At 65.3% G+C, this 55792-nt stretch carries 53 protein-coding genes and 2 tRNA genes (1 of these 55 cut by a window edge); 25 read left to right on the top strand and 30 right to left on the bottom strand.

All coding sequences use genetic code 11. The annotated features are described in order from the left end of the window. The 3 genes in view from waaC to NX782_RS04810 are tightly spaced (at most 46 nt apart) and all read left to right on the top strand, a layout consistent with a single transcriptional unit that may run on beyond the window. A protein-coding gene (gene waaC, locus NX782_RS04820) for a lipopolysaccharide heptosyltransferase I (RefSeq protein ID WP_258844287.1) crosses the window boundary here: on the top strand, positions 1 to 77 show its final stretch. It extends 904 nt beyond the left edge of the window; the window shows 77 of its 981 coding nt (coding positions 905-981); the start codon falls outside the window, past its left edge; it ends in the stop codon at positions 75 to 77. Then, complete coding sequence (waaA, locus tag NX782_RS04815; RefSeq protein WP_258844466.1) at positions 77 to 1351, top strand: lipid IV(A) 3-deoxy-D-manno-octulosonic acid transferase; 1275 nt, start codon at positions 77 to 79, stop codon at positions 1349 to 1351. The genes waaC and waaA overlap by 1 nt, the downstream gene beginning before the upstream one ends. Before the next feature lie 46 nt (positions 1352 to 1397). Next, a complete protein-coding gene (locus NX782_RS04810) occupies positions 1398 to 1958 on the top strand; it encodes a YcxB family protein (protein WP_258844286.1) in 561 nt (186 codons plus the stop codon). Between the two features lie 45 nt (positions 1959 to 2003). Here the strand turns inward: NX782_RS04810 and NX782_RS04805 are convergent, their stop codons facing one another. The 7 genes from NX782_RS04805 to NX782_RS04775 form a co-directional block, all read right to left on the bottom strand. After that, positions 2004 to 2921, bottom strand: coding sequence for a M48 family metallopeptidase (locus NX782_RS04805; protein WP_258844285.1), 918 nt, complete (start codon positions 2919 to 2921; stop codon positions 2004 to 2006). 74 nt (positions 2922 to 2995) lie between these two features. Beyond that, on the bottom strand, positions 2996 to 3727 hold the full coding sequence (locus tag NX782_RS04800; protein WP_258844284.1) for a lysophospholipid acyltransferase family protein: 732 nt from the start codon (positions 3725 to 3727) through the stop codon (positions 2996 to 2998). 53 nt (positions 3728 to 3780) lie between these two features. Further along, positions 3781 to 4341 (bottom strand): D-glycero-beta-D-manno-heptose 1,7-bisphosphate 7-phosphatase, encoded by a 561-nt coding sequence (gmhB, locus tag NX782_RS04795; RefSeq protein WP_258844283.1) that lies wholly within the window; start codon positions 4339 to 4341, stop codon positions 3781 to 3783. Positions 4342 to 4354: 13 nt separating this feature from the next. Further along, positions 4355 to 6451, bottom strand: a complete 2097-nt coding sequence (glyS, locus tag NX782_RS04790) for a glycine--tRNA ligase subunit beta (protein ID WP_258844282.1) — start codon at positions 6449 to 6451, stop codon at positions 4355 to 4357. A 25-nt stretch (positions 6452 to 6476) separates the two neighbouring features. Beyond that, complete coding sequence (glyQ, locus tag NX782_RS04785) at positions 6477 to 7409, bottom strand: glycine--tRNA ligase subunit alpha (protein ID WP_258844281.1); 933 nt, start codon at positions 7407 to 7409, stop codon at positions 6477 to 6479. Positions 7410 to 7539: 130 nt separating this feature from the next. Beyond that, positions 7540 to 9126: an apolipoprotein N-acyltransferase gene (lnt, locus tag NX782_RS04780; protein ID WP_258844280.1), complete on the bottom strand. Its 1587-nt coding sequence runs from the start codon at positions 9124 to 9126 to the stop codon at positions 7540 to 7542. A gap of 54 nt (positions 9127 to 9180) precedes the next feature. Next, positions 9181 to 10065, bottom strand: coding sequence for a CorC family transporter (locus NX782_RS04775; protein WP_258844279.1), 885 nt, complete (start codon positions 10063 to 10065; stop codon positions 9181 to 9183). 155 nt (positions 10066 to 10220) lie between these two features. Here NX782_RS04775 and NX782_RS04770 point away from each other — a divergent pair, with 155 nt between their 5' ends. Together NX782_RS04770 and NX782_RS04765 are read left to right on the top strand one after the other, a co-directional pair. Then, complete coding sequence (locus NX782_RS04770; protein ID WP_258844278.1) at positions 10221 to 10724, top strand: (2Fe-2S)-binding protein; 504 nt, start codon at positions 10221 to 10223, stop codon at positions 10722 to 10724. 14 nt (positions 10725 to 10738) lie between these two features. Beyond that, positions 10739 to 12985 carry a xanthine dehydrogenase family protein molybdopterin-binding subunit gene (locus tag NX782_RS04765; RefSeq protein ID WP_258844277.1) on the top strand — a complete coding sequence of 749 codons (2247 nt, stop codon included), beginning with the start codon at positions 10739 to 10741 and terminating at the stop codon, positions 12983 to 12985. A gap of 77 nt (positions 12986 to 13062) precedes the next feature. Here NX782_RS04765 and ybeY read toward each other — a convergent pair whose 3' ends face one another. Genes ybeY through miaB form a run of 3 tightly spaced genes read right to left on the bottom strand, consistent with a single transcriptional unit; the run spans position 13063 to position 15993 of the window. Next, the gene (ybeY, locus tag NX782_RS04760) at positions 13063 to 13533 is read right to left on the bottom strand and encodes an rRNA maturation RNase YbeY (RefSeq protein WP_258844276.1); all 471 of its coding nucleotides are present in this window, start codon (positions 13531 to 13533) and stop codon (positions 13063 to 13065) included. Then, positions 13514 to 14623, bottom strand: a complete 1110-nt coding sequence (locus NX782_RS04755; RefSeq protein ID WP_258844275.1) for a PhoH family protein — start codon at positions 14621 to 14623, stop codon at positions 13514 to 13516. The genes ybeY and NX782_RS04755 overlap by 20 nt, the downstream gene beginning before the upstream one ends. After that, positions 14620 to 15993, bottom strand: coding sequence for a tRNA (N6-isopentenyl adenosine(37)-C2)-methylthiotransferase MiaB (gene miaB, locus NX782_RS04750; RefSeq protein ID WP_258844274.1), 1374 nt, complete (start codon positions 15991 to 15993; stop codon positions 14620 to 14622). Before miaB ends, NX782_RS04755 begins: the two co-directional genes overlap by 4 nt. 539 nt (positions 15994 to 16532) lie before the next feature. Here miaB and NX782_RS04745 point away from each other — a divergent pair. Then, positions 16533 to 16922 carry a hypothetical protein gene (locus NX782_RS04745; protein ID WP_258844273.1) on the top strand — a complete coding sequence of 130 codons (390 nt, stop codon included), beginning with the start codon at positions 16533 to 16535 and terminating at the stop codon, positions 16920 to 16922. A gap of 126 nt (positions 16923 to 17048) precedes the next feature. Here NX782_RS04745 and NX782_RS04740 read toward each other — a convergent pair whose 3' ends face one another. Both NX782_RS04740 and NX782_RS04735 read right to left on the bottom strand, forming a co-directional pair. Beyond that, positions 17049 to 17891 (bottom strand): HDOD domain-containing protein, encoded by an 843-nt coding sequence (locus NX782_RS04740; RefSeq protein ID WP_258844272.1) that lies wholly within the window; start codon positions 17889 to 17891, stop codon positions 17049 to 17051. After that, on the bottom strand, positions 17888 to 18226 hold the full coding sequence (locus tag NX782_RS04735; protein ID WP_258844271.1) for a hypothetical protein: 339 nt from the start codon (positions 18224 to 18226) through the stop codon (positions 17888 to 17890). Before NX782_RS04735 ends, NX782_RS04740 begins: the two co-directional genes overlap by 4 nt. A 125-nt stretch (positions 18227 to 18351) precedes the next feature. On the opposite strand from NX782_RS04735, the gene gstA reads away from it, so the two are divergent. Both gstA and NX782_RS04725 read left to right on the top strand, forming a co-directional pair. Beyond that, positions 18352 to 18960 (top strand): glutathione transferase GstA, encoded by a 609-nt coding sequence (gene gstA, locus NX782_RS04730; protein ID WP_258844270.1) that lies wholly within the window; start codon positions 18352 to 18354, stop codon positions 18958 to 18960. Positions 18961 to 19004: 44 nt separating this feature from the next. Continuing rightward, positions 19005 to 19574, top strand: a complete 570-nt coding sequence (locus tag NX782_RS04725; RefSeq protein WP_258844269.1) for a DUF1697 domain-containing protein — start codon at positions 19005 to 19007, stop codon at positions 19572 to 19574. A gap of 92 nt (positions 19575 to 19666) precedes the next feature. Here NX782_RS04725 and NX782_RS04720 read toward each other — a convergent pair whose 3' ends face one another. Continuing rightward, entirely contained in the window at positions 19667 to 19936 is a 270-nt protein-coding gene (locus NX782_RS04720; RefSeq protein WP_258844268.1) for a hypothetical protein, read from the bottom strand. Between the two features lie 480 nt (positions 19937 to 20416). On the opposite strand from NX782_RS04720, the gene NX782_RS04715 reads away from it, so the two are divergent. Beyond that, on the top strand, positions 20417 to 22387 hold the full coding sequence (locus NX782_RS04715) for an AAA family ATPase (RefSeq protein ID WP_258844267.1): 1971 nt from the start codon (positions 20417 to 20419) through the stop codon (positions 22385 to 22387). A 76-nt stretch (positions 22388 to 22463) separates the two neighbouring features. On the opposite strand, the gene NX782_RS04710 is transcribed toward NX782_RS04715, so the two are convergent. The 3 genes from NX782_RS04710 to NX782_RS04700 form a co-directional block, all read right to left on the bottom strand. Then, positions 22464 to 24383, bottom strand: coding sequence for an FUSC family protein (locus NX782_RS04710; RefSeq protein ID WP_258844266.1), 1920 nt, complete (start codon positions 24381 to 24383; stop codon positions 22464 to 22466). A 74-nt stretch (positions 24384 to 24457) separates the two neighbouring features. Continuing rightward, entirely contained in the window at positions 24458 to 26170 is a 1713-nt protein-coding gene (locus tag NX782_RS04705) for a cation:proton antiporter domain-containing protein (RefSeq protein WP_258844265.1), read from the bottom strand. A 56-nt stretch (positions 26171 to 26226) separates the two neighbouring features. Next, on the bottom strand, positions 26227 to 26862 hold the full coding sequence (locus NX782_RS04700; protein ID WP_258844264.1) for a TetR/AcrR family transcriptional regulator: 636 nt from the start codon (positions 26860 to 26862) through the stop codon (positions 26227 to 26229). 98 nt (positions 26863 to 26960) lie between these two features. On the opposite strand from NX782_RS04700, the gene NX782_RS04695 reads away from it, so the two are divergent. The 5 genes from NX782_RS04695 (at position 26961) to NX782_RS04675 (ending at position 32198) form a co-directional block, all read left to right on the top strand. Continuing rightward, a complete protein-coding gene (locus NX782_RS04695; RefSeq protein ID WP_258844263.1) occupies positions 26961 to 28142 on the top strand; it encodes a lipid-transfer protein in 1182 nt (393 codons plus the stop codon). 14 nt (positions 28143 to 28156) lie between these two features. After that, entirely contained in the window at positions 28157 to 29299 is a 1143-nt protein-coding gene (locus tag NX782_RS04690) for an acyl-CoA dehydrogenase family protein (RefSeq protein ID WP_258844262.1), read from the top strand. A gap of 111 nt (positions 29300 to 29410) precedes the next feature. After that, positions 29411 to 30562, top strand: a complete 1152-nt coding sequence (locus NX782_RS04685; protein WP_258844261.1) for a CaiB/BaiF CoA transferase family protein — start codon at positions 29411 to 29413, stop codon at positions 30560 to 30562. Between the two features lie 19 nt (positions 30563 to 30581). Continuing rightward, positions 30582 to 31850 (top strand): DUF445 domain-containing protein, encoded by a 1269-nt coding sequence (locus tag NX782_RS04680; RefSeq protein ID WP_258844260.1) that lies wholly within the window; start codon positions 30582 to 30584, stop codon positions 31848 to 31850. A 30-nt stretch (positions 31851 to 31880) separates the two neighbouring features. Continuing rightward, on the top strand, positions 31881 to 32198 hold the full coding sequence (locus NX782_RS04675) for a putative signal transducing protein (RefSeq protein ID WP_258844259.1): 318 nt from the start codon (positions 31881 to 31883) through the stop codon (positions 32196 to 32198). Here the strand turns inward: NX782_RS04675 and NX782_RS04670 are convergent, their stop codons facing one another. Next, positions 32199 to 33365 (bottom strand): mandelate racemase/muconate lactonizing enzyme family protein, encoded by a 1167-nt coding sequence (locus NX782_RS04670; protein ID WP_258844258.1) that lies wholly within the window; start codon positions 33363 to 33365, stop codon positions 32199 to 32201. Between the two features lie 106 nt (positions 33366 to 33471). Between NX782_RS04670 and NX782_RS04665 the strand changes: the two genes are divergently transcribed. Further along, the gene (locus tag NX782_RS04665) at positions 33472 to 34380 is read left to right on the top strand and encodes a LysR family transcriptional regulator (RefSeq protein ID WP_258844257.1); all 909 of its coding nucleotides are present in this window, start codon (positions 33472 to 33474) and stop codon (positions 34378 to 34380) included. On the opposite strand, the gene NX782_RS04660 is transcribed toward NX782_RS04665, so the two are convergent. Both NX782_RS04660 and NX782_RS04655 read right to left on the bottom strand, forming a co-directional pair. After that, entirely contained in the window at positions 34377 to 34712 is a 336-nt protein-coding gene (locus NX782_RS04660) for a DUF2004 domain-containing protein (RefSeq protein WP_258844256.1), read from the bottom strand. The two genes, NX782_RS04665 and NX782_RS04660, sit on opposite strands and share 4 nt — an antisense overlap. A 19-nt stretch (positions 34713 to 34731) precedes the next feature. Further along, on the bottom strand, positions 34732 to 35349 hold the full coding sequence (locus NX782_RS04655) for a hypothetical protein (protein WP_258844255.1): 618 nt from the start codon (positions 35347 to 35349) through the stop codon (positions 34732 to 34734). A 156-nt stretch (positions 35350 to 35505) separates the two neighbouring features. Here NX782_RS04655 and NX782_RS04650 point away from each other — a divergent pair, with 156 nt between their 5' ends. Continuing rightward, positions 35506 to 36681, top strand: coding sequence for a M42 family metallopeptidase (locus tag NX782_RS04650; protein WP_258844254.1), 1176 nt, complete (start codon positions 35506 to 35508; stop codon positions 36679 to 36681). A 241-nt stretch (positions 36682 to 36922) separates the two neighbouring features. Here NX782_RS04650 and NX782_RS04645 read toward each other — a convergent pair. The 5 genes from NX782_RS04645 to NX782_RS04625 all read right to left on the bottom strand — a co-directional run bounded on the left by NX782_RS04645 (position 36923) and on the right by NX782_RS04625 (position 41172). Then, positions 36923 to 36999: transfer RNA gene (locus NX782_RS04645), tRNA-Met, on the bottom strand. A 61-nt stretch (positions 37000 to 37060) separates the two neighbouring features. Continuing rightward, positions 37061 to 37137: transfer RNA gene (locus NX782_RS04640), tRNA-Met, on the bottom strand. 43 nt (positions 37138 to 37180) lie between these two features. Further along, positions 37181 to 38140 (bottom strand): tRNA (adenosine(37)-N6)-dimethylallyltransferase MiaA, encoded by a 960-nt coding sequence (gene miaA / locus NX782_RS04635; RefSeq protein WP_258844253.1) that lies wholly within the window; start codon positions 38138 to 38140, stop codon positions 37181 to 37183. A 14-nt stretch (positions 38141 to 38154) separates the two neighbouring features. Continuing rightward, positions 38155 to 40122, bottom strand: a complete 1968-nt coding sequence (gene mutL, locus NX782_RS04630; RefSeq protein WP_258844252.1) for a DNA mismatch repair endonuclease MutL — start codon at positions 40120 to 40122, stop codon at positions 38155 to 38157. Between the two features lie 105 nt (positions 40123 to 40227). Next, positions 40228 to 41172: a peptidylprolyl isomerase gene (locus tag NX782_RS04625; RefSeq protein WP_258844251.1), complete on the bottom strand. Its 945-nt coding sequence runs from the start codon at positions 41170 to 41172 to the stop codon at positions 40228 to 40230. Between the two features lie 133 nt (positions 41173 to 41305). Between NX782_RS04625 and NX782_RS04620 the strand changes: the two genes are divergently transcribed. Both NX782_RS04620 and NX782_RS04615 read left to right on the top strand, forming a co-directional pair. Continuing rightward, entirely contained in the window at positions 41306 to 41950 is a 645-nt protein-coding gene (locus NX782_RS04620) for a VTT domain-containing protein (protein ID WP_258844250.1), read from the top strand. A gap of 144 nt (positions 41951 to 42094) precedes the next feature. Further along, on the top strand, positions 42095 to 43180 hold the full coding sequence (locus NX782_RS04615; RefSeq protein ID WP_258844249.1) for a carbonic anhydrase: 1086 nt from the start codon (positions 42095 to 42097) through the stop codon (positions 43178 to 43180). Between the two features lie 34 nt (positions 43181 to 43214). On the opposite strand, the gene NX782_RS04610 is transcribed toward NX782_RS04615, so the two are convergent. From NX782_RS04610 to tsaE, 3 genes are read right to left on the bottom strand one after another with little or no spacing between them, the layout of a single operon-like run. Next, positions 43215 to 44030, bottom strand: a complete 816-nt coding sequence (locus NX782_RS04610; protein WP_258844248.1) for an aldose epimerase family protein — start codon at positions 44028 to 44030, stop codon at positions 43215 to 43217. A gap of 35 nt (positions 44031 to 44065) precedes the next feature. Then, positions 44066 to 45493, bottom strand: a complete 1428-nt coding sequence (locus NX782_RS04605) for an N-acetylmuramoyl-L-alanine amidase (RefSeq protein ID WP_258844247.1) — start codon at positions 45491 to 45493, stop codon at positions 44066 to 44068. Next, positions 45457 to 45954 carry a tRNA (adenosine(37)-N6)-threonylcarbamoyltransferase complex ATPase subunit type 1 TsaE gene (tsaE, locus tag NX782_RS04600; RefSeq protein ID WP_258844246.1) on the bottom strand — a complete coding sequence of 166 codons (498 nt, stop codon included), beginning with the start codon at positions 45952 to 45954 and terminating at the stop codon, positions 45457 to 45459. The genes NX782_RS04605 and tsaE overlap by 37 nt, the downstream gene beginning before the upstream one ends. Positions 45955 to 46000: 46 nt before the next feature. Here tsaE and queG point away from each other — a divergent pair, with 46 nt between their 5' ends. Next, on the top strand, positions 46001 to 47089 hold the full coding sequence (gene queG / locus NX782_RS04595; protein WP_258844245.1) for a tRNA epoxyqueuosine(34) reductase QueG: 1089 nt from the start codon (positions 46001 to 46003) through the stop codon (positions 47087 to 47089). 7 nt (positions 47090 to 47096) lie between these two features. Here the strand turns inward: queG and NX782_RS04590 are convergent, their stop codons facing one another. The 3 genes from NX782_RS04590 to NX782_RS04580 form a co-directional block, all read right to left on the bottom strand. Continuing rightward, positions 47097 to 47477 carry a DUF3052 family protein gene (locus NX782_RS04590; RefSeq protein ID WP_258844244.1) on the bottom strand — a complete coding sequence of 127 codons (381 nt, stop codon included), beginning with the start codon at positions 47475 to 47477 and terminating at the stop codon, positions 47097 to 47099. A 328-nt stretch (positions 47478 to 47805) separates the two neighbouring features. Then, a complete protein-coding gene (locus tag NX782_RS04585) occupies positions 47806 to 48390 on the bottom strand; it encodes a response regulator transcription factor (RefSeq protein ID WP_258844243.1) in 585 nt (194 codons plus the stop codon). A gap of 14 nt (positions 48391 to 48404) precedes the next feature. After that, a complete protein-coding gene (locus NX782_RS04580) occupies positions 48405 to 50393 on the bottom strand; it encodes a PAS domain-containing sensor histidine kinase (RefSeq protein ID WP_258844242.1) in 1989 nt (662 codons plus the stop codon). Between the two features lie 129 nt (positions 50394 to 50522). Here NX782_RS04580 and NX782_RS04575 point away from each other — a divergent pair, with 129 nt between their 5' ends. The 6 genes from NX782_RS04575 (at position 50523) to NX782_RS04550 (ending at position 55611) form a co-directional block, all read left to right on the top strand. After that, complete coding sequence (locus NX782_RS04575; protein ID WP_258844241.1) at positions 50523 to 51527, top strand: TRAP transporter substrate-binding protein; 1005 nt, start codon at positions 50523 to 50525, stop codon at positions 51525 to 51527. A 189-nt stretch (positions 51528 to 51716) separates the two neighbouring features. Then, positions 51717 to 52283 carry a TRAP transporter small permease gene (locus tag NX782_RS04570; protein ID WP_258844240.1) on the top strand — a complete coding sequence of 189 codons (567 nt, stop codon included), beginning with the start codon at positions 51717 to 51719 and terminating at the stop codon, positions 52281 to 52283. After that, entirely contained in the window at positions 52280 to 53560 is a 1281-nt protein-coding gene (locus NX782_RS04565) for a TRAP transporter large permease (RefSeq protein WP_258844239.1), read from the top strand. The genes NX782_RS04570 and NX782_RS04565 overlap by 4 nt, the downstream gene beginning before the upstream one ends. Before the next feature lie 284 nt (positions 53561 to 53844). Further along, positions 53845 to 54375, top strand: a complete 531-nt coding sequence (locus NX782_RS04560; RefSeq protein WP_258844238.1) for a methylated-DNA--[protein]-cysteine S-methyltransferase — start codon at positions 53845 to 53847, stop codon at positions 54373 to 54375. After that, positions 54348 to 55253, top strand: a complete 906-nt coding sequence (gene xerD / locus NX782_RS04555) for a site-specific tyrosine recombinase XerD (protein ID WP_258844237.1) — start codon at positions 54348 to 54350, stop codon at positions 55251 to 55253. Before NX782_RS04560 ends, xerD begins: the two co-directional genes overlap by 28 nt. 181 nt (positions 55254 to 55434) lie before the next feature. After that, entirely contained in the window at positions 55435 to 55611 is a 177-nt protein-coding gene (locus NX782_RS04550; RefSeq protein WP_258844236.1) for a hypothetical protein, read from the top strand. Positions 55612 to 55792 lie beyond the last annotated feature (181 nt).

Below are 55792 nucleotides of genomic sequence, written 5' to 3'. Positions count from 1 at the left end.
ATCTGGGCGACACCGGCCGGCCACCCCCGGTGGGCGAAGTCGTGGAAGCGGCGCGCAGCCTGCTGGAGCGCGGATGATGCGGCTCTTCTATTCCTTCATGTGGTGGCTGGCGATGCCGCTGGTGCTGGGCCGCCTGTGGTGGCGCGGACGCAAGGAGCCGGGCTACCGCCAGCACCTGGGCGAGCGCCTGGGCTTTTACGGCCGTACGCCCTCGCCGGACCAGCACCTGCGCAGGACCATCATGGTGCACGCGGTGTCGGTGGGTGAGACCCGCGCCGCCGAGCCGCTGGTGGAGAGCCTGCTGCGCGCCTGGCCCGATTGCCGCATCCTGCTGACCCACATGACGCCGACCGGCCGCGCCACCGGCAAGGCCCTGTTCGGCAAGCATGGGGACCGCGTCGTCCAGTCCTTCCTGCCCTACGACACCGGTTTCATGGTCGGGCGCTTCCTGCGCCATTTCGCACCCACCGTCTGCATCCTGATGGAGACCGAGGTCTGGCCGAACCTGATCGCCGGCTGCCGCAGGCACGGGGTGCCGGTGGCGCTGGTGAACGCACGCTTGTCCGAGCGCTCGCTGCGCCGCGGCCAGCGCTTCGGCGGGATCATGATGGAAGCGGCGCGCGGCATCACGCTGGCGGCGGCCCAGACCGAGCTTGACGCGTCGCGCATTGCATCGCTGGGCGCGCCCAAGGTTGCCGTCACCGGCAGCATCAAGTTCGACGTCGTGCCGCCCGAAGCCGCGCTGCAGACCGGCGCCATGCTGCGTGCGCGTTTCGCGCAGCGTCCGGTGCTGCTGTGCGCCTCGACGCGCGAGGGCGAGGAGGCGCTCATCCTCGACGCCTGGCGGGCGCTGGCGGACAAACCGGCCAACATGCTGCTGCTGCTGGTGCCGCGCCATCCGCAGCGCTTCGACGAGGTGGCGCGCATGGCCGAGGAACGCGGCCTGAGCCTGGCGCGCCGCTCGCAGCTGCCCGAACAGGTCGACAGCGAGGTCCTGCTGGGCGATTCGATGGGCGAGATGTTCGCCTATTTTGCCGCCTGCGACTGCGCCTTCATCGGCGGCAGCCTGCTGCCGCTGGGCGGCCAGAATCTGATCGAGGCCTGCGCCGTCGGCAAGCCGGTGTTGGTCGGCGAGCACACTTTCAACTTCCTGCAGGCGACCGAGGAAGCCGTCGCCGCCGGCGCCGCCCTGCGCGTGCCGGATGCCGCCGCCCTGATGCGAGAGGCGGCGCGCCTGCTGACCGACGATGCCGCCCGCGCACGGATGGGCGAACAGGCGCTGGCTTTCGCCGGCCACCATCGTGGCGCGACCGTGCGCACTGTTGAACTCTTGCGACAACTTATTGCATAGCTTTTGTTACCATTCTCTTTAGCTTGGATAACGAAAGGGGATGCACATGTTGTGGTCTAATCGTGCGCGAGCGGGCGGCAACGTGGATGGCGGCGCCGCACTCATGGACGCGCCTGAAATGATGACGGATCTGGGAGCCGATGCGATGCCGCCGGCGCCGATACCGGTCGTGCATCCGCCTGCGGCGCTGTACAGCCTGCATTTCTGGGTTCGTTATTCGCTGTTCGAATACATCCGCTTCATGTGGGAGCACGGCGGCTATCTGATCCGCCGCCGCCGCATCCGCTGGCCGATGGGCATCTACCTGCGCATCAAGAGCACTTTGGCGGCGGCCACGCACTTCGTGCTGCTGCGCCGTGGACGCCGCACCTACGAATTCACCATCGACCAGCATGGCATCGTGCGCACCAGCGACACTGGCGTCACGCTGATCGGCTGGGACGACGTGGCGCGCATCCGTACTTACACCAATGGCTTCATGATGGTGCTCAAGCGCGGCACGCTGCCGATTCCCTTCCGCTGCCTTAGCACGAAGGAGGTCGATGCGATGAAGGGAATCGCCGCGGCGCGCGCGGCGGGGGAGTTGCAGTTGCGCGGCACCGCGTGACGCCGACATATCGCATGCGTCACGCGTGGGCACAGGGTGCCCACCCTACTCGGGGAATAGAACCGGCATCTCGATCGACCGCTTCTTGAGCGCCGCCTTGGCGCCATCGTAATCCGGGAACACCTCACCCACCACGGCCCAGAATGCCGGGCTGTGGTTCATCTCGCGCAGGTGGGCCAGTTCGTGCACCACCACGTAATCCAGCAGCGCCCGCGGGTAATGCACCAGCTTCCAGTTCAGGCGGATGTTGCCGGCCACCGTGCACGAACCCCAGCGCGTGCCGGCCGACGACAGCGCGAACGCCCTGTAGCTGACGCCCACCTGCGGCGCATACAGGTCCAGGCGCTCGCCGAACAGGCGCTTGGCCTCGGCCTGGAACCACAGCTTGACCCGTTCGCGGATCTGCCATTCCTCCAGGCCTGGCGTCACGCCCAGGCGCAGTTCGCGCGTCTGTGCATCGAACACGCAGTGGCTGCGTGCCGCCGCTTCCAGGCGGAGTGTGATGTCGGCGCCCAGATAGGGCAGCTTCGCGCCGTCGACCCAGGCCACCGGCGGCCGTTCGGCGCGCATGCTGCGGCGCTCGCTGCGTTCGAACAGCTTGGTCAGGATCCAGCTTTGCTTGGCGCGGATGGCGCGTTCGACGTCGTCCAGCGGCGCACGGCGCGGCGAGGTCACGTGCAGGCCGTCGTCGCTGATCATGAAGCCGTGGGAGCGGCGCGCCGAGCGGCGCAGCACGTAGTGGACGGTGTGCGATCCGAGCTGGATCTTGCGCAGCGGCGCATCGTTCGGGCCAACCGGGGGCACCGGGAGAGTGGGCGTGGGCCGGCTTGGGGCCTTGAACAGCGGGACCGGCGGCCGGGGTGCCGGTGGCGCTGACGTTGGTGATGCGGCGGGTTTGAACGCCGCAAACAGTTCCTGCGTAAACAGCTCGAGCTGTGACGCTTCGGTCTTCGGGGAGGTCATGGTGGGCTGCAGCGATGGTGCCGATGGTGCTTTCAATGGTGCTGTCGTCTGCGCCCCCAACTCGTTCAGATACCTCAGTAGGCGTGGGGCGAAATGACGCGCATTTCCGATTCTATCCAATTTTCGACCTCTTGCATCAGACTCTCGGGAGTGTGGTTTTCTGGCGATATCGGCTTGCCGATCGAAACGGTGACCAGGCCGGGCTGCTTGATGAAGGAATTCTTGGGCCAGCATTCGCCCGAATTATGCGCGATCGGGACCACCACGGCGCCGGTGGCGATCGCCAGGCGCGTGCCGCCGCTCTTGTACTGGCCTTTCTGGCCGACCGGGATGCGGGTCCCCTCGGGGAACATGATGATCCACTGGCCGTCGGCCAGGCGGCGTTTGCCGTGCCGGATCACGTCGGCGAAGGCGCGCTTGCCGCGCTTGCGGTCGATCGGAATCATGCGCAGCAGCGCCATCGCCCAGCCGAAGAAGGGGATATACAGGATTTCCTTCTTGAAGACGAAGACCAGCGGATGCGTCATGTTCGGCAGCAGGAAGATGGTCTCCCACGCCGATTGGTGCTTCGACAGCAGGATGGCAGGGCCGGTGGGGAGGTTCTCGTAACCCTTGAACTGGTAGCGGATCCCGCACAGGACCTTGGCAAGCCAGATGATGAAGACGTTCCAGCGCGAGGTGATCCAGAAGCGCGTGTTGTATTTGAAGGGCGCGGCGAGGAAGCAGACGCAGGCCCAGACGACGGTGGCAACCACCATGACGATCGTGAACAACAGGGAGCGCAGGAACAGGATGGCAGTACGCAAGAACGGTCTCCGTAACGGGTGAATCGGGCGTTGGCTCAGCTCAGCTTAGCAGATCAGGCGGCAGGCGGGCTAGAGGCAGGTTGCTTGAGGAAGGCAGTGACCATCGCGGCGAGGTCGGGGAAGACCTGGGTGCCGGGCGGCAGGCCGCCGGTGGCATGGGTCTTTTCGCCCTTGCCGGTCAGGACCAGGTAGGGCACGCAGCCGCTGTTGAAACCCGCCTGCAGGTCGCGCAGCGAGTCGCCGACGGTCGGCACGCCCTTCAGGCTCAGCTTGAAGCGCTTGCTGATCTCTTCGAACATGCCGGATTTCGGCTTCCGGCAATCGCAGTTGTCGATGGCCGCGTGCGGGCAGAAGAAGATGGCGTCGATGTCGGCGCCGACCAGCTGCGCCGCCGCGTGCATCTTCTGGTGGATGGCGTTCAGCGTGGTGATGTCGAACAGTTCGCGCGCGATGCCGGACTGGTTCGATGCCACCACCACGCGGTAGCCGGCCTGGTTCAGGCGTGCGATCGCCTCGAGCGATCCCGGAATCGGGATCCACTCGGCGGGCGACTTGATGAACTCGGGGGAGTCATGGTTGATGACTCCGTCCCGGTCGAGGATGACGAGTTTCATGCCTGGCGATCGCTTATGCGGCGAGCTTCGAGATGTCGGCCACGCGGTTCATCATGCGGTGCAGGATGGACAGCAGGGCCAGGCGGTTATTGCGCAGCTGGACGTCTTCCGCCATCACCATCACGTCGTTGAAGAAGGCGTCGACGTCGTCGCGCAGCTGGGCCAGGGTCTTCAGCGTGCCGGCGAAGTCGCCGCGTTCGAAGGCGGCATCGACTTCCGGCTGCACGCGCTGGACGCTGGCGTAGAGCTTCTTCTCGGCCTCGTCCTGCAGCAGGGCGGCATCGACGCTGCCGGCCTGGGCCAGCGCTTCCTCGTTCTTCTTGAGGATGTTGGTGATGCGCTTGTTGGCGGCGGCCAGCGAGGCGCTTTCCGGCAGCGCGGCGAAGGACTGCACGGCTTCCAGGCGCTGCACCACGTCGTCGACGCGGTCCGGGTTCTGGGCCAGCACCGCTTCCACCTCGTTCGGCGAGAAGCCGCGGTCGCGCAGCAGGCCGCGCAGGCGGTCCAGCATGAAGGCGGTCACCTCGACGCTCGGGTCCTTGAAGCCGGCCTGGCCTTCGAAGGTGGCGACGGCATCCGCCAGCAGCGCCGAGATCGGGAGCGGCAGGCGTTTTTCCAGCAGCATGCGCATCACGCCCAGCGCGTGGCGGCGCAGCGCGAACGGGTCTTTCTCGCCGGTCGGCTGCAGGCCGATGGCCCAGATGCCCACGAGGGTTTCCAGTTTATCCGCCAGCGCCACGGCCAGGCCGGTGTCGGTCGACGGCAGCGCGTCGCCCGAGAAGCGCGGCTGGTAGTGCTCGGAGGCGGCCAGCGCCACTTCCTCGTTCTCGCCGTCGTTGCGGGCGTAATAGGTGCCCATGATGCCCTGCAGCTCGGGGAACTCGCCGACCATGTCGGTCAGCAGGTCGGCCTTGGCCAGCTGGGCGCCGCGTTCGGCCAGGGCCACGTCGTAGCCGAGGCGCTTGGCGATGCTGGAAGCCAGGCGGGTGACGCGTTGCGTGCGTTCCAGCTGGGTGCCCAGCTTGTTGTGGTAGACCACGTTGGCCAGCAGCGGCAGGCGCGAGGCCAGCGGCTTCTTCTTGTCCTGCTCGAAGAAGAACTTGGCGTCCGACAGGCGAGGGCGCACCACGCGCTCGTTGCCGCCGACGATGGCGCTCGGGTCATCGGTTTCGATGTTCGAGACGATCAGGAAGCGCGAGCGCAGCTTGCCGGCATTGTCGGTCAGCGCGAAGTACTTCTGATTGGTCTGCATGGTCAGGATCAGGCATTCCTGCGGCACCGCCAGGAACATGTCCTCGAACTGGCATTCGTAGACCACCGGCCATTCGACCAGGGCCGCGACTTCATCCAGCAGCGATTCCGGCATCAGCACCTGGTCGGCGCCGGCCTTGGCCAGCAGCCCTGTTCTGATGGTGTCCTTGCGCTCGTCCGGGCTGGCGACCACCTTGCCCTGGTCCCTCAGCGCGGCCGCGTACTGGTCGGCGTGCGGAATATCGAAGGACTGTCCGTTCGACAGGAAGCGGTGGCCGAGGGTGGCGCGGCCGGAAGAGAGACCCAGCAGCGACAGCGGCACGACGGCATCGCCGTGCAGCGCCAGCAGCGAGTGCACCGGGCGCACGAACTGCACGGTCTCGCCATCCGGGCGCTGGTAGCTCATGACCTTCGGGATCGGCAGCTTGGCGACGGCTTCCTCCAGCACCGGCTGCAGGCCGTCGGCGAGCTGGCTGCCCGGCGCGGTGTGGCTGTAGAAGAAGCTCTCGGCCTTGCCGTCCTGGGCGCGTTCGAGGTCGCTGATTTGCAGGTCGGGGAAGCCCAGCGCGGCCAGCTTCTTGGCCAGCGGCGCGGTCGGGTTGCCGTCCTTGTCCAGGGCGACCGCCACCGGCAGCACTTTTTCGCGAATCGCCTTGTCCGGCGAAGTCGGGCGCACATTGGTGATCGAGACCGCCAGGCGGCGCGGGGTGGCGTAGGTGGTGACGACGCTGTCGGCTTCGAGGAAGTCGCGCGCCTTCAGGCCATTGGCGATGCCGTTCGCAAAAGCGGCGCCCAGTTTGACGAGGGCCTTCGGCGGCAGCTCTTCGGTCTGGAGCTCAACGAGTAAGGTCTGGTTCATGATTGTTCTATTCTTGGTTCTGGACTCAGCCGACTTTCACTTCGGCGGCATCGACTTCGGGCGACTTCGGCAGCATGGGGAAGCCGAGCTTTTCGCGCGAATCGTAATAGGCCTGGGCGACCAGGCGCGACAGCGTGCGCACGCGGCCGATGTAGGCGGCGCGCTCGGTGACGGAGATCGCGCCGCGCGCGTCCAGCAGGTTGAAGCTGTGCGAGGCCTTCATGATCTGCTCGTAGGCCGGCAGGGTCAGTTCCAGTTCGATCAGGCGCTTGGCCTCGCTCTCGTGGTTATTGAAGGCCTGGAACAGCAGTTCGGTGTTCGAGTGCTCGAAGTTGTAGGTCGACTGTTCGACTTCGTTCTGGTGGAAGACGTCGCCGTAGGACAGGCGCTTGGTCACGCCGTTCTCTTCCCACTCGGTCCATACCAGGTCGTACACGTTCTCGACGCCCTGCAGGTACATGGCCAGGCGCTCGATGCCGTAGGTGATCTCGCCCAGCACCGGCTTGCAATCGAGGCCGCCGACTTGCTGGAAGTAGGTGAACTGGGTGACTTCCATGCCGTTCAGCCAGACTTCCCAGCCCAGGCCCCAGGCGCCCAGGGTCGGGCTTTCCCAGTCGTCCTCGACGAAGCGGACATCGTTCTTTTTCAGGTCCAGGCCCAGCGCCTCGAGCGAACCGAGGTAGAGGTCGAGGATGTTTTCCGGGGCCGGCTTCAGTACCACCTGGTACTGGTAGTAGTGCTGCAGGCGGTTCGGGTTTTCGCCATAGCGGCCATCCTTCGGACGGCGCGAAGGCTGCACGTAGGCGGCACGCCAGGGTTCGGGACCGATCGCGCGCAGGAAGGTGCCGGTGTGGAAGGTGCCCGCGCCGACTTCCATGTCGTACGGCTGGAGCAGGGCGCAACCTTGCTTGTCCCAGTAGGTTTGCAAGGTCAGGATGATTTGTTGGAATGTGAGCATCTTTGGGCTTCGAGCTAATGAGGCTTCGGGCACGCGGGCCGCGAACACGGTGAGTTTGCTAAAACACCAATTTTAGCGGGTTTTCACGGCTGACTCGAAACGAATCGTGAATCAGCCGGGGTTTCGATGATTATTCTTCGGCTGCCGGCGTCGGGGTACGCTTGCGCATCCGACCGCTCAGCCAGGCGCCGGCCAGGCCCAGCACGCCGAGGCCGAGGAACAGATAATTCCCGCAGCGGATGAAGGGCGTCATGCCGCTGGTGCCTTGCACGGTGGCGGTCAGCACGCCCTCTTTATAGAAGGGCAGCACCTGCGCGATCCTGCCGCGGTGGTCGATCACGGCGGTGGCGCCGTCGTTGGTCGCGCGCAGCATCGGGCGGCCGGTCTCCAGCGTGCGCATGCGCGAGATCTGCAGGTGCTGCGGGACCGCGGTCGACTGGCCGTACCAGGACAGGTTCGAGACGTTCAGCAGCATGGTCGCCGGACGCGGCGCATTGCGCAGGCGGTAGGCGATCTCTTCGCCGAACACGTCTTCGTAGCAGATATTCGGCAGCACCAGCTGGTCCTTGACGGCGAAGGGCTGCTGCATCTCGGCGCCGCGGGTGGCGTCGTTCAGCGGCAGGTTCAGCATGTCGGTGAACCAGCGGAAGCCGGGCGGGATGAATTCGCCGAAGGGCACCAGGTGCGTCTTGTCGTAGCGGTAGGTCTGGGCCTGGGCTTGCGGTGTCACTGTGACCAGGCTGTTCGAATATTTGCCGGGGCCGTCCAGCAGCGGCATGCCGAGCGCCAGCGTGCTGCCGGTGCCGGCGGCGAAGCGCTGCAGGCCTTCCAGGTAACCCTGCGGCAGCTGGTGCGCGAAGATCGGAATCGCCGTCTCCGGGGTGGCGATCAGGTCGCTCGGGGCCGCCGTGATCATGTTCTGGTAAGTCTCGAGGATGCTGGTCAGGAAGGCGAGGTCGAACTTGCGGTCCTGCGGAATATTCCCCTGCAGGAGACGCACGGTGAGCGGCTGGCCGCTGGCCTGCGTCCATTCGACGCTGCGCAGGCCGGCGCCCGCCAGCATCAGCACGGCGAACAGCGCGAGGGCCGGCAGCCTGCGGCGCTGGGTCAGCATCGTCAGGCAGCCGGCGCACATCGCCACCAGCACGCCGATGCCGTAGACGCCGATCAGCGGCGCGAAGCCGGCCAGCGGCGCACCGTCATGCGCGTAGCCGGATGCGGCCCAGGGAAAACCGGTGAAGACCCAGCCGCGCATCCATTCGCTCACGCCCCACAGGATGGGCAGCACCAGCAGCAGGAAGGCGCTGACCGGCAGCGACCAGCGCCGCCGCAGCCAGGTGGCGACGCCGGTGGCGAACGCGCCGAACAGACCCATATAAAGCCCGAGCAGGATCACCCCGATCGCGCCGAGGATCGCCGGCAGGTGGGCGAAGCGGGTCATGAAGGTGTACAGCCAGTGCATGCCGGCCACCGACCAGCCGAAGCCGAACGCCCAGCCCAGTAAAATGGCGCGGCGCGTGGCGCTGCCCATGCCGACCTGGTAGAACAGCCAGGCCAGCGACACGAACTGCAGCGGCCACCAGCCGAAGGGCTGGAAGGAGAACAGGCTGAGTCCCCCGGCCACGACGGCGCAGGCGAGGGCGGTGAAGCTGGGACGGGTGCCGCGCAGCGCCGGGTCGGGCGCGGTGGCGGCTTGGGTGCGGCGGCGCAGGATCAAGCTTGGGTCCAATTCGTTGGCGCGTCGCCCCCGCCTGCGCGGGGGGACGAATGATTAGTCGTGCTCGTCGCCGTCTTCGCGCGGCGGCAGTTTTTCGACCAGCAGCACGTGGATCTGGCGGGCATCGGCGCGCAGCACTTCGAAGCGCAGGTTCTCGAGATCGAACACCTCGCCCTTGTGCGGCATGCGGCCCAGGTGGCTGGCGACCAGGCCGCCGATGGTGTCGACGTCGTCTTCCGGCAGGTCGACGCCGATCTCTTCGTTGAACTGCTCGATCTCGGTCAGCGCCTTGACGCGCCAGCGCGGGCCGTGCTGGCCTTCCTTGATCGACAGGACGTTGTCTTCTTCCTCGTCGAAGTCGTACTCGTCTTCGATGTCGCCGACGATCTGCTCGAGCACGTCCTCGATGGTGATCAGGCCGGCCACGCCGCTGTACTCGTCGACCACGATGGCCATGTGGTTGTGATTCGCGCGGAAGTCGCGCAGCAGCACGTTCAGGCGCTTCGATTCGGGGATGAAGATGGCCGGGCGCAGCATGGCGCGCACGTCGAAGGACTCTTCGGCGTAGTAGCGCAGCAGGTCCTTGGCCAGCAGGATCCCGACGACCTTGTCGCGTTCGCCTTCGATGGCCGGGAAGCGCGAGTGCGCCGTTTCCAGCACGATCGGCAGCCATTCCTCGATCGGTTTGGTGATGTCGATGACATCCATTTGCGAGCGCGGAACCATGATGTCGCGCACCGACAGGTCGGAAACCTGGAATACGCCCTCGATCATGGAGAGGGCATCGGCGTCGATGAGGTTGCGTTCGTGGGCGTCGTGCAGCACTTCAAGCAGCTCGGCGCGGTTTTCCGGCTCGGGGGAGATCAGGGCGGTCAGCCGTTCGAAAAGGGACCGGTGGGTTTTGACGTCGTTACGGACGTCAGCAGGGTGCTCGGGCATAGTTGGCGTGAAGCCGTTGTTGCGATGGGCATTAGGATACACCAAAAGCGCGGATGCCTGTTTTTTATGCAGCCGGGATAGGGCGAGGATATGTGCGCCGTCCCGATCGCCCTTTGTCCTATAGTTGCTCATTCGCTACCGAAGGAGTTTCCGCCATGCCCGCCCTGGATATCAACGGCACCACCACCAATCTCGATGTTCCCGACGACATGCCCCTGCTGTGGGCCATCCGCGACGTGATGGGCCTGACCGGCACCAAGTTCGGCTGCGGCGTCGCCCTGTGCGGCGCCTGCACCGTGCACCTGGACGGCCAGCCGATCCGCTCCTGCGTGACGCCGGTCTCGGCGGCCGCCGGCAAGAAGATCACGACCATCGAGGCGATCGGCAACGACCCAGTGGGCGCGAAGGTGCAGGATGCCTGGCGCCAGGTCGACGTGGTGCAGTGCGGTTACTGCCAGTCGGGCCAGATCATGTCGGCCACCGCGCTGCTGCAGACAAACGCCAAGCCCAGCGACGCCGACATCGACAACGCCATGGCCGGCAATATCTGCCGCTGCGGCACCTATGGCCGGATCCGCAAGGCGATCAAGATCGCCGCCGGCATCCCGTCGCCGGCCGTGGCGCCCGCCGCCCAGCCGGCAGCGCCGCGCAAAGCCTGATCCTGGAGCGCATCATGGAAACCAAAGACAAACAAAACGTATCGGCTTCGCGCCGCGGCTTCATGAAGGCCGGCGCAGTGGCCGGTGGCGGCCTGCTGTTCGGCTTCTCGCTGTTCGGCTGCAGCAAGGATGGCAAGGAAGGGCAGAACGACCGCCAGGAAAAACCGCCCGAGACGGCGGTCGGCCAGGCCGCCACCGCGGCGTCGGAACCGGCCGGCCTGGCGCACGATGCCTTCATCCGGATCGACAGGGAGGGGATTGTCACCCTGATCATCCACAAGGTCGAGATGGGGCAGGGCACCTTCACCTCGATGCCGATGCTGCTGGCCGAGGAGCTGGGCGCCGACCTCTCGAAGGTGAAGCTGGAGCAGGCCCCGGCCGACAACAGCCTGTACGCCGACCCGCTGCTGGGCGGCCAGGTGACGGGCGGTTCGACCTCGGTGCGCGGCGCCTGGAAGCCGCTGCGCGAAGCCGGCGCCAAGGTACGCACGGTGCTGGTGCAGGCCGCCGCCCAGACCTGGAAGGTCGACGAGAAGGAGCTCAGCGTGGTCGGCGGCACCGTGCGCCACGCGGCCTCGAACCGCTCGGCCCACTTCGGCGAACTGGCCGACGCCGCATCGAAGCTGCAGTTCCCGAAGACGGTCACGCTCAAGCAGGCGGCCGATTTCACCCTGATCGGCAAGTCGCTCAAGCGCCTGGATTCGCCGGTCAAGACCAATGGCCAGGCCATGTTCGGCATCGACGCTAGATTGCCGAACATGGGCATCGCGGCGGTGATGGCCTCGCCGGTCACCGGCGGCAAGGTCGCGGCGCTGGACGAGCAGAAGGCGATGGCGGTGAAGGGCGTGCGCCAGGTACTGCGCATCGAGGGTGCGGTGGCGGTGGTCGCCGATAACTTCTGGACCGCGAAGCAGGGCCTGGCGGCAGCCGCGCCGCGTTTCGACGACGGTCCGAATGCGAACGTCAGCACCGCCTCGATCGTGGCCGACATGGCCAAGGTGTCCGAAGGCACCGGTGCGGTCGCCACCAACAAGGGCGACGCGCTGAAGACGCTGGCCGCCCAGGACGGCGGCCGTCGCATCGACGCCGTCTACGAGATGCCCTTCCTCGCCCACGCGACCATGGAGCCGATGAACTGCACGGTCGACCTGCGCGCCGACGGCTGCGATCTGTGGGTCGGCACCCAGGTGCCGGCGCTGGCGCAGGGCGCGGCGGCCAAGATCACCGGCCTGCCGGTCGAGAAGGTGAAGGTGCACAACCACTACCTGGGCGGCGGCTTCGGGCGCCGGCTGGAAGTCGACATGGTGATCCAGGCGGTCGAACTGGCCCGCCAGGCCAAGGGGCCGCTGAAAGTCATCTGGACCCGCGAGGAAGACATCCAGCACGACATGTATCGCCCTTATTACTATGACCGCCTGTCCGCGAAGCTCGACAACAAGGGCATGCCGACCGCCTGGTTCCACCGCGTGACCGGCTCGTCGATCATGGCGCGCTTTGCGCCGCCGATGGTCAAGAACGGCGTCGACCCGGACGCCGTCGAAGGCGCCGCCGACCTGCAGTACGCGATTCCCGACATCCGCGTCGAGTACGTGCGCCACGAGCCGCCCGGCGTGCCGACCGCCTTCTGGCGCGGCGTCGGCCCGACCCACAACATCTTCGTGGTCGAGAGCTTCATCGACGAGCTGGCGTATGCCAGCAAGACCGACCCGGTGGCGTTCCGCCGCGCTTTATTGCAGAAGTCGCCGCGCACGCTGGCGGTGCTGAACCTGGCGGCCGAGAAGGCAGGCTGGGGACGGCCATTGAAACCGGTGGCGGGCCGCAAGGTCGGACGCGGCATCTCGACCCAGTTCGCCTTCGGCAGCTACATGGCGCAGGTGGCGGAGGTCTCGGTCGGGCCGGACGGCGACGTGCGCGTGCACCGCGTGGTGTGCGCGGTCGACTGCGGGCAGAACATCAACCCGGACGGCATCATCGCGCAAATGGAAGGCGGCATCGTGTTCGGCGCCAGCGCCGCGCTGTGGGATGAAATCACCCACGCAAAGGGGCGGGTGCAGCAGAACAACTTCGGCGACTACCGCGTGATGCGCATGAACGAGGCGCCGACCGTGGAGGTCCACATCGTCAACAGCCACGACGAGCCGGGCGGGATCGGCGAGCCGGGGACCGCGGGGATTGCGCCGGCGATCAGCAATGCGGTGTTCGCGGCGGTGGGGAAACGGGTGAGGAAGCTGCCGATTGGGGAGCAGCTCAAGAAAGCATAAGCGTGGACGTGGGCACGGGGTGCCCACCCTACGATAACCATGCCGTAGGGTGGGCACCCCGTGCCCACGCATTACATTCACTCCTCGGCGTACGGATCCGGGTAACCCAGCGCCTCCATGATGTCGCGCTCCAGCTGCTCCATCTCCTCGGCCTCTTCATCGTTCTCGTGGTCGAAGCCCTGCGCATGCAGCACGCCGTGCACCACCAGGTGCGCCACGTGTTCCTCGACCGTCTTCTTCTGTTCCTCGGCCTCGCGCTGCAGCACGTCGGTGCACAGGACGATGTCGGCCTGGGTCGGCTCGTCGTCCGCCAGTTCGGCGCCTTCGTTGTAGGCGAAGGTCAGGACGTTGGTGGCGTAGTCCTTGCCGCGGTAGTCGCGGTTCAGGGTTTGCCCCTCGGCGGCGTCGACGAAGCGGATCGCCAGCTCGGCCGGGCCGAGCAGGGAGGCCTGGACCCAGCGTTCGATCATCTCGGGTGTGATCGAGGCTTCCAGGCGGGTGTCGGGATACTGGACGTCCAGTTCGAGCTTATGCTTTTTTTCTTGCATTTCGGGTCGTGGGTTTGGCTACGCCAGGCAGGGCACCAAGCTCCTGCATCGAGGCGGATTTTTCGTAAGCGTCGACGATACGGCCCACCAGCGGGTGGCGCACCACGTCGGCGCTGGAGAACTGCGTGAACGCGATGCCGCGCACGTCCTTCAGCACGTGCATGGCATCGACCAGGCCGCTGCGCTGGGTCTTGTGCAGGTCGACCTGGGTGACGTCGCCGGTGACCACGGCCTTGCTGCCGAAGCCGATACGGGTCAGGAACATCTTCATCTGTTCGACCGTCGTGTTCTGGGCTTCGTCCAGGATCACGAAGGCATGGTTCAGCGTGCGGCCGCGCATGAAGGCCAGCGGCGCGATCTCGATGACCTGCTTCTCGAACAGCTTCTGCGTGCGGTCGAAGCCGAGCAGGTCGTACAGCGCGTCGTACAGCGGACGCAGGTAGGGATCGACCTTTTGCGCGAAGTCGCCCGGCAGGAAACCGAGGCGTTCGCCGGCTTCCACCGCCGGACGGGTCAGGATGATGCGCTTGACGGCGTCGCGTTCCAGCGCGTCGACGGCGCAGGCCACCGCCAGATAGGTCTTGCCGGTACCGGCCGGGCCGATGCCGAAGCTGATGTCGTGTTCCAGCACCGCCTTCAGGTACTGGATCTGGTGCGGGGTGCGGCCGCGCAGGTCGCTGCGGCGGGTCTTCAGCATCGGGCTGACCAATTCGCCGGACTCGTCGCGTTCGAGCTCGGCGCTTTCCTCGCTGACCGTTTCGCCCGGCTCCTTCTTCGCTTCGAGCGCCGCGGGCGCCTCGGCGATCGCCGGTTTCAGGCCGGCGCGCTGTTCGACCAGGGCCAGCTGCACTTCCTCGATCGGCACGACCTTGTTGGCCACCGCGTAGAAGCGTTCGAGCAGCTCCACCGCGCGTTCGGCATTGCTGCCGCTGACGATGAACTTCTCGCCGCGCCGGAAGATGGTGACGTCGAGGGCGGCCGAGATCTGGCGCAGGTTCTCGTCGAGCGGGCCGCACAGATGGGCGAGCCGCGTGTTATCGAGCGGCTCGGGGATGAAGTACGAAGGCTGGGTGGGCGTTTGATTTTTCAACTGGCTTTGGCAATCGTATCAATGCTGGCGACCAGGTCGCCGCGCAGGGTGTAATCCAGGCTTTCGGTGATGCGCACGTCGACCAGTTGGCCGATCAGTGTCTCGCCGAGTTCGCCCGGGACGAAGTTGACGACGCGGTTGTTCTCGGTACGGCCGGCAAGCTCGGGGAGGCCATCGCTACGGGGCTTCTTGGATGGGCCCTCGACGAGGATGCGCTGTACGGAGCCGACCATCGCGGCGCTGGTCTTGCGGGTGTTCAGGTCGATCTGGGCCTGCAGGCGCTGCAGGCGCGCCAGTTTCACCTCATGCGGGGTGTCGTCTTCGAGGTTGGCAGCCGGGGTGCCCGGACGCTTGCTGAAGATGAAGCTGAAGCTGTTATCGAAGCCGACGTCTTCCACCAGTTTCATCATCGCTTCGAAATCGGCGTCGCTCTCACCGGGGAAGCCGACGATGAAGTCGGACGAGATCGCGATGTTCGGGCGCACCGCCTTGATGCGGCGGATGATCGATTTGTATTCGAGGCCGGTGTAGCCGCGCTTCATGGCTTGCAGGATGCGGTCGGAGCCGTGCTGCACCGGCAGGTACAGGTGGTTCACCAGCTGCGGGATCTTTGCATAGGCGTCGATCAGGCGCTGGGTGAATTCCTTCGGATGGCTGGTGACGAAGCGCAGGCGCTCGATGCCGGGGATCTCGGCCACGTATTCGAGCAGCAGCGCGAAGTCGGCAATCTCCCCGCTGTCCATGACGCCGCGGTAGGCATTCACGTTCTGGCCCAGCAGCATGATTTCCTTCACGCCCTGGGCGGCCAGACCGGCGACTTCGGTCAGCACGTCCTCGAAGCGGCGCGAGACTTCCTCGCCGCGGGTATAAGGCACCACGCAGTAGCTGCAATATTTGCTGCAGCCTTCCATGATCGAGACGTAGGCGACCGGACCTTCGACCTTGGCGGGCGGCAGGTGGTCGAACTTCTCGATTTCCGGGAAGCTGATGTCGACCTGGGCGGCGCCGGATGCGCGGCGGGCCTGGATCATCTGCGGCAGCCGGTGCAGGGTCTGCGGACCGAACACCACGTCGACGTGGGGCGCGCGCTTGACGATCGCTTCGCCTTCCTGCGAAGCGACGCAGCCGCCGACGCCGATCACGAGATCCGGCTTGTTGCGCTTGAGTTCCTTCAGGCGGCCGAGATCGGAGAAGACCTTTTCCTGGGCCTTCTCGCGCACCGAACACGTATTGAAGAGAATGACGTCGGCGTCGTCCGGGGTATCGGTGCGCACGAGTCCTTCGGCCGCGCCGAGCACGTCCACCATCTTGTCCGAGTCGTACTCGTTCATTTGGCAACCGAAGGTCTTGATGAATACTTTTTTCTGCATGGCTGATGCTTTGACAAGTGAATTCCAGTTTACCGCAAATCGGAAACACGCCCGGAAATGGACGTGCGCAGCTCGATTCGCTTCTACCCAGAATGATTAATTTCTTAACCGTATGTTTTGAAACAGTCGGTTACATTGTTAAATCTTGAAAACGCCTTGCTAACTGTTATGTTTGTCATTGCCGGGAGGACTCTACTGCGAACCGGCAATTGCAAAATAAGTTCAAGAAAACTCTTGCGTGCGCCACAATCTGTCACCATGTGCTGAAATGACTGTATGACAAGCTTTCCCAACGATAGCTTGATTTCGATCAATGATTTTCGTGCTCAGGTCGAGTGTCAACTCGCCGTATGAGTTTGATAATTTGTTCGAAAAACAAGTGCGTGAAAGAAGCTGTTAGGGAGCGCACGGGGTCCGGGGTCGTTGTCGACGCGCAGTCGATTGATCGTTCGGTAACGTAATCCGGGAACTTATGTTGACGAAACGAAGTCTTTAACAAAGTTCGTAAGAGAACTATTTTAACCACTCACGAGGTAATCATGGCACATCACGCTCTGTCTTCACAGGAAAGCTACAACCCGAACCACTTGCTGGACATTCTGCTCGGCAAGATGCAACTGAAGAATGACGCAGCGCTGTCGCGCATGCTGGAAGTCGCTCCGCCGGTGATCAGCAAGATCCGTCACCACCGCCTGCCGGTCGGCGCTTCGCTGCTGATCCGCATGCACGAAGTGACCGGCATGAGCATCCGCGATCTGCGCGACCTGATGGGCGACCGCCGCACCAAATATCGCCTGTCGGATGCACAAGGCCGCCCGAAGCCTGAAGAAAAAGCTGCAAAAGAGGCTGCTGCACAAGCCGCTCAGCAAGCGCAAGCCCAGCCGCAAGAGCAGAGCGACGCATCGAAGTCCGGCAACTATGCGCACTGATGCCGAGGGCATGACAGCCGGTCCTGTCATGCCTCCGGCCAGACCCGGCAGCGGGTTCGCGTCCGTCAGGATTGCGTCCGCTGCCGTCACTTCCAGGCCGTCCTGAGCTGCAGGGGGAGCACCCCTTCAAGTCATCAGGATGGCCGACATCTCGTCCAGTTGTTGTTCCGTTTCCCGGAACAGATCCATATAAGCATCTTCGTTCAAGCCCATCGCATCCCAGGCCACGCTGGATAGTGCCGGCACCAGTTCATCTTCCTCGCCCGTCAGGTCGAGCGCATGGACAACGGCGTTGGCCACATGGACGATGGCGGCAAGGAATCCCGCGCCCGGTGTCTCGGGTGCGTGGTGATACGCGATTGCCTGGCGCATCGTGTCCGAAAAATTCCAGTGTTCCGCCAGCGCCACCCCGGCGTCGACATGGTCGATGCCCAGCACGCTGCGCTCGGCTTCCAGCCATTCGCTGTCCTGCCTGCCGCGCCACGCCAGCACCTCGCCGTAAGCCTGGGGATGGCCGGTCACCAGGACCAAGCGGCCTATGTCGTGCAGCAATCCCGCCGTGAAGGCGACATCCTGGTTGAAGCGCAAACGCCGTGCCAACGAACGGGAACAGGCCGCCGTCGCGATCGAATGGCGCCAGAAGGCTTTGTCATTGAAGCCCGGGCACCGGCCATTCGGGAAGCAGCCGGTAACGGCCGCAGCCGTGATCAGGTTGCGCGTGGTTTGAAAGCCCAGGAAGGTGATCGCCTGCTGGATCGTCGCCACCTTCACCTGCAGGCCGAAAGAGGACGAATTCGCCAGGCGCAAGGTTTTGGCCGTCAGGGCCTGATCGTAGGACACCTTTTTGGCCAGCACCGAGATATCGATATTCTCCTGCTCGATGCTGCTCAGCAGCTCCATCACGACGGCAGGCAGGGAAGGCAGGTCCTGCACGCTCGCGGCCAGCTGTTCGGGCGACAGTCTGCTCATCGCTGCACCTCGCGTCCCAGGCGGTAATCCTCCATATACTGGCGCAGCAGTCCAGCTGCCCAGTCGCCATGGTTGTCGCGCTCGTGCTTGCGGAACAGCCGGTCCAGCCTTTCCTGGACGCGCGCCGGATCGATCGCGATCGCGGGCGTGGCGCGGGCGGCGCCGAGGATGGGCAGCAGCTCGACGCCATGGCGTGCCAGCGATGCCAGCATGCCTTCGGTGAGCACTACGCCCTGCGCCAGCAGCACATTGCCCTTCTCGTCGCGCAGCACCTCGCCCAGGACCATGCCTGGCGCGACGGCAGCCAACGGTGTCAGCTGGTAAGCCCCGTTCATACTTCCCTCTTGCATTTCATTAACGGATTTATATTACCATCCGCATCGGGTGGACGGCTCCCCCTGGCCGGCAAGCCACGGCGAACTGTTGTATTCTCCGCAGGTTTCAATTTGATAGGACAAGCATGAAACTCTATTTCAGCCCGGGCGCCTGTTCGCTCGCTTCCCACATCGCCCTGATCGAGGCAGGCCTGGAATTCACGACCGAGCGCGTCGATATCCGCGCGCGCAAGACGGCAAGCGGCGCCGATTTCCTGGCGATCAATTCGAAGGGCTATGTGCCGGCCCTGGAACTGAAGGATGGTGCCGTGCTGACAGAAGGTCCGGCCATTCTCCAGTTCATCGCCGATCTCGCCCCGGACCGCCAGCTGGCGCCGGCCAACGGCACGCTGGAGCGTTACCGCCTGATCGAATGGCTGAACTTCATCGCGACCGAAGTGCACAAGAGCTTCAGCCCGCTGTTCCGTCCGACCTCGACCGAAGACATGAAGGAAACCGCGCGCACCCACCTCGGCAATCGCCTGGGCTGGATCGCCGGCCAGCTGGAAGGCCGCGACTACCTGATGGGTTCGCAGTTCACGGTGGCCGACGCCTACCTGTTCACGGTGCTGGGCTGGGCCAACTTCGTACAATTCGACCTGTCGCCGTGGCCGGTGCTCGCCGCCTACACCCAGCGCGTCGCCGCCCGTCCGGCCGTGCAGCAGGCGCTGCGCGACGAAGGCCTGATCAAGTGAGGTCCGGTGCTGCGCTGCGCCACTGAGCGCGCGGACAGGCTACCATGCGCGCCATGACAAGCAAACGCTACGTTGCCCTGCTGAGGGGCGTGAATGTCGGGCGCGCAAAACGTATCGCCATGGCCGACCTGCGCAAGCTGGTCGGCGACCTTGGCTATGACGATGTGCGCAGTGTCCTGAATAGCGGCAACCTGGTCTTCAGCGGCCCGGTCAAGCCGCAGGACGAGGTCGCCACGCAGATCGAAGAAGCGCTGGTGCTCAAGCTGGGCGTGGCTGCACGCGTGCTGGTGCTCGATGCCTTTGAACTCGCCGAGGTCATCGCCGGCAATCCCTTGCTCGACCAGGCCGGCGACCATTCGCGCCTGCTGGCCTTCATCCTGTCGAGCCCGCATTCAAGCCCGCAGGCACGCCAGGCGCTCGAAGGGCTGTGCGGCCAGGAATGGCAAACCGGCGCCACTGCGCTGGGCCAGCGCGCCGCCTACGTCTGGTGCCCGGACGGTATCCTCGATAGCGCCGCCGCGGCTGCGCTCGGCAAGCAGCTGGGCGATTCCACGACCTCGCGCAATTGGGCGACCCTGCTCAAGCTGCACGCGTTGTGCACTGCGCCCTTGTAAGCGGGCATCCGGTCCCCATATAAGAAACAAGCGGCACTGCAAACGACAACGGCGCCATTGGCGCCGTCTACTTTTTTCCCCTCCGCTCAGGATCACTTGAACTTTTCGCTGCTGTCGCGGCTCGCGCGGTAACCGATCAGGATCAGGCCCACCAGCATCATCGCAAACACTTCCGGTTCCGGCAGCTCGGACATCGAAGGCGAGGGCGGTGTCACCACTTCGGTACGCGCAACCGTCGCGATATCGGCAATGCGATGGCTGCGGATGGCGTGGGTCGTTTCGAGGTCGATCACGGCGGCCTGGGCGGCACTGCCGATGAGCAGAGTGAGCGTTGCAGCAAGAATGGTTCGTTTCACGGTCATTCCTTCCAAATGTCCACCGCGGAGACTGCATCCGGGTACCAATCCAGCATAGCAAAAAAGCGATACGGATTGCGCTCGTTACGTCTTGTTACCTGTTTCCCTAAAGCTGCTGAAAATATATTTTTTCTAATTATCTCAATAATAATTATTATCTCTTGATTACTTGTTTAATGTACAAATAAGAGAGAAAACTTTGCGGTTTGTCCAGCTAACTTATTGAAATCATAAAGAAAATCGGTATCAATTTGATCAGCTGTGTTGTGTCTCAAAATTTTTTCAGCGCACGGTATACACCTGTCTTTTCTTTGGGGGTATAGTCTCCATATCCCCATTGCCTTCGGGCATCAAAACAATAGCAGACGCCTACGTTTGCATCAAAAAGCGGTCCCATGCACCGCCGCCTTTCGCGTCGAATCGGCACTTCGGAAGGCACGCAATATCTACGTCGTGAAGCACCTTCGGATTAAAGAGTACTGATACATGCCCAATTTCGCCCGACTTCAAATTGCCTTCAAGAATGTTTATGTCCGTATCCTGACTGCCGTGTTGCTGGGCATGATGGTGGGCTGGTTCATCTACAAGGCCGATGTCCCGCAGGACCCGTCGCCGGTGGTGCACTCGCAGAACATCTCCGAGATCACCCAGCTGGCATCGCAGAAAGAGCGCCTGGACTACCTGCTGGTCGCGAATCCCCTGTCGGATGCGCCGCGCTATATCTACAAGTTCAAGGGCGCGCCGCAACTGCACGTGGTGAAGGTGCCGAGTACCTCCCACCTGTCGCTGGAGCGTGAAGTCCTGCTGAAGAACGCGATCCCTTACTCGATCGCCAAGGAAGACTACCTGAGCTCGCACAAGGCCGTCCTGCAGGACGAGAACGAAGGCTTCGCTGCCGACGTTATCTCCTTCATGAAGCGCCATGCGCTCGACCTGACTGTGCTGGTCCTGATCCTGTACGCCCTGAAGTTCGGCATCCCGGGCATGAATGCCGGCGGCGCCCAGCTGATCTCGCCGGACAAGCTGAAAGGCTCGCTCGACGACCTGATCGGCATGGAAGACATCAAGCAGGAAGTGCTGCACCTGGAAGACATGATCCGCAACCGCGAGTTGTACAAAGAGCACAACATCGACAAGCCCTTCAACGTCATGCTGACCGGTCCTGCCGGTACCGGTAAGACCAAGCTGGTCGGCTACCTGGCCAAGCGCCTCGACATCCCGCTGATCCAGGCCTCGGGCTCGGCCCTGGAATCAGGCTACGTCGGCGGTGGTTCGAAGGCGCTGAACGCCCTGTACCGCAAAGCATCGAGCAAGGGCCGCTGCATCATCTTCCTGGATGAAGCCCAGAGCCTGTTCATGCCGCGCGGCCGCAGCGAAAAGAAATGGGAAGACGACACCGCCAACACTCTGCTGGGCCTGCTGGACGGCGTGAAGAGCGACAAGGGCCAGGGCGTGATCTGGGTGGTCGCCTCGAACTTCGACGATGCCTCGACCGAGATGGACGAAGCGATGCTGCGCCGCTTCTCGGTGAAGATCAACTTCCGCCTGCCGAACAAGGCCGAGCGCCGCGAACTGCTGCGCAGCTTCCTGTCGCGCAAAAAGGAAGGCCTGGTGGACTGGAACGACCTCGACCTCGACCAGGTGGCCGAGATCACCCAGAACCTGAGCCCGGCGCTGCTGGAATCCGTGGTCGAGCGCGCATCGATGCTGTCGATCCAGGAAAAGGTCATCATCAACACCGACCTGCTGTTCCGTGCCTACGAGCGTGCGACCATCGGCCTGACCGACCGCGCCACCACCGCCGAGAAGCACAAGCAGCGCGAGCGTATCGCCGTGCACGAACTGGGTCACTTCTTCATGCAGATCGACCCCTTCCTGCGCGCCGGCATGAGCCTGGACGAAGTGAAGGAAAAGTCGCACCTGCTGAAAATCAGTACCGAAGCCGTGTCGAAGATCGGCGCCCTGGGCTATGTCCTGCAATCGGGTGACGACATGTCGCTGCGCACGCTGGAAGAGCTGGAGCGCGACGTGATCGGCCTGTACGGCGGCGTGGCGGCGGAAGAGCTGTTCTACGGCGCCCGCGGCATCTCGGTCGGCAGCCAGAACGACATCGAGAAGATCACCAAGATGCTGAACCTGATGGTGGGCCGTCTGTCGATGTACTCGCGCGCCAAGATCGACTACAGCCAGATGGGCAACGACGCCTCGGGCGAGCACACCCTGCGCCAGGTCGAGGAAAAGTCGGATGAGCTGTACAACTACACGCTGAATTCGATCCGCGATTACCAGGACGTGATCGTGGCGATCAAGGACACGCTGCTCGACCAGTACGTGCTGTCCAAGGATGCCGTGTTCGCCCTGCTGGAGCAGCACAAGGAAGCCCTGATGGCAGGCCTGCAGCACGCCCGTCACGCCAGCCTGAAGCTGTGCGGCGAGGCCGAGGAAGCCGTGGCCTGATGTTGAAAGTTTGGTGATAGTTCCGGGCCCGGCCCGGACTTTGCGGCGGCGGACAGCGATGTCCGCCGCTTTTTTTTCAGGGTTTGCCCGGCGCGGCCAGCTCCTCGCGGATCGCGCGCAGGGCCTGGTCGGTCTCGCCCAGCCAGCGCACCGCCAGCTGTAAGGGAATGGCGTCACGCTCGGCGACGGCGGGCAGCGCCAGCGCCGGCAGTGTGTCCCCCGGCGCCTGGGGCGCGGCCGGCGGATCGAGCAGCGCGGCCACGGCGTCCAGGCGCGCGGCCAGCTCGCCGGCGGCCTCGCGCAGAAGGCTGGAGGAAGGCGCGTTCTGTATCGCCAGGAAGCAGCAGTGGCGCACACAGTAGGCGATGCGTGCCAGACGCGCCAGGTGCTGGCGGCGGTTTTCCTTCGACCCCGGATAGGCCGTGCCGGTGACGGGGCCGAGCGCCTGGCGCAACGCCTGCAGCTTGCGGTCCAGTTCGCGCATCGCCGCATGCCGACCATCCGGCTGGCCATCGGGCTGCGCTTCAAGCCAGGTCGCGCGCAGCAGCTCGCCCGCCGCCCGCAGCAGCGCCGCGCTGCGGCTGCCCGATTCGTCGCGGGTGTGGGTCGGGAACACCAGGCGGGCAGCGAGGATGGCGCTGGCCGCGCCGACGGCGGTTTCTTCCAGTCTGAGCAGCAGCAGGCCCGGACTGTTCATGCCCATCAGTTCGTACAGCATGGCCAGCATGGCGCTCAGCAGGACCGTGTAGGTGTTCTGCATGCCGTGGAAGGCATAGTAGCCGGCGGCGATGAACACGAACAGCAGCGACAGCTCGAGGCCGCGGTGGCCGTGCGCCAGTTCGGCCACCGCGATACCGACGGCGACGCCGGCCATCGTGGCCAGCACTTGCCGCCAGGCGCCCGACAAGGTCTGGCCGACGGTGGCGGCGCGGGTGAACACGATGAAGGATGCGAACACGGCCCAGAACCAGTGATCCGGCGCCAGCGCGCGTCCCGCCAGCATGGCGCCCAGCGCGGCGGCGCAGGCCTGCAGCGCGCGCCGGGTGGTGCCGTTTGGCCGCGGCGTGTCTTCCTGCGGCTTGCGCTCGTCGCGCATGGCCGGCAAATGCCCGTCGGCCGGGGGCAGGGCGGCCAGCACTTCACGCGCGCGGCGCAGGCGCCAGCGCAGCGCATCGGGCAAGCGGGCGGTATCTGGATGCTGCGCCGTGCTGCCGGCCGCGCGCGCCGCCGCGGCGACGGTTTCCGCCGCCAGTTCGGCGTGCAGGACCTGGGCGCGCAAGACCGCGGCCTGGCTGTCGTCCGGATGCACCGCAAAGTCGGCGATGCGCGCTTCCAGCCCCAGCGACTGCCGGTTCAGGGCCGCCAGCTGGGCATCGATCCGCTTGCGGCTGGCTCGTCCCAGCCCATGCAGCAGGACGGCGATGCGCGCCCGCCAGGCACGCAGCTCGCTGCGCAGCATCCGGCCGGGGTGTTCCGGCACCAGCCAGAAGCGGATGACGAAGGCGATCGCACAGCCGCCGAACACGAACAAGGGGTGCCACTGCGCTTTCGAAGGCGGGACCTTCAGCAGCAGCGCATAGAAAAAGGACTGGTAGGCGATGGTGCCCAGGCCGGTGGCGCGCGGCCCGAAGCGGCGCACCTCGAAGGCGGCAAAGATGACGAGCAGGAAGCAGATCCCGCTCAGCCAGGGATCGGCGGCGACCAGGCTGCCGAGCACCAGCACCGCGCTGGCGACCACCGGCACCCAGGCCATCGTGACCTGCTGCTGCCTGCGGCCCGCATCGGGCAGGGCGGCCGCGGCAATCATCGGCACCACGATACCGGCCAGGGACAGCTTGTATTCCTGGCCGAGCAGCCGGGTCAGGAGCAGGAAGGCGCCGGCACAGGCGCCGGCAGTGAGCACCGCGCGCAGGCTGCTGCGCAGCCGTTCGAGCGCGGGATCGGAAGCGATCAGGCAGTCGCGCAGATAGCGCAGGTAGGCCCGGAGACGATGCATGGCGTGGTGTCCGGGCATCCCGGCAGTGGCGGAACCGCCACTGTACAAGATGGCAAGGACAGGCCACGCACGCTTCAGTGCGCCGCCGGCGCCTCCTCCAGGCCATGCAGCACGTGCTCCGCCATGCTCCTGGCCAGCTCGCGCTCGCCGACGAACACGGTGCCGCCGGTTTCCTCGCGCAGCAGGCGCGCTTCTTCTTCGCTGTGGGTGCGCACCACGCAGCGGATCGAGGGATTCAGGGCCTTGGCCGTCTCGATCATGGCGCGCACGTGGAAGGTGTCGGGCGTGGCGATCACCAGCATCGAAGCGCGGGCCACGTGGGCCTGGATCAGCACCGCCGGATCGGCCGCGTTGCCGGCCACTGCGGGCTGGTCGCGCCGCCGCAGCTCCTCGACCATCTCGCGGTTCTGCTCCGCCACCACGTAGTGCACGCCCTGCTTGTCCAGCGCCTCGGCGATGCGCTTGCCCACGCGGCCGTAGCCGACCAGCACCACCTGGCCGGTCAGGCGCTCGTGCGTGACCGTCATCGGCAGTTCGGCCAGCGGGTCGGCCGAACGTTCGAGTTTGCGCGCCAGGTCGGACTTCGAACGCAGCCATTCCTGCAGCGGATTGATGGCCTTGAACATCAGCGGGTTGACGGCGATCGAGATGATGGCGCCGGCCAGGATCAGGTTCTGGCCGAGGTCCGGCAGCAGGCCCAGCGACATGCCGAGCGCCGCCAGGATGAAGGAGAATTCGCCGATCTGCGCCAGGCTGGCCGACACGGTAATGGCCGTGTTCAGCGGATAGCGCAGCGCCAGCACGAGCACGAAGGCGGCCAGCGATTTACCGAACAGGACGATGGCGACCACCGCCAGCAGTTCGAGCGGATGCTCGACCAGCACGCGCGGATCGAACAGCATGCCGACCGAAACGAAGAACAGCACCGAGAACGCATCGCGCAGCGGCAGGGTTTCCTCGGCCGCGCGGTGCGAGAGCGAGGATTCGCGCAGCACCATGCCGGCAAAGAAGGCGCCCAGCGCGAAGGAGACGCCGAACAGTTCCGACGAGCCGTAGGCGATACCGACCGCGGCGGCGATCACCGCCAGCGTGAACAGCTCGCGCGAGCCGGTCTTGGCCACGCGCCACAGGAACCAGGGGAAGAGCTTGCGGCCGACCAGCAGCATGAAGGCGACGAAGGCGCCCACCGACAGCAGGGTCTTGCCGAGCGCCAGCCACAGCGAATCGCCGGCGCCATGGCCGCCATCCGCGCCGTGGCCGCCCAGCGGACCGGCCAGTGCCGGCAGCAGCACCAGCACCAGCACCGTCACCAGGTCCTCGACCACCAGCCAGCCGACCGCAATGCGGCCGTTGAAGGAATCGAGCTGGCCCCGGTCTTCCAGCGCCCGCAGCAGCACCACGGTACTGGCCACCGACAGCGACAGGCCGAACACCAGGCCGGCGCCCAGGCCCCAGCCCCACAGGTAGCTGACCCCCATGCCCATCAGCGTGGCCACCGTGATCTGCAGCACCGCACCGGGCAGGGCAATGCCCTTGACCTCCATGAGATCGTCGAGCGAGAAGTGCAGGCCGACGCCGAACATCAGCAGCATCACGCCGATCTCGGCCAGTTGGGAGGCGAGCGCCACGTCGGCGACGAAACCCGGGGTGGCCGGGCCGATCAGGACGCCGGCGGCGAGATAGCCGACCAGGGCCGGCAGGCGGACGCGCACGGCGAGCATGCCGAACAGCAGGCCGAAGCCGAGGGCGGCGGCAATGGTGGTGATCAGACTGATGTTGTGGTGCATTAGGACGAGGCCTCCTTATCAAAGATAAACCTGTCCAGTATAAGCGACATCCCACCCTACGGCATCGTTGCCAAGGCCAGCAGCGCCTTGCGCAGCGAAGCCTTCACCGCATCGAACTGCGCGCGGCGCTGGCGCCTGTCGAGCCGGAACAGCATCAGGCCTTCGACCTGCGCCACCACCAGGATCGCGCGCTGCATGGTCTCCTCGTCGGACAGGGCCGGGTTCAAGCCACGGATCAGGTTGTAGACGGTCTTGCGCTCGCGCCCCAGCATCTTGTCCATCAGGCTGGAGGCGAAGGGATTGCGCGAGGCCAGCGCCCAGATCTCGAAGAACAGCGCGTGCGTGACCGGATCGGTGAGCTCGTCCAGGAACATGTCGACCGTGGACAGGAAGCGATCGAGCTGCGAGCGCCCGCGCATGGCCGCCCCCAGCTCGTCCATGCGGGCCTGGAAGGCGTCCATGGTGGTCAAGAGCAGGGCTTCCAGCAGCAAATCCTTGCTGCCGTAGTAGTGCTGGACGTTCGACAGGCTCATGCCGGCCGACTGGGCCACGCGCCGCATCGACAGCCCGGCATACCCTTCGGTGGCGAGCAGGCTGCGCGCCGCATCGAGGATGTCCTGGGCCCGCCCAAGGCCTTTTTCGGTGGTGCTGGACGCCTTGTTTTTCAGGGCGCCGTCGAGAGTCATGTCCATACGCCGATTATACTTTATCGACTAGTACGCTTGACCTATAATTAAGCGAAACTAGGTCGGGTGACCTGATGACGAAGTCAATCAGCGAGGAGACAGGCATGAGCCAGAAAGTATTCGTCAGCGGCGTGGGCATGATCCCGTTCGCCAAGCCGGGCGCCAGCGCCCCTTATCACGAGATGGGCGCGCTGGCGGCCCGCGCCGCGCTGGAAGACGCCGACATCGCCTATGAAGACGTGGAGCAGGCCTATGTCGGCTACGTCTATGGCGATTCGACCTGCGGCCAGAAGGCGCTGTACGGCGTCGGCATGACCGGCATCCCGATCGTCAACGTCAACAACAACTGCTCGACCGGCTCCACCGCGCTGTACCTGGCGCGCCAGGCCGTGCAGAGCGGCGCCGCCGACTGCGTACTGGTGCTGGGCTTCGAGCAGATGAGCCCCGGCGCGCTGGCCTCGGTGTTCACCGACCGCCCGGCGCCCTTCGACGACTTCGACGCCGTCACCGATCGTCTGGTCGGCAAACCCGAGATCCCGCTGGCGCTGCGCTACTTCGGCGGCGCCGGCCTGGCGCACATGGAAAAATATGGCACCCCGCTGGCGGCCTTTGCGCGCATTCGCGCCAAGGCCAGCCGCCACGCCGTCAACAACCCGCTGGCCCTGTTCCGCAAGGAGGTCAGCGAGCAGGATGTGCTGGACGCGCCCGCCATCTGGCCCGGCGTGATGACCCGCCTGATGGCCTGCCCGCCGACCTGCGGCGCCGCCGCCGCGGTGCTGGTCTCCGAGAACTTCGCCAAAAAGCACGGCCTGCGCGCCGACGTCCACATCGCCGCCCAGGCCATGACCACCGACCGCCCGGGCACCTTCGATGCCGGCGACATGATGCGCCTGGTCGGCTACGACATGAGCCGCGAAGCCGCGAACAAGGTCTACGCCCAGGCCGGCATCGGCCCCGAAGACCTCGACGTGGTCGAGCTGCACGACTGCTTCGCCCACAATGAACTGATCACCTACGAAGCCCTGGGCCTGTGCCCGGAAGGCGGCGCCGACAAGTTCATCCAGGATGGCGACAACACCTACGGCGGCAAGGTCGTCACCAACCCGTCCGGCGGCCTGCTGTCGAAAGGCCACCCGCTGGGCGCGACCGGCCTCGCGCAATGCTTCGAACTGACCCACCAGCTGCGCGGCAGCGCCGGCGCGCGCCAGGTCGGGAACGCGAAGGTCGCGCTGCAGCACAACCTGGGCCTGGGCGGCGCCTGCGTCGTCACCATGTACCGCGTATGAAAGGCGACACCAACATGCACTACGTCTCCCCCTGGATGGATGCCGAACTCGAAGGTTTCCGCGATGCCGTGCGCCGCTTCGTCGACCATGAAATCGCGCCGCACCAGCAGCGCTGGCGCGAACAGCAGCACGTCGACCGCGAGGTCTGGCGCAAGGCCGGCGAGATGGGCCTGCTGCTGGCCGACATCCCCGACGACTACGGCGGCTCGGGCGGCAGCTTCGCCCACCAGTGCGTGGTGTTCGAGGAGCTCTGCTACGCCGGCGACACCGCCTTCGGCCTGCACGTGCACGCCATCGTCGCGCATTACCTGCTGAACCAGGGCACCGAAGAGCAGAAACGCCATTACCTGCCCAAGCTCGCCAGCGGCGAGATGATCGCGGCGATCGCCATGTCGGAGCCGGGCGCCGGCTCGGACCTGAAGGGCATCCGCACCACCGCCACCCGCACCGACAGCGGCTATCGCCTGAACGGCTCCAAGACCTTCATCTCGAACGGCTACATGGCCGACCTGATCCTGGTGGTGGCCAAGACCGATCCGGCGGCGGGCGTCAAGGGCGTGTCGCTGATGCTGCTCGAAACGAAGGACAATCCGGGCTTCCGTGTCGGCCGCATCCTGGAAAAGGTCGGACAGAAGGGCCAGGACACCTGCGAGCTGTTCTTCGACGATGCCCACGTCCCGCTGGCGAACGTGCTGGGCGGGGAAGAGGGCAGGGGCTTCGCCCACCTGATGACCGAGCTGCCTTACGAGCGCACCATCGTCGGCGTGTGCGGCGTGGCCTCGATTGAGCGCGCCATCCGGCTGACCGTCGAGCATGCGAAGGAGCGCAAGGCCTTCGGCCAGGCCCTGATCGAGATGCAGAACACCCGCTTCGTGCTGGCCGAGGCCAGGACCGAGGCCTTCGTGGCGCGCGTGTTCGTCGACCGCTGCATCGAGGACCTGATTGCCGGGCGCATGGATACGGTGCAGGCCTCGATGGCCAAGTACTGGATCACCGACCTGCAGTGCAAGATCGTCGACCAGTGCGTGCAGCTGTTCGGCGGCTACGGCTATATGCTGGAGTATCCGATCGCGCAGATGTACCTCGACGCTAGAGTCCAGCGCATCTACGGCGGCGCCAACGAGATCATGAAAGAGATCATCGCCCGTTCCTTGTGACGCTGGGACGACATTGAGCCGGTAGGGTGGGCACCCCGTGCCCACGTGTCACGTACGCGTACCGCCGGTATCCGCGTGGGCACAGGGTGCCCACCCTACGTGGAGAATCGAATGGCAGGACCGTTAGCAGGATTAAAAGTAATCGAAATGGTCGGCATCGGCCCCTGCCCCTTCGCGGCGATGATGCTGGCCGACATGGGCGCGGACGTGATCCGCATCGACCGCAAGCCGGATCCGAAGGCGCCCAATCCTTACCCGATGCTGGGCACGAAGTTCGACGTGATGGCGCGCGGGCGACGTTCCCTGGCACTGGACCTGAAGGACCCGCGCGCACGCCAGCTGCTGCTCGACCTGATTGCCAAGGCCGACGTGCTGGTCGAAGGCTTCCGGCCGGGCGTCATGGAAAGGCTGGGACTTGGGCCCGACTGCTGCCTGGAACGCAATCCGCGCCTGGTCTACGGCCGCGTGACCGGCTGGGGCCAGACCGGGCCCTTGTCGCAGGCGGCCGGGCACGACCTGAATTACGTGGCACTGTCCGGCATGCTGCACGCGATGGGCCGTGCGGATAGCCCGCCGGCGCCGGCGCTGAACCTGGTCGGCGACTTCGGCGGCGGTGCCATGATGCTGGCCTTCGGCGTGGTCTGCGCCGCCCTCGAAGCGAAGAACTCCGGCAAGGGCCAGGTGGTCGACGCCGCCATGACGGACGGCGCGGCGCTGCTCGGTGCCATGATGTACGGGCTGCGCGCCTTCGGGTCCTGGAGCGATGCGCGCGAAGCCAACCTGCTCGACGGCGGCGCGCCGTTCTACGACTGCTATGCCTGCGCCGATGGAAAATTCATCTCGATCGGCGCCATCGAGCCGCAGTTCTACGCCGAGCTGCTGGCACTGACGGGCATGCAGGACCCGCAGTTCGGCAAGCAGTGGCGCCAGGCCGACTGGCCGGAGCTGAAGCGCAAGTTCGCCGCACTGTTCGCCACCCGCACCCGCGCCGAATGGTCCGAACTGCTGGAGGGGACCGACGTCTGCTTCGCGCCCGTGCTCGACATGGCGGAAGCGCCGCGGCATCCGCACAATGCGGCGCGCGGCACTTTCGTCGAACGCGATGGCGTGACCCAGCCGGCGCCGGCACCGCGCTTCTCGCGCACCCAGGCCGAGATCGGCCCGGCGCCGTCCAGCCCCGGCCAGGATGGCGCCGCGGTGCTGGCGGATTGGGGCTGGAGCGCGGCCAGCGTGGAGGCGCTGCGGCGCGCCGGCGTCCTCTAGGCTGGGCTAACATGGCGGCATGAATAAAACCGCGGAATTGCGCCAGTCGAAGCAGCTGGCGCTATCCTTCTTTGCCGGCGCGGCAGCGCTGTTCGTGCTGTCGCTGTTTTTACCCCCGAACTGGTGGACCGGCCTGCTGAAGGCCTTCGCCGAAGCCGCGATGGTCGGCGCGCTGGCCGACTGGTTCGCGGTGGCCGCGCTGTTCCGGCGCATCCCGATTCCCTTCGTCTCGCGCCACACCGAGATCATCCCGGCCAACAAGCACCGCATCGCCGACAACCTGGCAGCCTTCGTGCACGAGAAATTCCTCGACACGGATTCCATCGTGCGCCTGATCCAGCGCCACGACCCGGCGCAGAAGGTGGCCGACTGGCTCACGCATCCGGAAAACACGCAGCAGCTGGGCCGCTACCTGGTGCGGACCGCCGGCTGGGCGCTCGACTTCATCGAGGATGCGGCGGTGCAGAACTTCGTGCGCCGCGCCGTGCACGGCATGATCCAGGGCGTCGATCTGTCGAAGACGGCGGGAACGATCCTGGAAAGCGTGACGCGCGACGGCCGCCACCAGGAGCTGCTCGACGAAGGCATCCTGCAGCTGGCGAAGCTGCTCGCCAACGAAGACACCCAGGAGCTCATCGCCCAGGGCATCGTCGACTGGCTGCGCGAGGAATACGCTTTCATGGAAAAGATGCTGCCTTCGGAGCTGATCGGCCGGAAGGGCGCGGACATCACCGTCAAGCTGGCGGCCGGCATCCTGAAACGCGTCAGCGAAGACCCGCAGCACCCGCTGCGCCAGCGCTTCGACGCCTTCACCGGCGACTTCATCGCGCGCCTGCAGAGCGACCCGGCGTTCGAGCAAAAGGGCGAGGACATCAAGCGCTACCTGATCGGCGACGAGACCTTGAACGGCTATCTCGGCTCGCTGTGGAGCGACCTGAAAGCCTGGATCAAGGCCGACCTCGACAAGGAGGATTCGACCCTGCGCCGGCGCCTGGAAGCGACCGGCGCCTGGGTCGGACGCACGCTGGCCGAAGACCCTGCGCTGCGCGCCTCGCTCAACGAGAACCTGGAGCTGGCGGCGCGCGGCGCGGCGCCCGAGTTCGCGGGCTTCCTGACGCGCCACATCGCCGACACCGTCAAGAACTGGGACAGCCGCGAGATGTCGGAGCAGGTCGAACTCAACATCGGCAAGGATTTGCAGTACATCCGCATCAACGGCACCGTGGTCGGCGGCCTGATTGGCGTCGTGCTCTACCTGCTGTCCGCGCTGCCGATGCTGCTAAGATGAGCGCAACGCCGTCGATCTTCAGGAGCCGTCATGACACAAGCATTGAATGCACTGCTGGCCGGCACGCCGGAGGCCGAACTGCTGCCCGGCCGCGACCTGCTCGAGCTGGCGCGTTACCTGATCCCGATGGAAGCCAGCCTGGTGCAGGGCTGCCTGGTGGCGTCCGGCATCCCGGCGGTGCTGGCCGACGCCCACCTGGTGCAGACCGACCTGCTGCTGGCGCCGGCGCTGGGCGGCGTGCGCATCCTGGTGCCGGCGGATTACCTGGTGCAGGCGCAGGCGGTGCTGGCGGCGTTCGAGCGCGGCGAGTTCGCGCTCGATGAGGACAGCGACGTCAGTGGCAACTGATCAAGCCGACAGCTTCTGCATCTCCCGATACAAATCCGACTTACCCTCGAAGCCGATACCCGGCAGGTCCGGCATCGTCACAAAACCGTTTTCGACCTTCACCCCATCCGGAAAGCCGCCGAAAGGCTGGAACAGGTCCGGATAGGACTCGTTGCCGCCCAGGCCCAGGCCGGCCGCGATGTTCAATGACATCTGGTGGCCGCCGTGCGGGATGCAGCGCGTGCGCGACCAGCCGTGCTGGTGCAGCATGTCCAGCGTGCGCAGATATTCGACCAGGCCGTACGACAACGCGCAGTCGAACTGCAGCCAGTCGCGGTCCGGGCGCATGCCGCCGTAGCGGATCAGGTTGCGCGCGTCCTGCATCGAGAACAGGTTCTCGCCGGTCGCCATCGGCTTGTCGTAGTAGTTGCGGAGCAGCGCCTGCAGCTCGAAGTCGAGCGGGTCGCCGGCTTCCTCGTACCAGAACAGGTCGTACTGCGACAGCGCCTTCGCATAGCGGATCGCGGTGTCGAGGTCGAAGCGGCCGTTGGCGTCGACCGCCAGCTTCTGGCCATCTCCGAGTACGCTGAGGATCGCGTCGATGCGGCGCAGGTCCTCGTCGAGCGATGCGCCGCCGATCTTCTTTTTGACGACCGTGTAGCCGCGGTCGATGTAGCTGCGCATCTCGTCCTTCAGCTTCGTATAGTCCTGGCCCGGATAGTAATAGCCGCCGGCCGCGTACACGAAGACCTTGCGCTCGGGCCGGCCATTGCCGTAGCGGTCCGCCAGCAGCTGGAACAGCGGCAGGCCTGCGATCTTGGCCACCGCATCCCACACCGCCATGTCGATGGTGCCGACCGCCACCGAGCGCTCGCCGTGGCCGCCCGGCTTCTCGTTGGTCATCATCGCGGCCCAGATCTTGTGCGGGTCGAGGTTGCTGCCGCTGTCGTCGACCAGGCTGCCTGGATCGGCTTCCAGCACGCGCGGAATGAAGCGCTCGCGCATCAGCGTGCCCTGGCCATAGCGGCCGTTCGAATTGAAGCCGTAGCCGACCACCGGCTTGCCGTCGCGGATGACGTCGGTGATCACGGCCACCAGGCTCAGCGTCATCTTGCTGAAGTCGATGTAGGCGTTGCGGATGGAAGAGCTGATGGGGAGGGTCTGTTCGCGGATCTCGACGATTCTCATGGTGGCTGCCTGCGTGTGGGTCTTTGAAGCCATCAGCTTAGTCGCCGCGGCCACGTCTATAATTTCCCAGGAATGAAATCATTATTAACCTGGAGTGAATAATCGCATGCGGCCGGACAGCACCCTCGACATGGAATTCTTCGTGCTGGTGGCCCGCCACGGCAGCCTGGCCGCGGCCGCACGCGCGCTCGACCTGACGCCGCCGGCGGCCACCAAGCGCCTGGCCCAACTGGAGGCGCGGCTGGGCGTGCGGCTGGTGAACCGCACCACGCGCCGCATCAGCCTGACGGGCGAAGGCGAGACTTATCTGACGCATGCGACGCGCATTCTTGCGTCGATTCGCGAAATGGAAGACGCCGTCGCCAGCGGCCGCGCCGCGCCCAAGGGGCTGCTGCGCGTGAATGCCACCCTCGGCTTCGGGCGCACGACGATCGCGCCCATCGTCTCCGCATTCGCCAAGCGCTACCCGCAGGTCGAGGTGCAGATGGAAGTGACGGACCGCCCGGTCGACCTGGTCGACAGCGGCTACGACCTGGCGATCCGCTTCGGCGCGCTGCCGGACACGCGCCTGAACGCGCGCCGGGTGATGAGCAATCGCCGTTTCCTGTGCGCGTCTCCTTTGTATTTGCAGCGGCACGGCACGCCGTCTTCATTGGCCGACCTGGCCCGGCACCGCTGCATCGTGCACCGCCAGAACGACGAGGCGCACGGCGTCTGGCGCTTTTATTCAGGCGAAGGGGAAGAACACAGCGAGACGGTGAAGGTGCATGGCGCGCTGTCGAGCAACGACGGCGACATCGTGCTCGGCTGGGCACTGGATGGACACGGCATCCTGGTGCGTTCGGAATGGGACCTGGCGAAGTATGTGGACAGCGGACGCCTGCACATCGTGCTGCCGCAGTACCGGCTGCCGTCGGCGGATTTGTTTGTGTATTACCTGAACCGGCGGAATCAGGCGGCGCGTACGCGGGCGTTTATTGATTTTTTGGTCGAGCATTTTCGCCAGCCGGCCTAGCTCTCCATCGAAATCTCAACGATCTTGCCCTTGCCATCGAAGCGCACGCTGACGACATAGTCGGTGACCTTGCCCGGCAGGGTGAAATCGAGGTATTCCATCTCATCGCTTTCGCCCCAGTGCGCATGCAGTTCGAGAATGTCGAGCACGGCGGACGGATCGGGGCGGGCCGTGTGCAGATGCTGTTGCCAGTAGTCGGACGGCAGCTCTTCCAAATGGAAGGCGACGAACATGGCGACGCCGGATTCCTCGTCCTCCATGTCGAAACCGTTCTTGATGGCCTGGCGTGCGGCGCTCTCGCGGCGGGACAATTCGGCGGCTTGGTCGGTCATGGGCGTGCGCTTTCAGTGTTCAGGTATGGCGATTGTAGGGCCGCGCGTGCACCTCATCCGAAGTCTTTCGCAGGCGCGGCCAGAATCTGGTCATTGTATCGGGCAGGGGCATGAAGCGGTAGGCGACGGCCGATGCGCTGAATTCCGCTTCCAGCGCGGCCCATTCGGCGGGCGGCATGGCCAGGAAGGCCAGCTCGCTGGCGTGATAGGAATCGACGCAAAAGCGGATTTCGGCGATGCCTTTTACCAGGCGGTTCAGGGTCAGCAGCACCACCATGTCGTCGTTGCGGTCGTGCTTGACCGGGGCCCGCAGCCTGCGTCCGCGATGCGCGAGGTAGACGTTTTCCTTTTTGCCTTCGACGCTAAAAGCGACGGGCGGCACGCCCAGCTTGCCGGCGAATTGTTCGTTCCAGCGGTCGACGGCATCGCCATTGCCGGTCCACAGGAATTCGGCGGCATGCTCGTCGCGCTGGATGTAGCGCGTCCATGAACTCTTGTCCTTGGGGAGCATCAGGATGGCGCGTGCCGACGCGTAGGAGGCGGAGCGCTTAACCTGCGCACGCGGTGCACCGGGCGCGGCGATGGCGCCATTCTTCAGGAACAGGGCGCCAAGGAAAAGGAAGAGGCGTCGTTGCATGGTCGTCTCCAATGCCGGGGAGCCGCTATTTTACAAAAAATTTCCATTGGGAAATGCGGCAATACTCACGCAGAGGCCGGCATACATTTTCGTCTTTTCTTGGCATACTGCCCAGACCGGCATTTCGCCGCCACACAACGATAACGAGACCGCCAAGTGAACCCGACCCGCGACCTTGCCACCTCCATCGCCGCTGCCATCGCGCTGCTGGCCGCTTCCTGCACTGCCATCGCTGCCGCACCCATCCCTGATCGTACTGCGGAAACCCTGCAAAAACTGGCCGATGCCGCCGGGCCGCCGGGCTTCGAGGAGCCGGTACGCGCACTGCTGGTCGGGATGATGAAGCCGCTGGCCAGCTCGCTGAGCTACGACGGCATGGGTTCGATCATCGCTACGCAGGGTACTACCGGTCCGAAGATCATGGTCGACGCCCACATGGACGAACTGGGCGGCATGGTCCGCCGCGTCACGCCCAACGGCCTGCTGACCATGCAGATGCTGGGCGGCTGGCTCGACCAGGCGCTGCCGGACCAGCGCTGGGTCATCATCGCCAGCAAGGGACCGGTGAAGGCGGTGACCGGCATCCGCGACGTGCACGTGGTGCCGGCGGAAGAGCGGACCAAGGTCTATCCGCGCGATTCGCTGTTCCTCGACGTCGGCGCGGCCAACGAGGCCGAGGTGCGCGCGATGGGCATCTCGCCGGGCGATCCGATCGTCCCCGATGCGCCCTTCGAAATCCTGAACGGCACCCAGAACTATCTCGGCAAGGGCTGGGACGACCGCGTCGGCTGCGCCGTCATCGTCGAGGCCATGCGCCGCCTGGCCAATGAGCCGCATCCGAACCAGATCGCGTGGGTGATCACGACCCAGGAAGAGATCGGCCTGCGCGGTGCGCACACGGCGGCAGAAGTCGTGAAGCCGGACCTCGGTATCGCCCTCGAAGGCGGGATTACCGGCGACGTGTTTCCGGGCCATCCGGAAGAGACCCAGGTGAAACTGGGCGCGGGACCGGGCATCTTCCTGTACGACTCGTCGGCGCTGCCGAACCGGAAGCTGACGGCGTTCGTGAAGCAGACCGCGGCTGAGCGCAAACTGCCGCTGCAGCTCGATCTGGTGCAGGGGTATGGCGACGATTCGGCCGAGATCCAGAAGAGCCATGGCGGGGTGCCGACCGTGAATCTGGTGGTGCCGGTGCGTTATACGCATGCGCATAACGGGATCATGAATCGGCGGGATTTCGATCAGATGGTGGAGCTGGTGGTGGCGATGCTGAAGAAGCTGGATGCGGCGGAGGTAAGGCGGATTCGAGATTTTGCGCCGGATGGACGTTGAGAGACCCTATGCGGCCAAGGCGACGCGCTTGTCATTTTCATCCTCTCAGTCCTGGCGGTGCTGGGACTATGGTTGCGAAATGAGATGAAAATAGATCGTTGTCTGGACCGTGGCGGCAGGTGGGATGCACATCGGCAGATCTGTGAAGGCGCGGTCGAGTAAAGTCTGTGACCGCGCCTGTCAGGCAAAGAAAAAAGCCGCCGATTCGCAAGAACCGGCGGCTTTTTTTCTACTGCTATTCTGGTGGTGATAGGTGGACTTGAACCACCGACCCCAGCATTATGAGTGCTGTGCTCTAACCAGCTGAGCTATATCACCGAAACTGGTACTAAAACAAAATGGCTTAGCCTTTTGAAAGCCAAGCCATCTCGCGGAAACTTGGTGGTGATAGGTGGACTTGAACCACCGACCCCAGCATTATGAGTGCTGTGCTCTAACCAGCTGAGCTATATCACCAAAACGGGTTGCATTATGCCGTCAGCACCCAAGACTGTCAAGGTTACGCGCTTCGAATGTGCTTGTCCAGTGTGGCTAGAAGTTGCGCCGTCGCATCGGACGCCAGGCAATCGATGACGATCCGCTCCGGCATCGAGCGCAGCCAGGTCAGCTGGCGCTTGGCCAGTTGGCGCGTGGCGACGATGCCGTTCTCGCGCAGCTGCCTGCGGTCGTATAGGCCGTCGAGGTATTCCCAGCTCTGGCGGTAGCCGACGCAGCGCATAGCCGGGAGGCCCAGATGCAGGTCGCCGCGTGCGCGCAGGCCGGCTGTCTCGGCCACGATGCCGGCATCGTCGCGTTCGCCCAGCATCTGCTCGAAGCGCAGCGCGATGCGTTCGTGGAGCACTGCGCGGTCCGATGGTTCCAGCGCAAACGAGAGCAGCTCGAAAGGCAGCACGGTCTTTTCGCGCCGCGCCAGCAGCTCGGACATCGGCTTGCCCGACAGTTCGATGATCTCCAGCGCGCGGTTGATGCGCTGGGCGTCGTTCGGCGCAAGCCGGTCCGCGGTCACCGGATCGAGTGCGCGCAGCTTCGCGTGCATGCCGGGCCAGCCGATGCGCGCGGCTTCGGCGTCGATGCGGGCGCGGACGTCGGCATCGGCGGTCGGCAGGTCGTCGAGGCCGTCGACCAGGCCCTTGAAGTACATCATCGTGCCGCCGACCAGCAGCGGCAGCTTGCCGCGCGCCTGGATCTCGGCCACCAGCCGGATCGCGTCTTCGCGGAACTGCATCACCGAATAGGACTCGAGCGGGTCGATGATGTCGATCAGGTGGTGCGGCACGCTGGCCAGTTCTTCGGCCGTCGGCTTGGCGGTGCCGATGTCCATGCCGCGGTAGACCAGGGCCGAGTCGACCGAGATGATCTCGACCGGCATCTGCCGGGCGATGGCCAAAGCGGCGGCGGTCTTGCCGGACGCGGTCGGGCCCATGATGGCCACGGCCATCGATTTGTGATTCGCAGTCATAAATAAATAAAGGCTTACTGCCCGCGCAGGAACAGCTTGTCGAGCGCGGAAATCTCCAGCTGCACCCAGGTCGGGCGGCCGTGGTTGCATTGGTCGGCGCGTTCGGTGGCTTCCATCTGGCGCAGCAGGGCGTTCATTTCCTGCACGCTGAGGATACGGTTGGCGCGCACTGCCGTGTGGCAGGCGAGGGTGCCGAGCAGTTCGTTGCGGCGCTCGATCAGCACGCGCGAGCCGCCGTATTCGCGCACGTCGCGCAGGACGTCGCGCGCCAGCGTCTGGGCATCGGCGTTCTTCAGCAGGATCGGTACCGCGCGCACCGCCAGCGTGGTCGGCGAGACCGCGGCGATGTCGAAGCCGAGCGCCTGCAGCGTCTCGCGATTTTCCTCGGCGGTGCCGACTTCGACGGCGTCGGCGAAGAAGGTCACCGGGATCAGCATCTGCTGCACCTGCATCTGCTCGCCGCCGGCCTGGGCGTCGAGCGCGTTCTTGAGCTGCTCGTACAGGATGCGCTCGTGGGCCGCGTGCATGTCGACCAGCACCAGGCCCTTGCGGTTCTGCGCCAGGATGTAGATGCCGTGCAGCTGGGCCAGGGCGAAGCCGAGCGGGAAGTCGTCGTCCGAGGCGGGCGGCACGGTGTTCGGGACCGGCAGCTCGAAGCCCGAGGGCGCGGGCCGGGATGCCGTCGCCGTATCGCTGTCGCGCAGGCCGGTGAACAGGGCGCCATAGCTTTCGGTGCGCTGTGCCACGCCGCCGCCGCTGCCGCCGGACGAGGGCGAATAGCTCGAGGCGTAGGGCGAGGCTGGCGTCAGCTGCGAGCCGAACGAGGTCTGCTCGTGCGGACGGCGCCAGGACGGCGTGCCGCCGCCGCTATTGCCGGACTCCCGTCCAAAGCCGCCGCCCCAGGACGCGCCCGAGGAGCCGCTAGACGCCGCGATCTCGGCCGCGCTGACCGGTGCCGGCGCGTTGCCGTGCGCGGTGGCCGAGGTCTGGGCCAGCGCGCGCTGCACCGCGTGGAATACGAACTGGTGGACCGCGCGGCTGTCGCGGAAGCGCACCTCGATCTTCGATGGGTGCACGTTGACGTCGACCATGGCCGGGTCCAGCTCCAGCGCCAGCACATAGCTGGGGAAGCGGTCGCCGTGCAGCACGTCCTCGTAGGCGGCTTTCACGGCGTGGACCAGCAGCTTGTCGCGCACGAAGCGGCCGTTCACGTAGAAGAACTGGCCGTCGGCGCGGGCTTTGGAGGCGGTCGGCAGGCCGACGTAGCCGTGCAGGCGCAGCGGGCCGGCGCTTTCATCGAGCTGCAGGCGCGCTTCGGCGAAGTCGTTGCCGAGGATCTGGGCGCTGCGCTTGGCCGGCTCGCTGACGTTCCAGTGATCGATGGTGCGGCCGTTGTGCGTCAGGCTGAAGGACACGTCCGGACGCGCCAGCGCGATGCGGCGCACGACTTCGGCGCAGTGGCCGTACTCCGTCTGCTCGGATTTCAGGAACTTGCGGCGCGCCGGCGTGTTGAAGTACAGGTCCTGCACGTCGATCGTGGTGCCGAAGGCGCCGGACGAGGGCGAGACCGTGCCCTGGTGCGAGCCGACGATCTCCCAGGCGTGCGGCGCGTCTGCCGTGCGCGAGGTGATCGACACCGCCGCCACCGAGGCGATCGAGGCCAGCGCCTCGCCGCGGAAGCCCAGCGTGTTCACGTTCTCGAGGTCGGTCAGCGAGGCGATCTTCGAGGTCGCGTGGCGGGCCAGCGCGAGCGGCAGTTCTTCTGGCGGAATGCCTTTGCCGTTGTCGGTGATGGCGATGCGCTTGACGCCGCCTTCCTCAAGGCGGATCGTGATCTGGGTGGCGCCGGCGTCGAGCGCGTTTTCCAGCAATTCCTTGACCACGGCCGAGGGCCGCTCGACGACTTCGCCGGCGGCGATCTGCGAGATGAGCTGGTCGGGAAGCTGCTGGATGGGACGGTGGGTGGGGGCCGGGGCGTTCATCCGCAAATTATAGCGTTATTCACTGTCGTTCCCGTGGAGGCGGGAACCCATACTGAGGCACTGATGAGACGGCGTATGGATTCCCGCCTACGCGGGAATGACGTGCTATGGCTTTTGCTCTCGCACCGGAATCTGCGCGTTGCAGAGATCCAGGTAGTTGGGCGAGACCTTGTTCCACGGGCCGCCGCGATTGCGTTGGGCGTCGAGGACGGCCTGGTAGGTGGCGCTGTCGGTGCGCATCACTTCGAGGTGGGTGCGCTCGGCGTCCGGCACGTCGGCGGCGACCTTCACCGCGGCGATCGGCACCTGCAGCTCCGGCTTGTCGTAAAAGCCCATCGGCGCCGGGCCGCGCGGCAGCGTCGACAGCAGCGGCATCCCGGCCACGACGCGGCCGACCACGGTGATGTTGCGGTCCAGCTGGCGCGGCGCCTGGCCGGTGACCACGTACAGGCTGGTGCCGCCGCCGCTGTCCGACTCGTTGCCGCGGGCGACGCCGACCATGCCGTAGCAGTGCGTCAGCCAGGTCTGGCCGGCCTTCGGATCGCGCCCGACCGGAAAGCCGTTCGAGTGGCCGATCTGCGGCGCGAAGCCGTCGACGTCGCGCATGCGCACGAACTGTTTATCGTTCGACAAGGGCACGGTGAATTCGGCCGGCAGGGTTTTCTGCGCGTCCTTGACCTTGCGGACCTTGTCGTCGTCCTCGTGCGGGTCGCCCCATTGCACGACGAAGTTGTCCTGCGAGCGGATGATCGCCAGGCCGTCGTAATAACGCTCGCGCGCCAGCGCCTTGATATTTTTGGCGTGGTTCGGGGCGAAGGCCGGCGCCAGTTCGATGACCACGCGCCCGGCCGGCAGTTCCAGGTACAGCGTATTTTCCGGGTCCAGCGGGCGCCAGTCGGCCGCTTTCGAAGCCTTCAGCACGTCGCCGACGCTGGGTTTCGGCGGCAATTCCTTTTCGGTCTTTTTTTGCGCAGCGGCGGCGCCGGCGTTCGTCGCCAGCAGGGCCGCCATGCCCAGCACGATGCCACGGTGGAGCTTCGGGTAAGCCATCTGTCTCTCCTTGTCGTTCTTGTTCTAAAGATTGTAATCCGGAAAGTGCAAATTCTCTCTGCGAAGTTGACGATCCAGCCATTTTCCCGGTACGTACTGGTGGTATCATTCGGCGCTACCATTTAGGATGATTATGGATCTGATGCAACTTTTCGGCATGATTCTCCATGTCGATAAAACCCTTGGCGACCTGCTGGCCACCTACGGCGTGTATGTCTATGCGGTCCTGTTCGCGATCGTGTTCTGCGAGACCGGCCTCGTGGTCCTGTTCTTCTTCCCGGGCGATACGCTGCTGTTCATCGCCGGCGCCTTCTGCGCCACCGGCGAGATGAGTTATCCGCTCCTGATGCTGCTGCTGATTATCGCGGCCGTGACCGGCAATACACTGAATTACTACATCGGCGGGGCGATCGGGCATCGGGTCTTCACCCACGACTACCGCTGGCTGAACAAGGACGCGCTGCAGCGTACCCATGACTTCTTCGAAAAGCACGGCGGCAAGACCATCATCCTGGCGCGCTTCGTGCCGGTGGTCCGCACCTTCGCGCCTTTCGTGGCCGGCGTCTCGGACATGACCCATGCGCGCTTCCAGATGTTCAACATTACCGGCGCCGTGCTGTGGGTGGCCGGCCTGGTGACCGCGGGTTACTTCTTCGGCAATATCCCGCTGGTGCGCGACCACCTGACGGCGATCGTGCTGGTCGGCGTCGGCGCGGCCGTGGTGCCGCTGGCGCTGGGCGGCATCTACAAGTTCGGCCGCCGCATGATGAGCCGCTGAGCCATCAAGCATTGCCATCCTCGCAAAACGCGCCGCATTGCCGGCGCGTTTTGTTTTATTACTCCGGCTCAAGTTGCCGCATGGACTCAAGTTTACGGTGAACCACGCCGATAAAGCAGGGGACAGCAACACTACTGGAATCCCATGCGTAACCTGATCGCCCTGATCGCTTGCAGCTGCGTCGTCCTGAGCGCAAGCGCGAACGATCCTGCTCCCGCCGCAGCAGCCAAACTGGCGGCCTCCGTGTCGAAGCCCGCCTCGCTCTCCCTGCCGAGCAAGGAAGCGATGGCCAAGGAAGCGGCCAAGGAATCGGCATCGATCAAGAAAGAAAGCCCGGCCAGGAAAGCCGCACCGGCACCGGTCGAAGACGACAAGGAGCAGGAAGCCGAAGTCGCGCTCTCGGCCAAGATCGCCGAGCGCCTCGCCGAATTGCGCGAACGCCAGCAGGCGCGCGCCACGGCCGCCGTGCGCGCGAAGAAAGCCGCCGAGGCCAAGCGCCGCGAGGAAGAGAAGGCCGCCGCCGCGGCCGCGATCCTGGCCGCCACGCCCAAGCGTGGCACCGTCTGGTCCTATGAGGGCGAACTTGGCCCGGCCAACTGGTCCAAGATCAATGTCGATTGGGCCAAGTGCGGCATGGGCAACCGCCAGTCGCCGATCGACCTGCGCGACGGCATCAAGGTCAACCTCGAGCAGATCGGTTTCGACTACCACCCGTCCTCGTTCAACGAGGTGAACAATGGCCACACCATCCAGGTGACGGTCGGCGGCGGCAATTTCATCACGGTCGGCAACCAGACCTACGAGCTGCAGCAGTTCCACTTCCACCGTCCGTCGGAGGAGCGCATCAACGGCAAGGGCACGGAAATGGTCATGCACCTGGTGCACAAGAGCTATGACGGCAAGATCGCGATCATTGCCGTGCTGCTCGAGCGCGGCCAGCCGCACAGCCTGATGCAGACCATCTGGGACAACCTGCCGCTCGAAAAGAACGAGGTGGTGGCGCCCTCGATCGTGATCGATCCGATGGACGCGCTGCCCGAGAAGCGCGAATACTTCACCTACATGGGTTCGCTGACCGAGCCGCCCTGCACCGAAGGCGTGCTGTGGCTGGTGTTCAAGCAGCCGCGCCAGGCCTCGCCGGCGCAGATGGCGCTGTTCTCGCGGCTGTATCCGCTGAACGCGCGGCCGGTGCAGCCGACCAGCGGGCGGATGATCAAGGAATCGAACTGAGCAACTTGGGTTCCCGCCTGCGCGGGAACGACGCTTAGACCGCCGGACTGATCCGGTACTCGCCGCGCCACACCCCGCCCGGCTCCAGCGTCGCCGGCCCCAGCAGGGCCGGTTCGATGCACACGAAGTTCCGGTACTCCTCGTCATCCATATCAGCCAGCGCCGCGGCGTCGGCCGCGCCCGGATTCCACACCACCGCATCCGTGAAGCCGCTCTGCTGCAGCAGCAGCTTGTCGGCGCCGTTGTCGAAGTGGATGGCCCCGGCGATGCCTTCGAACACCTGGTCCAGCTTGTCAGTAATCGCCAGGGTCTCGGCCTGCAGGCCGGCGATGCGCACGGCTTCGACATCCTCGACCAGGTGGTAGGTATGCAGTGCCGCGGCAAACGGGAAGGGGTGGGTGCCGATGTTGCGCACTTCGAGCGCCATCGCCAGTTCGGCGCCGTGCACTGCTACCCGCAGCGCCAGCTCGAAGGCATAGGCCCAGGCGCTGGAGGCCTGCGGCGACAGGTCGCCCTGGTTCAGGCCCAGCACGGCAAACGCGGCGCCGTCCTGCTCGCCGCTGTCGAGCACGCGCCAGGTGCTGGTGCGCGCGAAACCGTGGCGCGTGCCTTCGCCGCGCTCGGCAAATTGCGGGAAGATCACCGGCACGCCGCCGCGGATGGCGCGGCTGCCGTCGAGTGCCGACAGGCGGCTCATGAACATGCGTTCCTGCGCCGGCGCACCTGTGGCGGCTGCCGGTTTCCAGGACACCAGATGGGCCCCGTACAGGGTGATGGTGGCTTCGGCGCCGTCCGGCGCGCGCAGCAACAGGGCGGGCAATTGCCCGTATTCGATAGTGGATACGCTCACGGCAAAACCCTCCTGTAGCTAAGACTCGGGAAACGTCAGGCCGTTCGACCTTTCGCCAGCGGCGGATTGTACGCGAAGTAGCGCTTGATGCCTTTCGTGATCGCGTCGGCCAGCTGGTTCTGGTAGGCGTCGTCCTTCAGTTTCGCTTCCTCTTCCGGATTCGAAATGAAAGCCGTCTCGACCAGGATCGAAGGGATGTCCGGGGCTTTCAGCACCGCGAAGCCGGCCTGCTCGACCGAGCCCTTGTGCAGGCGGTTGATACCGCCGATCTCGCTCAGCACGGCCTTGCCGAGCTTCATGCTGTCGTTGATCTGGGCCGTGGTCGACAGGTCGAACAGCACGCTGGCGAGCTGCTTGTCCTGCGTGCCCAGGTTCACGCCGCCGATCAGGTCGGCCTTGTTCTGGTCGTTCGCCAGCCAGCGCGCCGCGCTCGAGCTCGCGCCTTTTTCCGACAGCACGAACACGGATGAACCGCGCGCCGAGGGCTGGATGAAGGCATCCGCGTGGATCGAGACGAACAGGTCGGCCTGCACCTTTCTCGCCTTTTCGACGCGCTGGCCGAGCGGCACGAAGAAGTCGGCGTCGCGGGTCAGCATCACGCGCGTGTTCGGCAGCGCTTCCAGCTTGCCCTTCAGGCGCTTGGCGATTTCCAGCACGATGTCCTTCTCGTGCACACCGCTGGCGCCGGTCGCGCCCGGGTCCTCGCCGCCGTGGCCGGGGTCGAGCGCGATGGTAACCATGCGCGTGACCTTGCCGCCCGCGCTCCTGGGTGCGGACGACGGCGGCTGCGGCGGGGATTGCGGCGCGGTCGGCTGCGGCTGGGCCGGGGTGCTGCCGGCGCGCGCGGCGTCGGCTTCGAGCTTGGCGATCGCATCCGGACCGGCCTGGCCGACCGTCGGCGCGCCCGGCTGCGGCGCCGGTGCCGGGGTGGCGGCGGGCGCGTTCTTTTCCGCGTCCGACCAGTTCTCCCTGGCGATCATGGCCGCGATCGGGTCCACCGGCCGCGTCGGATACAGGTCGAAGATCAGGCGATGCTTGTAGCCGGCGACCGGCGCCAGCGTGAACACCTGCGGCTTCACCTCTTCCTTGAGGTCGAACACCAGGCGCACCACGTTCGGCCGGTTCTGGGCGACCCGTACTTGCGCGATGTAGGGGTCGTTCGACTCGACCTTGGCGACCAGGCTCTTCAGTGTCTCATTGAGCGCCAGGCCCTCGATGTCGACCACCAGGCGCGGCGGATTGGCCAACATGAGGTGGGTGGCTTTCAGGTCGCCGTCATTTTCCAGCGTGATGCGGGTGTACTCGTCGGCGGGCCAGACGCGCACGGCCATGATCTGCGCGGCGGCGGCCGTCAGCGGCGCGATCACGGACAGCAGCAGCGTGCCGCCGGCTTTCAGGACTGTGCGTCGCTTGGGAGAACCGGGAATCAGGGAGTCGGGGGGAAGTGCAGGCGTTCGAGGCATAGCAGGCCCAAATCAGACAACGCCTGCAATTCTACAGCACGGCCGAGGCCGCTGACTGATAGCAATACCCGGACGTCGGGCGGCGGCAACACCGGATCGCCTTTTTCCGGCCACTCGACCACGCAGATGTTCCTGCCGTCGAAGTCTTCGCGGAAGCCGGCGTCGAGGAATTCCTCGGGACTGGACATGCGGTAGAGGTCGTAGTGGATCAGGTTGACGCTTTGTCCATCCAGCGTAATCCGATACGGCTCCGACAGCGTGTAGGTCGGGCTTTTGACGGCACCCTTGTGGCCGGCCGCGTGCAGCAGGGCGCGCGTCAGCGCGGTCTTGCCGGCGCCGAGGTCGCCGTGCAGGTAGACCACGAGGCCGGGCACCAGCGCGCGCGCCAGGGCAGCGCCCAGGGCCTGGGTTGCCGATTCGTCCTCGAGGTAGGCGCTCAGTTCTTGCTTTGGTTGTTGCATAGGTGCTGCGGGATTAGAATGTCGTGTTAGTCGTCCACCGTTTGCCATGTCTGCCATCCAACCCGACCTTCAAGAACTCGCGCGCGCCATCAAGGCGTGGGGCGCGGAACTGGGCTTTGCCGAGGTCCGGATCGCGGACGTCGATCTCACCAGGCACGAAGCGGGACTGCAGGCATGGCTGGACGCCGGCCACCATGGCGAGATGGATTATATGGCAAGCCACGGCATGAAGCGCGCCCGGCCGGCGGAACTGGTGCCGGGCACGGTGCGCGCGATCGTGGCGCGCATGGATTACCTGCCGATGCATACCGACGCCGACTGGCGCGCCAGGGAACGCCTGCGCCAGCAGGACCCGGAGGCCGCCGTGGTCTCGGTGTATGCGCGTGGCCGCGATTACCACAAGGTGCTGCGCAACCGGCTGCAGCAGCTGGCCGAGCGCATCCGCGGCCTGGCCGGCGAATACGGCTTTCGCGTGTTCACCGATTCGGCGCCGGTGATGGAATTGCCGCTGGCGGAAAAGGCGGGACTCGGGTGGCGCGGCAAGCACACGCTGCTGCTGTCGCGCGAGGCCGGCTCGACCTTCTTCATCGGCGAGATCCTGGTCGACCTGCCGTTGCCCGTCGATGAAGCCCGAGGGGCCCATTGCGGCCAGTGCGAGGCCTGCATCACGGCCTGTCCGACGAATGCGATCCTGGGACCGGGCCGGCTCGATGCGCGGCGCTGCATCTCCTACCTGACGATCGAGCTGAAAGGCAGCATCCCGGAAGCGCTGCGGCCGCTGATCGGCAACCGCATCTACGGCTGCGACGATTGCCAGCTGGTCTGCCCCTGGAACAAGTTCGCCCAGCGCGCGGTGCTGCCGGACTTCGACGCGCGCCATGGCCTGGGCGAAGCCAGCCTGGTGGAATTGTTTGGGTGGGAAGAAGAGGAGTTCAACCGCCGCATGGAAGGCAGCCCGATCCGCCGGATCGGGCATGAACGCTGGCTGCGCAATCTGGCGGTGGGGATGGGGAACGCCGCCGATGCCGCACGCGGCGATGCGCGCATCGTGGCGGCGCTGCGGACCCGGCTCGACCATCCGTCGGCGCTGGTGCGCGAGCATGTGAGCTGGGCTTTGGCGCGCCACGGCGCCTGAGGCTGCTTTAGATTTCGATGCGCTTCATGCGCAGTGCGGACCAGTCGCCGTCGATCGAGATCATTGCCACGCCTGTGATACCGTTTTCCTTCGCATAGGCATTGATTGAGTCGCGATTGATATCAGTGGCTTTCGAGGCGGTTTGCTTCAGGTAGGCGACCCACAGCGAGCCTTTTTCGCCCAGGCGTTCCTTCGCGGTCGGGAAGTGCTGTTCAAGTTCCTTGCGGTTCATCGCGAACAGCAGCACCACATCCACCTGGTCCTGGTCTTTCTTGATCAGGTCGGGCGGCATCTGCGACACCATGCCTGGATGGACGTTCCCGTTCAGGATCAACATCGATTTCGCGTTCCTCAGGAACATCTTGTCTGCAATTGTCTTTTCGCTCATCTGCTTTCCCTAAGAAATATTCAGCGTGGTCAGTTTGACCATGGCGTGTTCAGGTTGATTTTACAAGCGAACCCCTGAAAGACAGGCCGAGAAAACCTGCCGTGCGCAGGGTCCGGAACCCGACAGCGGCGCCATCCGCCGCAAGGCATGAAGCCGCGGACGGTATGGTGCCGAGGGGTACGAAAATGGATTGCGGCCGCATCATGCGGTACGCGGGGATGGCCGCTTGCGCGGCAAGGAATAGCTAAGGGTGGGCGGGCAGCTTTACAAGAGCCCGGTAAGAGATTTTCCCTCTTGGGCCCCGCCTGCGCGGGGGCGACGATTCGCCTTACTTCAGCAGGCCGGCCAGCTCGACCGCGGTCTTGACCTGCATCTTGTCGAAGATGTGGGCGCGGTGCACTTCCACCGTGCGCATGCTGATGCCCAGCTTGTCGGCGACGACCTTGTTCATGTTCCCGGCCAGGATCAGGTCGAGCACCTCGCGTTCGCGCGCCGACAGCGTGGCCAGGCGCTCGTGCACGGCGCTGGAGGCGGCGGCCTGGCGCGACCTGGCGAGGGCTTCCTCGACGCGGTCCATCAGCTGGTTGTCGTTGAAGGGTTTTTCGAAGAAGTCGAAGGCGCCGCGCTTGAGCGTATCGACCGCCATCGGTACGTCGCCGTGACCGGTCAGGAAGATCACCGGCAGGCGCGCCAGCAGACCGCGCGCCACCAGCTGGTCGAACACGGCGATGCCGTTCATGCCGGGCATGCGCACGTCGAGCAGCACGCATTCGCCGCCGGCGTCGTGCTCGGTGCCCAGCGCATCGAGGAAGGCCTGGCCGCCGGCATAGCCGCGCGTCGCCAGCCCGCGCGACTGCGCCAGCCATTCGAGGGCATCGCGGATCACGTCTTCATCGTCGACGATGTGCAGCATGGATTCTCCTTCGGTCAGCTCGCTATTGTAGCGTGCGCCCGCTGCAGCGTGAACGTGAAGACCGTGCCGCCGCCCGGATTGTCGGCGTGGGTGAGGGTCCCGCCGTGGAACTCGATCGCGGTGCGGCAGATCGACAGGCCCATGCCCATGCCCTCGGCCTTGGTCGAGAAGAAGGGCGAGAACAGGCGCTCGGCCACTTCGGGCGAGATGCCGTGGCCGTTGTCGATGACGGACACCGAGACCTGTCCCGCTTCCGCATCCTGCGCCGCTTCGATGCGCAGCACGCGGCGTTCGCGGTCGACCGCCTGCATCGCCTCGATCGCGTTGCGGGTCAGGTTCAGCAGCACCTGCTCGAGCAGCACACGGTCGGCCAGGACCGGCGGCAGTCCCGGCGCGATTTCCACCTGCAGCGTGACATAGCTCTGGCGCGCCTGCAGGTCGACCAGCGCGCGGATGCCGTCGATCACCTGCGCCACCATCACGCTCTCGCGGCGCGGCTCGCGCTTCTTCACGAATTCGTGCACGCTGCGGATGATCTGGCCGGCGCGGCGGGCCTGGGTGTTGGCCTGTTCCAGCGCGCGCTTGAGCATGCCGGCACCATCGCCCGCCGCCCCGCGTTCCAGTACGTTGAGGGCACCCGCCGTGTAACTGGAGATCGCCGCCAGCGGCTGGTTCAGTTCATGCGCCAGCATCGACGAGATCTCGCCCATGGTCGCCAGGCGCGCGCTGGTCTCGAGCTTTTCCTGCTGCTGGCGGGCCAGCTCTTCGGCGCGCTTGCGGTCGGTGATGTCGAGCACGGAGCTCATCCAGCCGGTATGGCGGCCGTCGGCGCCGACCAGCGGCGCTTCGAAGATCAGCACCGGCACGCGGGTGCCGTCGGGGCGCTGGAACACCGTTTCGAACTGCGGCGTCACCTGGCCGGCCAGGATCTTGCGGAAGCGCTGCTCGTATTCGCCGGTGGCTTCCGGCGCCCAGTAGGCCATGGGCGGCTTCTTGCCCAGCAGTTCGCTGGCCGGCAGGCCGACGATGCGGCAGAAGGCCGGGTTCACGTAGGTGACGCGGCCTTCGAGGTCGCGCGCGCGCAGACCAGTCAGCAGCGAGTTTTCCATCGCGGTGCGGAAGGCCATCTGCTGGCGCAGCGCGTTCTCGGCGGTGACCGTGCGCGCGATGTGGCGCCACAGCGCGACCAGCGACAGCACCAGGCCCAGCGCCAGGACGATCACCGAACCGACCAGCAGGTTGGGCAGCAGCTTCGGTGCGCCTTTCACGCTGTCGGTGGCGAGCGTGATCTGGGCGCCGGGCAGGTCGAGCGCGCGCTTGTGCGTGTAGACGCCGTGGCCGGGACCGCCGGCGGCGCGGCGCGCCACCGTGCGCTCGTCGCGGTCGAGCAGGGACAGGGCGTTGTCCTGGGCGAACCACCATGGCACGTTCTCGTCGAGCAGGGTCTGCAGGTTGTAGGTGGCGATCAGGCTGCCGACGAAGCTGCCGTGGCGATAGAGCGGCAGGTGATAGTCGACCAGGCCGCCGTGGGCGTCGCCGGCGCCGTAGGCATCGCTGTAGCGGCCGTTGCGGGTGCTGCGCGACATCAGCTGGGCATCGCGTGAGGACTGGATGAGCCCATGTTCCGGCAGCTCGCTGCCGCGCAGGGCCAGCAGCTTGCCGTCGGCGTCGAGCCAGGCGATGCGGCGCAGTTCCGGGCCGTTCTTGAACATCTGCGCCAGGCGCGGCTGCAGCGCCTCGGGCGAGGGCGGGATGTCGGCGGCAAGGTCGGCGCCCAGCGTGGCCAGCGCTTCCTCGCTGCGCGCCAGTTCGAAGCGCAAGGTCTGCTCGACCCAGAGGGTGTCGGCGATCAGCTGTTCCTGGCGCTCGTTGGCTTCCATCTGGCGCGCCTGCCAGGGCAGCCACAAGAGGACGAGCAGGAACAGCAGCACCAGCAGCACCGGCACCAGCCAGCGCCAGGGACCGTCCGGCACCGGGCGGGGGATCGAGAATGGGTTTTTCATTCAATAACGTGATACTTTTACTGCTGAGCCGGCTATTGTGGTTTTCCACAATAGATGCGAGATAAAAAGCTCAGCAGACTCCAGGTAAATACAAAAAAGCATACCCATTCTTATAACAGAGGAGACGACATGAAGATCAAATCCATGGTGGCGGCGCTCGCGCTGCTCGCCGGCGCCAGCTTTGCCCTGAACGCAGCGGCCCAGGCCCCCATCGTCATCAAGTTCAGCCACGTGGTGGCGACCGACACGCCGAAGGGCCGCGCCGCCGAGCGCTTCAAGGACCTGGCCGAAAAAATGACCAAGGGCCGCGTCAAGGTCGAAGTCTACCCCAACAGCCAGCTGTACAAGGACAAGGAAGAACTCGAAGCCCTGCAGCTGGGCGCGGTGCAGATGCTGGCGCCTTCGCTGGCCAAGTTCGCGCCGCTGGGCGTGAAGGAATTCGAGGTGTTCGACCTGCCGTACATCTTCCCGAACAAGGCCGCGCTGTACACCGTCACCGAAGGCCCGATCGGCAAGAGCCTGCTCATGAAGCTGGAGCCGAAGGGCATCACCGGCCTGGCCTACTGGGACAACGGCTTCAAGGTCATGTCCGCCAACAAGCCGCTGCACGCGCCCGCCGATTTCCGCGGCCTGAAGATGCGCATCCAGAGCTCGAAGGTGCTGGACGCGCAGATGCGCGCGCTGGGCGCCAACCCGCAGGTGCTGGCCTTCTCGGAAGTCTACCAGGCGCTGCAGACCGGCGTGGTGGACGGCACCGAGAACCCGCCGTCGAACATGTACACCCAGAAGATGCATGAGGTGCAGAAGCACGTGACCGTGTCGAACCACGGCTACCTGGGCTATGCGGTCATCGTCAACAAGAAGTTCTGGGACGGCCTGCCGGCCGACGTGCGCGGCCAGCTGCAGCAGGCCATGAACGAGGCGACCAAGTACGAGAAGGCGATCGCCCAGCAGGACAACGACATGGCGCTGGACGCCATCCGCAAGGCCGGCAAGACCACCATCTACAACCTGAACCCGCAGGAACAGGCGGCATGGCGCAAGGCCCTGCTGCCGGTGCAGAAGCAGATGGAAAGCCGGGTCGGCGCCGACCTGATCGGCCAGATCAACAAGGCGACGGCTTCCGTCCAGTAACTCTTCCAACGTCGTCGACGTTTGAGTCGTCGTCCCCGCGAAGGCGGGAATAATGCCACCGGCATTATTCCCGCCAAGTTCTGCGTGCGCTTCGGCTGCTCGTGCAACTTGGGGAAAAAGCGCCAGTGGCGCTTTTTCGCCTGCGCGGGAACGACGTTGTGCTGCACCGCGTCCACGTCCAAAACTAAAATGAAAATCCTCGATCGCCTCGAAGAGTGGATCATCGCCAGCCTGATGGCCGCGGCCACCTTCGTCATCTTCATCGCGGTGCTGCACCGCTACCTGTCCGGCCTGCCCATTCCCGGGCTGCAGGATTGGCTCATCGCCCAGAACACCAGCTGGGCCCAGGAACTCTGCATCTACATGTTCGTGTGGATGGCCAAGTTCGGCGCCGCGTATGGCGTGCGGACCGGTATCCACGTCGGCGTCGACGTGCTGATCAACCGCCTCAATGAACGCTGGCGCAACAAGTTCATCGTGTTCGGCCTGCTGGCCGGCGCGCTCTTCACCGGCATCATCGGCAGCTTCGGCGCCAACTTCGTGCACCACATGTACGGCACCGGCCAGATTTCCGCCGACCTCGAATGGCCGATGTGGATCGTCTATCTCGCAGTGCCGCTCGGCTCCTTCCTGATGTGCTTCCGCTTCCTGCAGGTGGCCTGGACCTTTGTCCGCACCGGCGAACTGCCCAAGCATGACCATGCCTACGTCGAAGGCCTGGACGACGAAATCGAAGAAGCAAGGAAAGCCCAATGAACGCCGCCATCATCTTCATCCTGCTGCTCCTGCTGATGCTGACCGGGATGCCGATCTCGATCTCGCTCGGCCTGACGGTGCTGACCTTTCTGTTCACCATGACCTCGGTGCCGATCGAATCGGTGGCGCTCAAGCTCTTCACCGGCATCGAGAAGTTCGAGATCATGGCAATCCCCTTCTTCATCCTGGCCGGTAATTTCCTCACCCACGGCGGCGTGGCGCGGCGCATGATCAACTTCGCCAGCTCGATGGTCGGGCACTGGCACGGCGGCCTGGCGCTGGCCGGCGTGTTTGCCTGCGCGCTGTTCGCGGCGGTGTCGGGTTCGAGCCCGGCGACCGTGGTGGCGATCGGCTCCATCATCCTGCCGGCCATGGTCAAGCAGGGCTATCCGAAGCGCTTCGGCGCCGGCGTGATCACGACCTCGGGCGCGCTCGGCATCCTGATCCCGCCCTCGATCGTGATGGTGATGTATTCGGTGACCACCAATACCTCGGTCGGCCAGCTGTTCATGGCCGGCGTGGTGCCGGGCCTGATGCTGGCCTTCCTGTTGGGGCTCACCACTTGGGTGCTGGCGAAGAAGCACAACTATCCGCGCATGCAGCGCGCCACCTGGGGCGAGCGCTGGACCGCCTTCCGCCGCAGCGCCTGGGGCCTGTTCCTGATCGTGATCGTCATGGGCGGCATCTACACCGGCGTGTTCACGCCGACCGAGGCGGCCGGCATCGCGGCGGTGTATGCCTTCGTGATCGCGGTGTATGTCTACAAGGACCTGAAGCTCAAGCAGGTCGGCAAGGTGCTGCTGGACTCGGCAGCGATGTCGGCGATGCTCCTGTATATCATCACCAACGCCGTGCTGTTCTCCTTCCTGATGACCAGCGAGAACGTGCCGCAGGCGATGGCCAGCTGGCTCACCGGCCAGGGCCTGGGCCCGATCGGCTTCCTGATCGTCGTGAACCTGCTGTTGCTCCTGGCCGGCAACGTGATGGAGCCCTCGTCGATCGTGCTGATCATGGCGCCGATCCTGTTCCCGGTCGCGACCCAGCTCGGCATCGACCCCGTCCACTTCGGCATCATCATCGTGGTGAACATGGAAGTCGGCATGTGCCACCCGCCGGTCGGCCTGAATCTCTACGTGGCGTCCGGCATCACGAAAATGGGCATCTCCGAGCTGACGGTGGCGGTCATGCCCTGGCTGCTGACCATGCTTGGTTTCCTGTTGTTAATTACCTACGTGCCAGCCATCTCCTTATGGCTCCCGCGCATGGTTTATGGCTGAAATATATTTCGTGAATGTATATAAAAAACTACGACTTTCTTATTCGAATGCGTTATGATGGCGCAGCTTTGGCACCACAGTGGTGCGTTTCGAAAGCCCGGACACTGATTTGGGGAGAAGCACTAAGAAAGCGGACATCCAGGATTGGATCTCCGGAGAAAGTATGAGGAGACACACGTTTTATAGAGCTGCCGGCACGACCGAGTGGCCGCAAACGTGACCGACTGAAGCGCACCCCCCAAGGGTGCGTTTTTTTTTGTGCTGCCGAGTGCTACACTGCATCAATGAACACACAACAGGGTAGCGAACTCTTCAACGCCATCGTCGCGGCGCCCTTCGGCGCGATGGGCATCCGCACCGAAGAGGGACGCTTGCGCGAGCTGGTCTACCTGCCGCCGCACTACCAGGAAAAAGCGCCGCAGGATGCCTGCGCCGAACAGGCCGCGCAACAGGTGCTGCGCTATTTCGACGACGCCGATTTCCGCTTCGAGCTGCCGCTGTTCGAGGCCGGCAGCGACTTCCAGCGCCGCGTCTGGGACACGATTTGCGCAATCCCGCGCGGCAGCACGCGCACCTACGGCCAGATCGCCAAGCTGCTCGAATCGCATCCGCGCGCGGTCGGCCAGGCCTGCGGCGCCAACTGGTTCCCGCTGGTGATTCCCTGTCACCGCGTGACCGCCGCCGGCGGCCTGGGCGGCTTCGCCAGCAGCGACGACGAACACGGCTTCACGCTCACCGTCAAGCGCTGGCTGCTGCGTCACGAAGGTGCGCTCCCTACTGACGTTCCATGGCAGCAGCAGTCAATCTTTCCCTGATCGACGGCTTCTGCGACGCCCTCTGGCTCGAGCACGGACTGGCAAAGAATTCGCTGGACGCGTATCGCCGCGACCTGCGCCTGTTTGCCGGCTGGCTGGAAGCAAAACGTCCCGAGCGCGCCAGCCTGCATGCGGTGCAGGCGCAGGACATCGCCGCCTATTTTGCCGAGCGCCACGAGGACACCAAGCCCAGTTCGGCCAACCGCCGGCTGTCGGTGCTCAAGCGCTTCTACCAGATGGCGCTGCGCGAGCGCCGCATCGACCATGACCCCTGCCTGAACCTGGCCTCGGCCAGGCAGCCGACCCGCTTCGTGCACACGCTGAGCGAACCCCAGGTCGAGGCCTTGCTTGCCGCGCCGGACGTGTCGACCCCGCTGGGCCTGCGCGAGCGCACCATGCTCGAGCTGATGTATGCGAGCGGCCTGCGGGTATCGGAACTGGTGACGCTCAAGGTGGTCGAGCTGAGCCTGAACGATGGCGTGCTGCGGATCACGGGCAAGGGCAGCAAGACCCGCTTGGTGCCCTTCGGCGAGCAGGCGAGACTCTGGCTGGAACGCTATATGAAGGACGCGCGCGGGGTGATCCTGAACGGCCAGGTCGACGATGCCCTGTTCGTCACCGGCCGCGGCGGTCCGATGACGCGCCAGATGTTCTGGATCGTGATCAAGAAGCATGCGGCAAAGGCGGGCATCACGGCACCGCTGTCGCCGCACACGCTGCGCCACGCCTTCGCCACCCACCTGCTGAACCACGGCGCCGACTTGCGCGTGGTACAACTGCTGCTGGGCCATTCCGATATTTCGACCACCCAGATCTACACCCATGTCGCCCGCGAGCGTTTGAAGCACCTTCACGCACAGCACCACCCGCGTGGTTAATTCTCAAGACTTGGCGAGTCTCGTGGGCCATAATGGCGCAGAGCTCCTAACAACACCTCCATGGCTGCGTTGCATCGTCTCGCCGTACTAGCGTACTGTCTTCGCGGTCCGCCGATGCGGCGATGCGCCTTGCCCTGAAGGTGTTGTTAGAAGCTCTTCCTTCCACACGCACGAGGACACCATGGCCAAGACGAATTTCCAGTACGAAAAGCGGCAACGTGAGTTGGAGAAAAAGAAGAAGGCAGAGGAAAAAGCGCGGCGCAAGCAGGAAGCGAAGCTGCACAAGGGGGAGGAGGGGACGGCTGCTCCGGAAGAGGATTCCGGGGTGGTGGCTGAGCGGGAGCAGGATACGGCCTGAGCATTGTCGTGGGGGGGGGGGGCCGGCCCCCCCGGGGGGGGGGAGGGGGGGGGGGGGGGGGGGGGGGGGCCCCGCGGGCGCCGCCCCCCCCCCCCCCCCCCCCACCCCCCCCCCGCCCCCCCCCCCCCCGCCCCCCCGCCGCCCCCCCCCGGCGCCCCCCCGGCCCGTCACGCTGCCCCCC

The sequence above is a fragment of the Massilia norwichensis genome, from assembly GCF_024753245.1.
Classification (GTDB): Bacteria; Pseudomonadota; Gammaproteobacteria; order Burkholderiales; family Burkholderiaceae_D; genus Telluria; species Telluria norwichensis.
Note: the sequence above shows the minus strand (reverse complement) of the source record. Positions and strands in the feature narration are given on the sequence as shown.

Bases quoted from the DNA above. Each gene is read 5' to 3' on its own strand.
- NX782_RS04735 (WP_258844271.1), bottom strand. From the start codon at position 18,226: ATGAACGGGGCTTACCAGCTGACACCGTTGGCTGCCGTCGCGCCAGGC.
- xerD (WP_258844237.1), top strand. From the start codon at position 54,348: ATGGCAGCAGCAGTCAATCTTTCCCTGATCGACGGCTTCTGCGACGCC.
- NX782_RS04700 (WP_258844264.1), bottom strand. From the start codon at position 26,862: ATGGACATGACTCTCGACGGCGCCCTGAAAAACAAGGCGTCCAGCACC.
- glyQ (WP_258844281.1), bottom strand. From the start codon at position 7,409: ATGCTCACATTCCAACAAATCATCCTGACCTTGCAAACCTACTGGGAC.
- queG (WP_258844245.1), top strand. From the start codon at position 46,001: ATGTCTGCCATCCAACCCGACCTTCAAGAACTCGCGCGCGCCATCAAG.
- tsaE (WP_258844246.1), bottom strand. From the start codon at position 45,954: ATGCAACAACCAAAGCAAGAACTGAGCGCCTACCTCGAGGACGAATCG.
- NX782_RS04560 (WP_258844238.1), top strand. From the start codon at position 53,845: ATGAACACACAACAGGGTAGCGAACTCTTCAACGCCATCGTCGCGGCG.
- NX782_RS04740 (WP_258844272.1), bottom strand. From the start codon at position 17,891: ATGAGCAGACTGTCGCCCGAACAGCTGGCCGCGAGCGTGCAGGACCTG.
- NX782_RS04625 (WP_258844251.1), bottom strand. From the start codon at position 41,172: ATGGCTTACCCGAAGCTCCACCGTGGCATCGTGCTGGGCATGGCGGCC.
- miaA (WP_258844253.1), bottom strand. From the start codon at position 38,140: ATGACTGCGAATCACAAATCGATGGCCGTGGCCATCATGGGCCCGACC.
- NX782_RS04565 (WP_258844239.1), top strand. From the start codon at position 52,280: ATGAACGCCGCCATCATCTTCATCCTGCTGCTCCTGCTGATGCTGACC.
- NX782_RS04775 (WP_258844279.1), bottom strand. From the start codon at position 10,065: ATGCCCGAGCACCCTGCTGACGTCCGTAACGACGTCAAAACCCACCGG.
- NX782_RS04690 (WP_258844262.1), top strand. From the start codon at position 28,157: ATGCACTACGTCTCCCCCTGGATGGATGCCGAACTCGAAGGTTTCCGC.
- NX782_RS04805 (WP_258844285.1), bottom strand. From the start codon at position 2,921: ATGACCTCCCCGAAGACCGAAGCGTCACAGCTCGAGCTGTTTACGCAG.
- NX782_RS04675 (WP_258844259.1), top strand. From the start codon at position 31,881: ATGACACAAGCATTGAATGCACTGCTGGCCGGCACGCCGGAGGCCGAA.
- NX782_RS04710 (WP_258844266.1), bottom strand. From the start codon at position 24,383: ATGCATCGTCTCCGGGCCTACCTGCGCTATCTGCGCGACTGCCTGATC.
- NX782_RS04590 (WP_258844244.1), bottom strand. From the start codon at position 47,477: ATGAGCGAAAAGACAATTGCAGACAAGATGTTCCTGAGGAACGCGAAA.
- miaB (WP_258844274.1), bottom strand. From the start codon at position 15,993: ATGCAGAAAAAAGTATTCATCAAGACCTTCGGTTGCCAAATGAACGAG.
- glyS (WP_258844282.1), bottom strand. From the start codon at position 6,451: ATGAACCAGACCTTACTCGTTGAGCTCCAGACCGAAGAGCTGCCGCCG.
- NX782_RS04605 (WP_258844247.1), bottom strand. From the start codon at position 45,493: ATGCCTCGAACGCCTGCACTTCCCCCCGACTCCCTGATTCCCGGTTCT.
- NX782_RS04655 (WP_258844255.1), bottom strand. From the start codon at position 35,349: ATGCAACGACGCCTCTTCCTTTTCCTTGGCGCCCTGTTCCTGAAGAAT.
- NX782_RS04715 (WP_258844267.1), top strand. From the start codon at position 20,417: ATGCCCAATTTCGCCCGACTTCAAATTGCCTTCAAGAATGTTTATGTC.
- NX782_RS04745 (WP_258844273.1), top strand. From the start codon at position 16,533: ATGGCACATCACGCTCTGTCTTCACAGGAAAGCTACAACCCGAACCAC.
- NX782_RS04720 (WP_258844268.1), bottom strand. From the start codon at position 19,936: ATGACCGTGAAACGAACCATTCTTGCTGCAACGCTCACTCTGCTCATC.
- NX782_RS04550 (WP_258844236.1), top strand. From the start codon at position 55,435: ATGGCCAAGACGAATTTCCAGTACGAAAAGCGGCAACGTGAGTTGGAG.
- NX782_RS04770 (WP_258844278.1), top strand. From the start codon at position 10,221: ATGCCCGCCCTGGATATCAACGGCACCACCACCAATCTCGATGTTCCC.
- mutL (WP_258844252.1), bottom strand. From the start codon at position 40,122: ATGAACGCCCCGGCCCCCACCCACCGTCCCATCCAGCAGCTTCCCGAC.
- ybeY (WP_258844276.1), bottom strand. From the start codon at position 13,533: ATGCAAGAAAAAAAGCATAAGCTCGAACTGGACGTCCAGTATCCCGAC.
- gstA (WP_258844270.1), top strand. From the start codon at position 18,352: ATGAAACTCTATTTCAGCCCGGGCGCCTGTTCGCTCGCTTCCCACATC.
- NX782_RS04705 (WP_258844265.1), bottom strand. From the start codon at position 26,170: ATGCACCACAACATCAGTCTGATCACCACCATTGCCGCCGCCCTCGGC.
- NX782_RS04585 (WP_258844243.1), bottom strand. From the start codon at position 48,390: ATGCTGCACATCGTCGACGATGAAGACGTGATCCGCGATGCCCTCGAA.
- NX782_RS04615 (WP_258844249.1), top strand. From the start codon at position 42,095: ATGCGTAACCTGATCGCCCTGATCGCTTGCAGCTGCGTCGTCCTGAGC.
- NX782_RS04570 (WP_258844240.1), top strand. From the start codon at position 51,717: ATGAAAATCCTCGATCGCCTCGAAGAGTGGATCATCGCCAGCCTGATG.
- NX782_RS04620 (WP_258844250.1), top strand. From the start codon at position 41,306: ATGGATCTGATGCAACTTTTCGGCATGATTCTCCATGTCGATAAAACC.
- NX782_RS04725 (WP_258844269.1), top strand. From the start codon at position 19,005: ATGCGCGCCATGACAAGCAAACGCTACGTTGCCCTGCTGAGGGGCGTG.
- NX782_RS04695 (WP_258844263.1), top strand. From the start codon at position 26,961: ATGAGCCAGAAAGTATTCGTCAGCGGCGTGGGCATGATCCCGTTCGCC.
- NX782_RS04680 (WP_258844260.1), top strand. From the start codon at position 30,582: ATGAATAAAACCGCGGAATTGCGCCAGTCGAAGCAGCTGGCGCTATCC.
- NX782_RS04685 (WP_258844261.1), top strand. From the start codon at position 29,411: ATGGCAGGACCGTTAGCAGGATTAAAAGTAATCGAAATGGTCGGCATC.
- NX782_RS04665 (WP_258844257.1), top strand. From the start codon at position 33,472: ATGCGGCCGGACAGCACCCTCGACATGGAATTCTTCGTGCTGGTGGCC.
- NX782_RS04810 (WP_258844286.1), top strand. From the start codon at position 1,398: ATGTTGTGGTCTAATCGTGCGCGAGCGGGCGGCAACGTGGATGGCGGC.
- NX782_RS04580 (WP_258844242.1), bottom strand. From the start codon at position 50,393: ATGAAAAACCCATTCTCGATCCCCCGCCCGGTGCCGGACGGTCCCTGG.
- NX782_RS04575 (WP_258844241.1), top strand. From the start codon at position 50,523: ATGAAGATCAAATCCATGGTGGCGGCGCTCGCGCTGCTCGCCGGCGCC.
- gmhB (WP_258844283.1), bottom strand. From the start codon at position 4,341: ATGAAACTCGTCATCCTCGACCGGGACGGAGTCATCAACCATGACTCC.
- NX782_RS04765 (WP_258844277.1), top strand. From the start codon at position 10,739: ATGGAAACCAAAGACAAACAAAACGTATCGGCTTCGCGCCGCGGCTTC.
- NX782_RS04660 (WP_258844256.1), bottom strand. From the start codon at position 34,712: ATGACCGACCAAGCCGCCGAATTGTCCCGCCGCGAGAGCGCCGCACGC.
- waaA (WP_258844466.1), top strand. From the start codon at position 77: ATGCGGCTCTTCTATTCCTTCATGTGGTGGCTGGCGATGCCGCTGGTG.
- NX782_RS04670 (WP_258844258.1), bottom strand. From the start codon at position 33,365: ATGAGAATCGTCGAGATCCGCGAACAGACCCTCCCCATCAGCTCTTCC.